The sequence below is a fragment of the Mesorhizobium sp. P2_E6 genome, from assembly GCF_056403835.1.
Window position 1 is genome coordinate 54759 of sequence record NZ_JBFUEQ010000015.1, and the last position, 56729, is coordinate 111487.

At 61.0% G+C, this 56729-nt stretch carries 50 protein-coding genes, 1 tRNA gene and 2 pseudogenes (2 of these 53 cut by a window edge); 29 read left to right on the forward strand and 24 right to left on the reverse strand.

From position 1 onward, the window contains the following. Window positions 1–223, reverse strand: partial view of a D-tagatose-bisphosphate aldolase, class II, non-catalytic subunit gene (locus AC1D08_RS29310; protein WP_457151809.1) — the 5' portion only. Its footprint begins 1061 nt before the window's first position; 223 of the gene's 1284 nt are visible here — the first part of the coding sequence; it begins with the start codon at window positions 221–223; its stop codon lies off the left edge, out of view. Beyond that, window positions 220–1206, reverse strand: coding sequence for a tagatose kinase (locus tag AC1D08_RS29315; RefSeq protein WP_457151808.1), 987 nt, complete (start codon window positions 1204–1206; stop codon window positions 220–222). Before AC1D08_RS29315 ends, AC1D08_RS29310 begins: the two co-directional genes overlap by 4 nt. Window positions 1207–1517: 311 nt before the next feature. Between AC1D08_RS29315 and AC1D08_RS29320 the strand changes: the two genes are divergently transcribed. From AC1D08_RS29320 to rnd, 7 genes are all read left to right on the forward strand, one after another. Next, a complete protein-coding gene (locus tag AC1D08_RS29320) occupies window positions 1518–2837 on the forward strand; it encodes an ABC transporter substrate-binding protein (RefSeq protein ID WP_457151807.1) in 1320 nt (439 codons plus the stop codon). Between the two features lie 37 nt (window positions 2838–2874). Next, complete coding sequence (locus AC1D08_RS29325; protein WP_457151806.1) at window positions 2875–3042, forward strand: hypothetical protein; 168 nt, start codon at window positions 2875–2877, stop codon at window positions 3040–3042. A 36-nt stretch (window positions 3043–3078) separates the two neighbouring features. Next, a complete protein-coding gene (locus AC1D08_RS29330) occupies window positions 3079–3849 on the forward strand; it encodes an L-iditol 2-dehydrogenase (RefSeq protein WP_477424702.1) in 771 nt (256 codons plus the stop codon). Between the two features lie 53 nt (window positions 3850–3902). Further along, complete coding sequence (locus AC1D08_RS29335; protein WP_457151805.1) at window positions 3903–4916, forward strand: zinc-dependent alcohol dehydrogenase family protein; 1014 nt, start codon at window positions 3903–3905, stop codon at window positions 4914–4916. Between the two features lie 152 nt (window positions 4917–5068). Continuing rightward, window positions 5069–6076 (forward strand): LacI family DNA-binding transcriptional regulator, encoded by a 1008-nt coding sequence (locus tag AC1D08_RS29340; RefSeq protein WP_477424809.1) that lies wholly within the window; start codon window positions 5069–5071, stop codon window positions 6074–6076. Window positions 6077–6232: 156 nt separating this feature from the next. Then, complete coding sequence (locus AC1D08_RS29345) at window positions 6233–7477, forward strand: MFS transporter (protein ID WP_095085789.1); 1245 nt, start codon at window positions 6233–6235, stop codon at window positions 7475–7477. 75 nt (window positions 7478–7552) lie between these two features. Continuing rightward, entirely contained in the window at window positions 7553–8704 is a 1152-nt protein-coding gene (gene rnd / locus AC1D08_RS29350; RefSeq protein ID WP_095085791.1) for a ribonuclease D, read from the forward strand. 58 nt (window positions 8705–8762) lie between these two features. Here the strand turns inward: rnd and AC1D08_RS29355 are convergent, their stop codons facing one another. From AC1D08_RS29355 to AC1D08_RS29375, 5 genes and pseudogenes are all read right to left on the reverse strand, one after another. After that, window positions 8763–9182, reverse strand: coding sequence for an MAPEG family protein (locus AC1D08_RS29355; RefSeq protein ID WP_457151804.1), 420 nt, complete (start codon window positions 9180–9182; stop codon window positions 8763–8765). Between the two features lie 24 nt (window positions 9183–9206). Beyond that, complete coding sequence (locus AC1D08_RS29360) at window positions 9207–9830, reverse strand: hypothetical protein (RefSeq protein ID WP_095085797.1); 624 nt, start codon at window positions 9828–9830, stop codon at window positions 9207–9209. Beyond that, window positions 9781–10387, reverse strand: a pseudogene (locus AC1D08_RS29365) (IMP dehydrogenase); the annotation flags it as partial. The gene AC1D08_RS29360 and the pseudogene AC1D08_RS29365, both read right to left, overlap by 50 nt. Window positions 10388–10909: 522 nt before the next feature. Then, window positions 10910–11266 (reverse strand): DUF1330 domain-containing protein, encoded by a 357-nt coding sequence (locus tag AC1D08_RS29370; protein WP_477419099.1) that lies wholly within the window; start codon window positions 11264–11266, stop codon window positions 10910–10912. A 355-nt stretch (window positions 11267–11621) separates the two neighbouring features. Beyond that, entirely contained in the window at window positions 11622–12056 is a 435-nt protein-coding gene (locus AC1D08_RS29375; RefSeq protein WP_457155436.1) for a hypothetical protein, read from the reverse strand. A gap of 131 nt (window positions 12057–12187) precedes the next feature. Between AC1D08_RS29375 and AC1D08_RS29380 the strand changes: the two genes are divergently transcribed. The 4 genes from AC1D08_RS29380 to AC1D08_RS29395 all read left to right on the forward strand — a co-directional run bounded on the left by AC1D08_RS29380 (window position 12188) and on the right by AC1D08_RS29395 (window position 17195). Next, window positions 12188–13054 (forward strand): MBL fold metallo-hydrolase, encoded by an 867-nt coding sequence (locus tag AC1D08_RS29380; RefSeq protein ID WP_477308874.1) that lies wholly within the window; start codon window positions 12188–12190, stop codon window positions 13052–13054. Between the two features lie 685 nt (window positions 13055–13739). Further along, a complete protein-coding gene (locus AC1D08_RS29385; protein ID WP_477424704.1) occupies window positions 13740–15677 on the forward strand; it encodes an FUSC family protein in 1938 nt (645 codons plus the stop codon). Then, window positions 15674–15877, forward strand: coding sequence for a DUF1656 domain-containing protein (locus AC1D08_RS29390; protein WP_457155382.1), 204 nt, complete (start codon window positions 15674–15676; stop codon window positions 15875–15877). Before AC1D08_RS29385 ends, AC1D08_RS29390 begins: the two co-directional genes overlap by 4 nt. Before the next feature lie 10 nt (window positions 15878–15887). After that, window positions 15888–17195 (forward strand): HlyD family secretion protein, encoded by a 1308-nt coding sequence (locus tag AC1D08_RS29395; RefSeq protein ID WP_477424706.1) that lies wholly within the window; start codon window positions 15888–15890, stop codon window positions 17193–17195. A gap of 103 nt (window positions 17196–17298) precedes the next feature. On the opposite strand, the gene guaB is transcribed toward AC1D08_RS29395, so the two are convergent. Next, window positions 17299–18801 (reverse strand): IMP dehydrogenase, encoded by a 1503-nt coding sequence (gene guaB / locus AC1D08_RS29400; RefSeq protein ID WP_477419090.1) that lies wholly within the window; start codon window positions 18799–18801, stop codon window positions 17299–17301. Between the two features lie 302 nt (window positions 18802–19103). On the opposite strand from guaB, the gene AC1D08_RS29405 reads away from it, so the two are divergent. After that, window positions 19104–20525 (forward strand): DHA2 family efflux MFS transporter permease subunit, encoded by a 1422-nt coding sequence (locus AC1D08_RS29405; RefSeq protein ID WP_457154594.1) that lies wholly within the window; start codon window positions 19104–19106, stop codon window positions 20523–20525. Window positions 20526–20536: 11 nt separating this feature from the next. Here AC1D08_RS29405 and AC1D08_RS29410 read toward each other — a convergent pair whose 3' ends face one another. Next, window positions 20537–21316: an RlmE family RNA methyltransferase gene (locus AC1D08_RS29410; RefSeq protein WP_457154593.1), complete on the reverse strand. Its 780-nt coding sequence runs from the start codon at window positions 21314–21316 to the stop codon at window positions 20537–20539. 119 nt (window positions 21317–21435) lie between these two features. Then, a complete protein-coding gene (locus AC1D08_RS29415) occupies window positions 21436–22785 on the reverse strand; it encodes a Ppx/GppA phosphatase family protein (protein WP_457154653.1) in 1350 nt (449 codons plus the stop codon). A 380-nt stretch (window positions 22786–23165) separates the two neighbouring features. On the opposite strand from AC1D08_RS29415, the gene AC1D08_RS29420 reads away from it, so the two are divergent. Both AC1D08_RS29420 and AC1D08_RS29425 read left to right on the forward strand, forming a co-directional pair. Next, a complete protein-coding gene (locus tag AC1D08_RS29420) occupies window positions 23166–24098 on the forward strand; it encodes a lysylphosphatidylglycerol synthase domain-containing protein (protein WP_457154652.1) in 933 nt (310 codons plus the stop codon). A 175-nt stretch (window positions 24099–24273) separates the two neighbouring features. Further along, a tRNA-Gln gene (locus tag AC1D08_RS29425) sits at window positions 24274–24347 on the forward strand. On the opposite strand, the gene AC1D08_RS29430 is transcribed toward AC1D08_RS29425, so the two are convergent. Both AC1D08_RS29430 and AC1D08_RS29435 read right to left on the reverse strand, forming a co-directional pair. Next, window positions 24315–25904, reverse strand: a complete 1590-nt coding sequence (locus AC1D08_RS29430; protein WP_477308792.1) for a recombinase family protein — start codon at window positions 25902–25904, stop codon at window positions 24315–24317. The genes AC1D08_RS29425 and AC1D08_RS29430 overlap by 33 nt on opposite strands. A gap of 385 nt (window positions 25905–26289) precedes the next feature. Further along, the gene (locus tag AC1D08_RS29435) at window positions 26290–26994 is read right to left on the reverse strand and encodes a hypothetical protein (RefSeq protein ID WP_477308790.1); all 705 of its coding nucleotides are present in this window, start codon (window positions 26992–26994) and stop codon (window positions 26290–26292) included. 120 nt (window positions 26995–27114) lie between these two features. Here AC1D08_RS29435 and AC1D08_RS29440 point away from each other — a divergent pair, with 120 nt between their 5' ends. Together AC1D08_RS29440 and AC1D08_RS29445 are read left to right on the forward strand one after the other, a co-directional pair. After that, a complete protein-coding gene (locus tag AC1D08_RS29440; protein WP_477416548.1) occupies window positions 27115–27366 on the forward strand; it encodes a helix-turn-helix domain-containing protein in 252 nt (83 codons plus the stop codon). Between the two features lie 437 nt (window positions 27367–27803). Then, window positions 27804–29555, forward strand: coding sequence for an adenylate/guanylate cyclase domain-containing protein (locus AC1D08_RS29445; protein ID WP_477424708.1), 1752 nt, complete (start codon window positions 27804–27806; stop codon window positions 29553–29555). Between the two features lie 160 nt (window positions 29556–29715). On the opposite strand, the pseudogene AC1D08_RS29450 reads toward AC1D08_RS29445, so the two are convergent. Continuing rightward, window positions 29716–29856 (reverse strand): annotated as a pseudogene (locus tag AC1D08_RS29450) (integrase); the annotation flags it as partial. Between the two features lie 137 nt (window positions 29857–29993). On the opposite strand from AC1D08_RS29450, the gene AC1D08_RS29455 reads away from it, so the two are divergent. Next, entirely contained in the window at window positions 29994–30446 is a 453-nt protein-coding gene (locus AC1D08_RS29455; RefSeq protein WP_477228632.1) for a hypothetical protein, read from the forward strand. Window positions 30447–30584: 138 nt separating this feature from the next. Here the strand turns inward: AC1D08_RS29455 and AC1D08_RS29460 are convergent, their stop codons facing one another. Further along, a complete protein-coding gene (locus AC1D08_RS29460; protein WP_477304628.1) occupies window positions 30585–32702 on the reverse strand; it encodes a sensor histidine kinase in 2118 nt (705 codons plus the stop codon). A 592-nt stretch (window positions 32703–33294) separates the two neighbouring features. On the opposite strand from AC1D08_RS29460, the gene AC1D08_RS29465 reads away from it, so the two are divergent. The 5 genes from AC1D08_RS29465 (at window position 33295) to AC1D08_RS29485 (ending at window position 40034) form a co-directional block, all read left to right on the forward strand. Beyond that, window positions 33295–34341 (forward strand): AraC family transcriptional regulator, encoded by a 1047-nt coding sequence (locus AC1D08_RS29465; protein WP_477304626.1) that lies wholly within the window; start codon window positions 33295–33297, stop codon window positions 34339–34341. A gap of 208 nt (window positions 34342–34549) precedes the next feature. Next, on the forward strand, window positions 34550–36328 hold the full coding sequence (locus tag AC1D08_RS29470) for a type I secretion system permease/ATPase (RefSeq protein ID WP_477304624.1): 1779 nt from the start codon (window positions 34550–34552) through the stop codon (window positions 36326–36328). A gap of 14 nt (window positions 36329–36342) precedes the next feature. Further along, window positions 36343–37653, forward strand: a complete 1311-nt coding sequence (locus tag AC1D08_RS29475) for an HlyD family type I secretion periplasmic adaptor subunit (RefSeq protein WP_477304622.1) — start codon at window positions 36343–36345, stop codon at window positions 37651–37653. Between the two features lie 274 nt (window positions 37654–37927). Beyond that, complete coding sequence (locus tag AC1D08_RS29480) at window positions 37928–39208, forward strand: calcium-binding protein (RefSeq protein ID WP_477304620.1); 1281 nt, start codon at window positions 37928–37930, stop codon at window positions 39206–39208. A 580-nt stretch (window positions 39209–39788) separates the two neighbouring features. Next, window positions 39789–40034, forward strand: coding sequence for a hypothetical protein (locus tag AC1D08_RS29485; RefSeq protein ID WP_477304618.1), 246 nt, complete (start codon window positions 39789–39791; stop codon window positions 40032–40034). A gap of 705 nt (window positions 40035–40739) precedes the next feature. Here the strand turns inward: AC1D08_RS29485 and AC1D08_RS29490 are convergent. From AC1D08_RS29490 to AC1D08_RS29500, 3 genes are all read right to left on the reverse strand, one after another. After that, a complete protein-coding gene (locus AC1D08_RS29490; RefSeq protein ID WP_477304616.1) occupies window positions 40740–43061 on the reverse strand; it encodes an Orn/Lys/Arg family decarboxylase in 2322 nt (773 codons plus the stop codon). 882 nt (window positions 43062–43943) lie between these two features. Beyond that, complete coding sequence (locus tag AC1D08_RS29495) at window positions 43944–44639, reverse strand: VIT1/CCC1 transporter family protein (protein ID WP_477304614.1); 696 nt, start codon at window positions 44637–44639, stop codon at window positions 43944–43946. Continuing rightward, on the reverse strand, window positions 44636–45082 hold the full coding sequence (locus AC1D08_RS29500) for a cytochrome b (protein WP_477304612.1): 447 nt from the start codon (window positions 45080–45082) through the stop codon (window positions 44636–44638). The genes AC1D08_RS29495 and AC1D08_RS29500 overlap by 4 nt, the downstream gene beginning before the upstream one ends. A 285-nt stretch (window positions 45083–45367) precedes the next feature. Between AC1D08_RS29500 and AC1D08_RS29505 the strand changes: the two genes are divergently transcribed. The 3 genes from AC1D08_RS29505 to AC1D08_RS29515 are packed head-to-tail and all read left to right on the forward strand — an operon-like array spanning window position 45368 to window position 48397. Continuing rightward, on the forward strand, window positions 45368–46141 hold the full coding sequence (locus tag AC1D08_RS29505) for an FMN-binding protein (protein ID WP_477304610.1): 774 nt from the start codon (window positions 45368–45370) through the stop codon (window positions 46139–46141). A 25-nt stretch (window positions 46142–46166) separates the two neighbouring features. Beyond that, a complete protein-coding gene (locus AC1D08_RS29510) occupies window positions 46167–46889 on the forward strand; it encodes an FAD:protein FMN transferase (protein WP_477304608.1) in 723 nt (240 codons plus the stop codon). Continuing rightward, the gene (locus AC1D08_RS29515) at window positions 46886–48397 is read left to right on the forward strand and encodes an RnfABCDGE type electron transport complex subunit D (protein ID WP_477304606.1); all 1512 of its coding nucleotides are present in this window, start codon (window positions 46886–46888) and stop codon (window positions 48395–48397) included. The genes AC1D08_RS29510 and AC1D08_RS29515 overlap by 4 nt, the downstream gene beginning before the upstream one ends. Window positions 48398–48404: 7 nt before the next feature. Here the strand turns inward: AC1D08_RS29515 and AC1D08_RS29520 are convergent, their stop codons facing one another. The 3 genes from AC1D08_RS29520 to AC1D08_RS29530 are packed head-to-tail and all read right to left on the reverse strand — an operon-like array spanning window position 48405 to window position 50727. Beyond that, a complete protein-coding gene (locus AC1D08_RS29520; RefSeq protein WP_477304604.1) occupies window positions 48405–49748 on the reverse strand; it encodes a sensor histidine kinase in 1344 nt (447 codons plus the stop codon). Further along, on the reverse strand, window positions 49748–50413 hold the full coding sequence (locus AC1D08_RS29525) for a response regulator transcription factor (protein ID WP_477226102.1): 666 nt from the start codon (window positions 50411–50413) through the stop codon (window positions 49748–49750). Before AC1D08_RS29525 ends, AC1D08_RS29520 begins: the two co-directional genes overlap by 1 nt. Then, window positions 50413–50727: a PepSY domain-containing protein gene (locus AC1D08_RS29530; RefSeq protein WP_477304602.1), complete on the reverse strand. Its 315-nt coding sequence runs from the start codon at window positions 50725–50727 to the stop codon at window positions 50413–50415. Before AC1D08_RS29530 ends, AC1D08_RS29525 begins: the two co-directional genes overlap by 1 nt. Before the next feature lie 533 nt (window positions 50728–51260). Between AC1D08_RS29530 and AC1D08_RS29535 the strand changes: the two genes are divergently transcribed. After that, window positions 51261–51728 carry a DUF2231 domain-containing protein gene (locus AC1D08_RS29535; RefSeq protein WP_477304598.1) on the forward strand — a complete coding sequence of 156 codons (468 nt, stop codon included), beginning with the start codon at window positions 51261–51263 and terminating at the stop codon, window positions 51726–51728. 113 nt (window positions 51729–51841) lie between these two features. On the opposite strand, the gene mgtA is transcribed toward AC1D08_RS29535, so the two are convergent. Both mgtA and AC1D08_RS29545 read right to left on the reverse strand, forming a co-directional pair. After that, window positions 51842–54484, reverse strand: coding sequence for a magnesium-translocating P-type ATPase (gene mgtA / locus AC1D08_RS29540; RefSeq protein ID WP_477304596.1), 2643 nt, complete (start codon window positions 54482–54484; stop codon window positions 51842–51844). Between the two features lie 2 nt (window positions 54485–54486). Next, window positions 54487–54807 (reverse strand): hypothetical protein, encoded by a 321-nt coding sequence (locus AC1D08_RS29545; RefSeq protein ID WP_477304594.1) that lies wholly within the window; start codon window positions 54805–54807, stop codon window positions 54487–54489. Window positions 54808–54820: 13 nt separating this feature from the next. Here AC1D08_RS29545 and AC1D08_RS29550 point away from each other — a divergent pair, with 13 nt between their 5' ends. Together AC1D08_RS29550 and AC1D08_RS29555 are read left to right on the forward strand one after the other, a co-directional pair. Beyond that, window positions 54821–55066: a lipoyl domain-containing protein gene (locus tag AC1D08_RS29550; protein WP_477304592.1), complete on the forward strand. Its 246-nt coding sequence runs from the start codon at window positions 54821–54823 to the stop codon at window positions 55064–55066. Between the two features lie 65 nt (window positions 55067–55131). Next, window positions 55132–55518 carry a translational machinery protein gene (locus AC1D08_RS29555; protein ID WP_477304590.1) on the forward strand — a complete coding sequence of 129 codons (387 nt, stop codon included), beginning with the start codon at window positions 55132–55134 and terminating at the stop codon, window positions 55516–55518. Window positions 55519–55623: 105 nt separating this feature from the next. Here the strand turns inward: AC1D08_RS29555 and AC1D08_RS29560 are convergent, their stop codons facing one another. Continuing rightward, entirely contained in the window at window positions 55624–55974 is a 351-nt protein-coding gene (locus AC1D08_RS29560; protein ID WP_477304588.1) for a c-type cytochrome, read from the reverse strand. A 26-nt stretch (window positions 55975–56000) separates the two neighbouring features. Beyond that, a complete protein-coding gene (locus tag AC1D08_RS29565; RefSeq protein WP_477304586.1) occupies window positions 56001–56384 on the reverse strand; it encodes a phasin family protein in 384 nt (127 codons plus the stop codon). A 219-nt stretch (window positions 56385–56603) separates the two neighbouring features. Between AC1D08_RS29565 and AC1D08_RS29570 the strand changes: the two genes are divergently transcribed. Beyond that, window positions 56604–56729: the 5' end (the start) of a universal stress protein gene (locus AC1D08_RS29570; RefSeq protein ID WP_477304584.1), read on the forward strand. Its footprint extends 699 nt past the window's final position; 126 of the gene's 825 nt are visible here — the first part of the coding sequence; it begins with the start codon at window positions 56604–56606; its stop codon lies beyond the right edge, outside the window.

A 56729-nucleotide genomic window follows, 5' to 3' on the forward strand; every position in this document is an offset into this window, starting at 1 on the left:
GCACGAAGGCGATGAACAGGTCCGGGGTCATCCCGGTGTAGCCGCCGAACTGGTTGACCTGGTTGCAGGTCGCCTCGATCAGCAGCGTGGTTTCCTTGTCCTGGACGGCGCGCCTTATGGCCGTCTGGATCACCAGCGGATGGGCCGAGCAGATCGAGGTGATGCCGTAAGGCGATCCGTTTCTGCGGGCGCCGGCGAGGCCTGCAAGCGGGTTGGCCATCATGTCGCCCTCTGTGTCCCGGCGATAAAACCGTCAAGCACATCAAAGCCGGCGATGCCTTCCATGGGTCCGCGCCGCGTGACGTTGCGGGCGCCGGCGGCATTGGCATAAAATAGCGCCTTGCCGGGCTCCATCCCCATGCGCCGGCAAGTCAGGTAGGTCGCGCCGAAACAGTCGCCGGCTCCGGTCGGGTCCACTTCTTCCACCAGGAAGCCGGCGCAGTCGATCCTGCTGCCATCGGCAGCGAACCGGGACGAGCCGGCAGCCCCTCGCTTCAGCACGATCTCGCCGACGCCCCTGGCGATCAACGCCTTCACCGCCTGGCATTCATCATCGACCCCTGCCGCGGTAAGCAACTCTTCACCGGAGGGAAGCAGCAGATCGGCATCGTCGACCAGGGCGGAAAATTGCGCACCGTCGGCGCCGTCGATCAGCTCCTTGCGCACATTCGGATCGAAGGAGGTCGAGCCGCCGCGGGCGCGCACCGCCTTCGTGGCATAGGCAACGATGTCCCTCAGCCCGGCTACGGACAGAGTGGATCCCATGACATGCAGGTGGCCGGCCCTGTCCGCCAGTTGGCGCGCCTCGGTGGTGAGGCGGATTTGCCCGGCGGCGGATTCGGCGATGTTGTAGACGAAGTCGCGGCCGCCATCGGGCCTGTAGCGAACGAAAGCGCTTCCCGTCGGGTAGCGATCGCTGACGGCCACGGCGGACACGTCGACGCCGTCGCGCCTGAGCCTTTCCAGATTGATCGTGCCGAAATCGTCGCGGCCGACGCAGCCGACGAGCCCGGCGCCGCCGCCCAGCCTTGCGACCTGATCGATGAAGATGGCAGGAGCACCGCTCGGGTAAGGGCCGACCAGCGTCATCGGTTCGAGGAAACCCAGACCCCGCTCCGTCGCCATGATCTCGACCAGGATTTCGCCGGCGGCAATCGTCGGCCCCACGGATTCGGACGCGATCTCCCTTCGGCGGGAAAAGCTCATTCCTGTAATTCCTTCTCTCCCCAGCCGGAGCGGACGCGGATCGTGTCGGCGTGCGGGTTGTACGATCGCTCCTGACCTGTAGCCGAGGTAATTCGCATCGCGAGCGAAGTCAACATAAACTGCACGTACGTTCATTTTATTTGCTACGCACGCGCCTTTCCCGATGTGCCAAATGGCAAGAAGCTGTGCGCCGCGCTGGGTCTGGCCGCCAAATATCAACTCCTATGCAGCTTGACTTGGGTGTTTTCAAGCGCAATAAAATATATACGCATGTTCACTTACACATGCGCATTCGTAAAGGAGGAGACGAAATGCCAATTGGTAAGCGTATTGGAATTCTCGCCGCGTCGGTCGCCGCTTCCGCACTAATGGCGACTGCCGTCCTGGCCGCGGAGATCACGGTTGCGACGGTCAACAATGGCGACATGATCATCATGCAGAAGCTGTCGCCGGAATGGGAGAAGGCGACGGGAAACAAGGTCAACTGGGTGGTGCTGGAGGAAAACGTCCTGCGCGAGCGGGTCACCACCGACATCGCCACCAAGGGCGGCCAGTTCGACGTGCTGACCATCGGCGGCTATGAAACGCCGATCTGGGGCAAGAGCGGCTGGCTGACATCGCTCAACGATCTTGGCGACGACTATGACTATGACGATCTCATCGCGCCGGTGCGCAGCGGCCTGACGGTCGACGGCAAGCTCTATGCCGTGCCCTTCTACGCCGAAAGCTCGTTCACGCTCTACCGCAAGGACCTGTTCGACGCCGCCGGGCTGAAGATGCCGGAGCAGCCCACCTATGACCAGATCACCGAATTCGCCGACAAACTCACCGACAAGTCGAAGGAGCAATACGGCCTGTGCCTGCGCGGCAAGCCGGGCTGGGGCGAGAACATGGCCTTTGTCGGCACGCTGGTGAACACGTTCGGCGGCCGCTGGTTCGACATGGACTGGAAGCCGCAGATCAATTCGGATGCATGGAAGAAGGCGATCGGCTGGTATGTCGACACGATGAAGAAGGATGGACCTCCCGGAATAAGCTCCAACGGCTTCAACGAGAACCAGACCTTGTTCGCCTCCGGCCATTGCGCCATGTGGATCGACGCCACGTCAGCCGCGGGTCGTGTCTATGATCCGAAGCAGAGCAAGGTTGCCGACAAGGTCGCCTTCGCCAAGGCACCGGTGGCGGTCACGCCCAACGGTTCGGCCTGGGGCTGGGCATGGAGTCTCGCCATCCCGGCGAGTTCCACCAAGGCGGATGCCGCGAAGTCGTTCGTGAAATGGGCGACCTCGAAAGCCTACGTCCAGCGCGTCGGCGAGACCGAGGGCTGGGTCGCCGCACCTCCAGGAACGCGCAAATCCACCTATGCCAGCCCGGACTACCAGAAAGCAGCCCCGTTCGCCGCAACGGTGCTTTCGGCGATCGAATCCGCCGATCCGACCAAGCAGACCAAGGATCCCGTCCCCTATACCGGCATCCAGTTCGTCGCCATCCCCGAATTCCAGGGCATCGGCACCGAGGTCGGCCAGGCGATTGCCGCCGCGGTCACCGGTCAGCAGTCGGTCGACGATGTGCTCAACGGCGCCCAGACCGCCGTGGAGAAGACGATGACGGAGGCAGGCTACATCAAATAGGCGGGTTCAAGCCCAGACAGGTGAGCCAGGAGGCGGAATGAGCACAGCCTCCTGGCGATCCGGGCCTGAAAAGCCTCCCATTGTAGCAGGCCTGGAGGATGCACGGATCCGCCACAGCGGGTCCGTGCGTTTCTCAGGCGGCGTCAAGGATCCGATGGGGCACGTCTCCCGTGACGTTGCGCCGGTCGCCATCCGGGCGCTCTGACAGCGTTTTCAAAAACTCGCGGAATTGGATTTGAAGATGAAACTGAACAACAAGATTGCCCTCATAACAGGCGGTGCGCGCGGCATTGGCCTGGGTTTCGCGCAAGCCTATGCCCGCGAAGGCGCCAAGGTGGTGATTGCCGATATCGACATCAAGCGTGCCACGCGGGCAGCCGCCGCGATCGGTGCGGCGGCCAGAGCCATCCAGCTTGACGTCACCGACCTCGGTGCGATCGACAGGGTCGTGGCGGAGGTCGACCGCGATTTCGGCGGCATCGATATCCTCGTCAACAATGCAGCCATCTTCGACATGGCGCCGATAACCGACATCACCGAAGCGAGCTATGACAGGGTGTTCGCCATTAATCTCAAGGCGCCGCTGTTCATGATGAAGGCGGTGGCCAATGTGATGATCGCGCGCGGTCGCGGCGGCAAGATCATCAACATGGCGAGCCAGGCCGGTCGGCGCGGCGAGGCGCTGGTGACGCTTTACTGCGCCTCCAAGGCAGCCATCATTTCGGCCACGCAGTCGGCGGCGCTGGCGCTGGTCAAACACGGCATCAATGTCAACGCGATCGCGCCCGGTGTCGTCGACGGCGAGCATTGGGATGTCGTCGATGCGCATTTTGCCCGCTGGGAAGGCCTCAAGCCGGGCGAGAAGAAGGCGGCAGTGGCCAGATCGGTCCCGATCGGCCGCTTCGCGCAGCCCGAGGATATTGCCGGGCTCGCCGTGTTCCTGGCATCGCCCGACAGCGACTACATCCTTGCGCAGACATACAATGTCGACGGCGGCAACTGGATGAGCTGACGCGCCCGAGCCGCGCCATCCGGGACAAGGTCGTCCAGGCAGGGGAGACTGAAATGAAGGCCATCCGATTTACCGCCGCAGGCGTTGCGGGCATGGCGGAGCTGGAGATGCCCGCGATCAAACCGGGGCATGCCCTGGTACGGGTCCGCGCGGCCGGCCTTTGCCATACCGATATCGAGGTGCTGCATGACCGCTACGGCGAAGGCGCGTTTCCGCTGGTCCCCGGCCACGAATACGCGGGCACCGTCGAGGCGGTCGCCAGCGATGTCACCACCGTCAAGCCGGGCGACCGGGTCGCTGTCGATCCCAACATCTCGTGCGGGCATTGCCCGGCCTGCAGGAAGGGGCTGACGAATCTGTGCGCCAGTCTGAAGGCCTATGGCGTGACCGAGAACGGCGGCTTCGCCGAGTTCAGCATGGTTGCCATCGACCATCTGCATGGGATCGGCGATCTCGGTTTCGCCACGGCAGCGCTCGCCGAGCCGCTCGCCTGTGTCCTCAATGGTCTCGGTGCCGCCGGGCTCGGAACCGGCACTAGCACGCCCGGCACCGCGCTGGTCTTCGGCGCTGGGCCGATCGGCCTTCTGCTTGCCCTCTCGCTCCGGGCCAAGGGTGTCAGCAGCGTGGCGGTCGCCGATATCAGCGAACAGCGCCTCGCCTTCGCCGAGGCGCTCGGTCTGGAGCCGCTGGTGTCCGGATCGCAGGCGCTGTCGGCGCGGGCGCGGGGCTTCGATTTCGTTGCCGACGCCACCGGCGTCGCCAAGGTGGTCGAAGGCATGATCGGTTTCACCGCCGATGGCGGGACGGCGCTCATTTTCGGTGTCTGCGCACCCAATGCCAGGATCTCGGTCGCCCCGTTCGAGATTTTCCGCCGGCAGATCAGATTGGCGGGGTCGCACTCATTGAACCGCAACATCCCGCAGGCGCTCGACATTCTCAGCCAGGACGACGGCACGATGGCACGGCTTGTCGGCCATCGGCTGCCGCTTTCCGAACTGCTGCCGTTCTTCGCCAAAGCCGGAGGCGACCCAACGACAATGAAAGTACAGTTTTCCTCGGAGCCGTGATTTCCAGAAGTTCAGCCGCGCCCATGAACACACGCGGTCTCCCGCTCTCGGAAAGAACATCCCACCTCCTTTCCGCGAAAAGGTGACTCAAGTAGACAGTGGCGACGGCAGTTCGAGCAGGGAGCCCGTGAATGGCAAAGACAATCAGGACGATGGAGGACTTCTCGGCCTTCGTCGGCTTGTCCCGCACGACGGTTTCCAAATATTTCAACGACCCCAGCTCGGTACGGAAAAATACTCGAAACGTGATCGAGGCCGCGCAAAGGAAGTCCGGCTTTCGGCCGAGCATGTTCGCCGTCAATCTCAATCGCCGCCGCAGCAACATTCTGGGCGTCATCATTCCGAATTCGACGGACCCGTTCTACATGGCGCTGACGCGCCGTATCGAAACGATCGCCAACGAAGCCGGTTTCCTGGCTTTTGTGCTGTCTTCCGACGGACGCGCCGAAATGGAAGACCAGGCGATCCAGACATTCAAGTCGATGAACATTGCCGGCGCAATCATAGCGCCGCTCGGCGTGCAGTCCCATCACCGTATCCTGGCCGAACTCGGATCGAGCATCCCACTGATCTATGTCGACTCGCCGCTCGACGAGACCTCGTCGTTCGTCGGCACCGACAACAGGCAGAGCTTCAGGCTCATCGTCGATTATCTCTGCAGGTCAGGCGAGCCGCCTTGTTATTTCGCCATGCCGCTGGTCAACAACAACGCCTCGGCCAGACAGGACGCCTATGTCGAGGCCATGCAGCAGTTCAAGATGACGCCTGAAATCGTGCCCGTCGTCGACGCGCGGTCATGGGATTTCGAGAAATTCGGCTTTGATGAAGCGCTTCGTATCCTGAAGGGGCAAGGTTTTCCGACCAGGACCGTGCTTTGCGCCAACGACCGTGTTGCCTTCGGCGTGATCGCGGCCGCGTATCAACTGGGCCTGAAAGTAGGCCACGGGGCCGACTGCGACATGCGGGTCGCGGGGCATGACGACCATCCCTTGTCGCGCTACGCCTGCCCGCCGATCACGACTGTTGCGCAGAACTACAACGAGATCGGCCGCCTGGCCATCGAACTTCTGCTGGAGAGGCTGGATGAGAAATCCTCGGCCAAACCAGACGGCGGACGCATCCTGCTCAACGCGGAATTGATGCTGCGAAGTTCGGCTTGAGCCGGCACAGGCGGGCTGAACGCCACAACAGAGCCGGCGATCTCCCATCTTTCGCAGCGCGGTTATCCGCGCGGCCGAGTTCCGTTTGGAATTGTCGCTGGCATTGACGGAAGCGATGGTTCAAGAAGGATCAACGACAAGCGGTTGTTTTCCTTCATGTCCTCCATCCGCCCGCTGATCCCGCTCCTGCTCGCCGCCGGCATCCTGCTTGGCGGCAATGGGCTGCAGAGCACGCTGATCGCGCTGCGCGGCGCGCAGGAAGGGTTTTCCGCCTCCGACATCGGTCTGATGGGCACCTTCTATTTCGCCGGCTTCCTGCTCGGCTGCCTGGCCATCACCCGCATCATGAAGGCGGTGGGCCATATCAGGGCCTTTTCGGCGCTGGCGGCAATCGCCTCTGTCGGCACCCTGTTGCTGGTGCTGGTTCTCGATCCGGTGATGTGGTGCGCGGTGCGCTTTGCCGGCGGCTTCTGCTTTGCCGGACTGTTCACCATCGTCGAAAGCTGGCTGAATTCCGGCGTCAGCAATCGCGACCGCGCGCGCGTGCTGGCGATCTACAGGATGGTCGACACCGGTTCGGTGACCGGCGCCCAGTTCCTCATCCCGATCTTCGGTGCCGGCGGCTTCACCATTTTTGCCATCATGTCGATCATGATCACGCTCTCGCTGGTGCCGGTCTCGCTGGGCGACCGCTCCAACCCGACGCCGCCCGAGGAGGTCAAGCTCGACCTGGCGCGCGTCTGGCGGATTTCGCCGCTGGGCTGCTTCGGCTGCATGGCCGTCGGTGTCACCAACAGCGCCTTTCGCACATTGTCGCCGGTCTATGCCGAGCAGATCGGCATGTCGGTTGCCGATGTCGTGACCTTCGTCAGCGTCGGCATCTTCGGCGGTGCCATCATCCAGTATCCGCTCGGCTACCTCTCCGACCGCTGGGACCGGCGCCGGGTGCTGTTGATGACGACCTGCTGCGCGATGCTTTCAGCACTGGCGCTGGTGTTCATCGCCGGCAGCAATCCGCTGCTCAACTTCGTCATCATCTTCATCTTCGGCTGTTTCGCCATGCCGCTCTATTCGCTGTCGGCGGCGCATTCCAACGACCGCGCCGACACCGGCGAGTTCGTGCTGATCAACGCAGCCTTGATGTTGTTCTATTCCTTTGGTGCCATTGGCGGGCCGTTCGCCGCCTCGACGGCGATGCAGTATTTCGGACCGAGCGCGCTGTTCGTGTTCAGCGCCGTCGTCTATGCGATCTTCATCGCCGTCATCCTCTACCGGATGCAGGCCCGCTCCGGCGTCCCGGCGGGCAAGCGCAGCCGGTTCACCGCGCTGTTGCGCACATCGACGATTTTCGCGCGGCTGGCCAGAAGAAACGGCGATTCCGATGGGCCGGGAACCCCATGACGATGGCGCCACAGCTTGACGAAAGCGCTTCCGGCTGAAATCTAGGAAGACCTTACTCCTGTCAAAAGCGATTTGATGCACGTCATCACCACCCAGAAAGAACTCGAGACCGTTCTCGCCGCTTTCGAAAAGTCGGATTTCGTCACCGTCGATACCGAATTCATTCGAGAAACGACCTTTTGGCCGATCCTGTGCCTGATCCAGATGGCCGCACCCGGCGTGACGGCGTTGATCGATCCGCTGTCGCCCGACATCAACCTGGCGCCATTCTTCAAGCTGATGGCCAACGAGGCGGTGGTCAAAGTCTTCCACGCCGCAAGGCAGGATATCGAAATCATCGTCCATCTCGGCGATCTCGTTCCGCATCCGGTGTTCGACACGCAAGTGGCGGCGATGGTCTGCGGCTTCGGCGACAGCGTTTCCTACGATCAGCTCGTGCAGCGGATCACCGGCGCGCGGCTCGACAAGTCATCGCGCTTCACCGACTGGCGCCATCGGCCGCTTTCCGACAAGCAGCTCGACTATGCGCTGGCCGACGTCACCCATCTGATCGAGGTCTACCAGCACCTCAGCGCCGAGCTGGTGCGGGAAAACCGCGCTCACTGGCTGAACGAGGAGATGGATGTCCTCACCTCGCGCGAGACCTACGATCCGCATCCCGAGGATGCCTGGAAGCGGCTGAAGATGCGGCTGCGCAAACCGCAGGAACTGGCGATCGTGCAGGCCGTGGCCGCATGGCGCGAACGCGAGGCGCGCGAACGCGACGTACCGCGCGGCCGCGTGCTCAAGGACGACGCGATCTACGAGGTCGCGCAGCAGGCGCCGCGCGACGCGGCGGCCCTTGGCAAGCTGCGCACGACGCCGAAGGGCTGGGAGCGCTCCTCGACGGCGACGGCCCTGCTTGGCGCTGTCAACGCCGCGCTTGCCTTGCCCAAGGAGCAGATGCCGAAGCTGCCGAAGAACTTCCAGCCGCCCGAAGGCTCGAGCGCGGCGTCGGAACTGTTGAAAGTGCTGCTCAGGATCGTCGCCGAAAAGGAAGGTGTCGCCTCGAAAGTGCTGGCCTCCAGCGATGACATCGACCGCATCGCGGCCGAGGGCGAGGAGGCCGACGTGCCCGCCCTGCAAGGCTGGCGGCGCGCGGTGTTCGGCGAGGCCGCGCTGAAGCTGGTGCGCGGCGAGATCGGCTTCAAGTTCGACAAGCGCAAGATCGCGGTTTTCGACCTCTAGGCGCTTTACCCCCGCTTCGCTTTGCGGCGACCCTCCCTCACAGGGGGTAAGCAGATGCTTACACGGCTCCGAGCAGATGCAGTGCAAACCAGATCCAGGCGAGCGCCAGCACGGTAGCACCGAGGAAGAAAGAGCGGCTGCGCAGCCGCAGATTGTTGCTGGTCAGGTGGACCCAGGCGTGGAAATAGCGCGACGCGACAAAAATCCACATCAGCGCCAGGGTCAGGAAGTTGACGCCGTTGGTCACGTGCAGCGTCAGGCACAGCACGTAGAACAGCACCGGCAATTCGAACTGGTTGATGAGATTGCTGGCAACGGTGATGCTGGAGGCCGGCTCGGTCGACCGTAGCTTGTACTGACCGGCCTTGGCTTCACCAGATCTGACCGCCCCATATCTGCGGTGGCCCAGGACGATATAGACAATGTAGATCAGCAGCACCTGCGCCAGCAACGGCCAGAAGATCGTGGTCTGGTTCATGAACTGCCCTGCCCCGTTTTGGCGTCAAGCCTGGTGTTTCTGGCCCGCCAGCCAGAAAGCGGCGATGACGGTCAGCGGGACGGCGAGAAGCGCGAATTTGGTAACGATCAGCGCCGAGGCGAGAGACAGCGAATCCGGATTGGCCGACAGGAAATCGGACAGCAGGCTCGCCACCGCGATGTTCTGGGCATAATCGGCCAGCGTGTAGGGCAGTACCAGAATCAGCGCGAAGATCGACTGCAACTGCCCCGGCAACACGCGGAAATTCTTCAATCGCCGGCCGGTGGCCAGGATCAGGCTGACCAGTGTCACCGACAACAGCGCCGGGAACAGCAAATCAAAGGTCAGATAGTGCCAGACGAGAATGATCTCGCCGCCGCGCCGGCCGAGCGCCGTCAGCCAGGCCATGCCTTCGTCCGGCGTGAAGCCGAGAAAGCGCATATCAAGTGACGCGAGGCCGCCGCTCAACTGGCGGAAATAGAAGAATTCCAGCACCGTCATGGCGATGAAAACCGCCGCCGACAGGAAACAGAGCGCGGCCGCGTGGCGCGACAGCCGCAGTATCGTTGCGGCCAGGTTGCGCCAGAGCCCGTACGGATCAGGCTCCGCCGGGATAATTCGGGCTTTCGCGGGTAATCGTGACGTCATGGGCGTGGCTTTCACGAAGTCCGGCGTTGGATATGCGTACAAAAGTGGCGCGTTCGCGGAAATCGGCAAGATCGCGACCGCCGACATAACCCATAGCGGCTTTCAGCCCGCCTGCAAGCTGGTGCAGCACGCCAGACACAGGTCCTTTGTAGGGAACTTGCCCCTCGATGCCTTCCCGGACCAGTTTCAGCGTGTCGCGCACCTCGGCCTGGAAGTACCGATCGGCCGAGCCGCGCGCCATGGCGCCGACCGAGCCCATGACGCGATAGGCCTTGAAGGTAGCGGCCCTGGTGCAGATGGACCTCGCCCGGGCTTTCATCGGTGCCGGCCAGCAGCGAGCCGATCATGGCTGCACTGGCGCCGGCGGCGAGCGCCTTGGCCAGATCGCCGGAATATTTGATGCCGCCGTCGGCGATCACCGAGACGCCTGATTTGTGCGCCGTCTCGACCGCCGACATGATGGCCGAAAGCTGCGGCACCCCGACGCCGGCAACGATGCGAGTGGTGCAGATCGAGCCCGGGCTGATGCCGACCTTGACGGCATCCGCGCCGGCGTCGGCGCAGGATTGAAGGGCGAGACTCGCTCCGGAATGTGCATTGTGAACGAAAGCCCATGCGGCTGCACGAACTTCTCAGCGAGCTTTTCGCCGACGTCATGAACGATCGCCTCCAGGATCGCCTCACAAACGCTGCCAGTGTCTTCCTCGGTCTCCGCAATGCCGATACCCACCCACGTCGCGCCCTCGGTCTGAGCACAGCGCTGTTCGAGAAAGCGGACAAGCTTTGTGGCGTCGTAGGATCGCATGAAAAATTGCGGTCTCGCCTGACACGATGTCATCATCGCATAGGCTCGGCGAGTCTGGCACGCCAGACAGGGTCCGCAAAGGGTGGAGAGCGGTCCTTACGGCGAACGACCATCCACTTCGCCATCACCGTTCCCGGTGCAACCTCAAATCCCAGATGTTGATAGAACGAGACGACCTTCGTGTTCGTCTCCCATACCAGCAGTTGCACCTTCACGACGCCACGCCCACGCTTCGCCGGCCTCGACCATCTGCTTGCGCCCAACGGTCATCGGGTCACGAACGCGATTTGTCGATCATTTCGCGGATGCCTGCCGCAAAGGCTTTGACAGTAAAGCCGGGCGGTAGAGAGTCGATCAGTGCAATATCCGAAATCGCGCCTTTGAACCGAAGTGGACGCAATGCCGTGTACTCAGGCGAGTTGTACCATTTGTCGAGTGACTGCCGATCAGGGAACTCCATGACTACTATCGAGCCTGGCCACGCACCCTCCAACACATCGACCGGCCCTTGAGCTAACCATTTGCCCCCGTAGGGGGCGACTGTCGCCTCCACCTGATCAAGGTAAGACAGCGCATCCAGGTTGGGGATGTCGCCGGGAATGCGAAGATGATTGACGAGATACGTTGCCACGGTGTCGCCTCCTGAACTTTCGTTTGCTGGGACCGGGCTCGGCCAGCAAGTTCATTGCGCATACTAGGTGGCTAAGGCCATTCGTCGAGTCATACAAAGGTTTGGTCGAGACAAAGGGCGGAAAGCTCTTTGGCCCCGGCTCACGGGAGTAGGTTGGTAGCAGCGCAGAAGTCCGAAATGGGTCGAAAGCGGACTTAAGACTGATAGTCTGCAATGTGTCGATACGCGACAGTTCTGACGGCGATCCGTACGTCCGAAGATGGCAGTGCGCCTGTCGAGTTATTGACCTCGCGACGACCGAAGTCGGAAGGCAACCAGCTCTAGTCCTTGAGGCGGCGTGAGGCCGGGAGGTAAGTTAGAGGAGGGTTTCAAATAGGCTACCGGTATCGTCCTCAATCTCGGCGCTGCCGATGCCCAGCTCCTTCGCATCAGCGAACAGCTTATGCGTCAACTCGTGCCCGGAGATTACATCCATGACGACGTGCCAGGCATATTGGAGCCAAGCCACTTCAGCACGCCTACCGACGCAAATTTTGAGTTTGGGCACAGCGCCGGAAGGCAGAATGCATGGCAACCACTTCACCGGACTCGAAGCTTGCCAAGCCGCAATGATCGGAACGCACCACTCCTCAACATTCACACCAACGGATAGTCCGGATACCCATTCGTGTGAGCCGCTGATCCGGACGAACAATGGCCGCCTCGACACCTGTCCGGCAACATTCACATCAGCGATCCGCCGAACAGCCAATACGATCTGCAGCTGGTCGCTGACGCCACCATAGTGCACGCGGAAAGTGCGACTGTGCGGAGTTCCTTTCTGAAGAAGTTGGCAACTGGGAAACTGGTTGAAATCAGCACCTCAATATCGACGCGGTTGCAACCGCTTTGCGAACCCTTTGATGAACACGGAGATATCAGATGAGCTCAGTTGAGGCTTCAGGCGCCGCCCTGACCTGGGAAGTACTTACCGTAAAGCGCCCAGGACTTAGTCGTGAGTTGCCTGCCGGGCAAGAGAGGTGGGCTTGGGTGGCGAACTCGTCGACCCTTATCTCGGGCGAGCGGGATGCCGTACTCGTCGACACTTTTCTGACGACCGAGCAATCCTTGACATTGCTGAAATGGGTAATCGCGAGCGGCAAGAACCTGACCGCGATCTATATCACGCACGGACATGGCGACCATTTTTTTGGCCTCGCGCCAATCCTGGAGCATTTTCCAACCGCAAGGGCTGTCGCGATACCCGAAGTTGTCAAGGCGATGGAGGCGCAACTGTCACCGGAATCGATCGATGGGTTTTGGCGCAAGCGTATCCCCGACGGGATACCCGAGCGGCTGCTGGTGGCCGATCCACTCGGTGAAAACGAATTGGAGTTAGAGGGACACAAACTCGTCCCTGTCAATACGGGGCAGACCGACACAGCCTGCTCTACAAGCCTGCATGTGCCTTCTATCGACCTGATCGTTGCAGGCGACGTCGTCTACAACGGCATTCACCCTTATCTCGCAGAGACAACCGCGCTGAGCAGGCTTCAATGGATCAGTGCCCTTGAGAAGCTTGAAGCACTTGAGCCGAAGGCGGTTGTTGCCGGCCACAAAATACCGGAAAACGACGATGACCCCCGCAACATCGGCGAAACGCGGAAATATCTGCGAGATTTCGATCGCCTCGACAAGATCACGAATACTGCGCGCGACCTCTACGACGCGATGTTGGAGCTTTATCCCAACCGCGCCAATCCGGGCTCGCTCTGGGGCGGTGCGCAAGCCGCCAAGAAGCTTGACTGATTGCCAAATTGCGCAGCGCGAAGACAAGGCTCCTTTCCCCAAAGCCAGCGCAGGCGTTCTCGTGGTGGTCCAGACCGCGGTATCCTCTTGCTGCCAGAGAGACCGCCAGACCGATAGCCGCAAAAGCTATAGGCACTCTCCAGCCCCTGCCATCGTCCATAGGCCAAACGCTTGGCATGGCGCGACGTGTACTGTGAACTGTGTCGACTCGCACCCCTCCTGCGGTATGCCCGGGTCGTTCGTCCAGCGCCCTTTTCACCTGTGGCGCGGGCCTTTTCGAGGCAATCCTGTGGTTCCAACTCGGCCGCCGTAGTGCGCTTACCGTGCTTCGCGTTGCGGTATGCCGCAGCGCCGCAAGGAAGAAAGCATCGCAACCACCGCACCCGACTCGAAGCTTGCCAAGCCGCGGTGACCGGAATGCACCGTACCTCAAACATTCACACCAACGTATGGTCCGGATATCCATTCGTCTGGGCTGCGTATCCAGTAGAACAATGGCCGCCTCGAGACCTATACGGCAATATCCACATCAATGGTCGCACGCACAGCCAATACGGTAGCGACAGTTTTCAGAGCCTTGGCTGTTAAAGGCCTTGCTGCAAGGTGTGCCGCGTAATGCAGGCCAGCTGAGCCATCGGATTCGGAGCAACAGGCATACCAGCTTGAGCCACCTTGCAGGAGTGCGATGAGTATTGCTGTCGTGCGACATCCGACCATCGTCGCAGGATTTCCTCCTGCGTCCTGGGCGTTCGCGCTCAGGATCTGGGTGGCCATCGTCGCGGCCCTCTATACGAGCTTTTGGCTCGAGCTGCAGTCGCCATCTACGGCGGCGCTGACAGTCACCGTTCTGGCACTCCCCACTCGCGGCCAAGGTATGGAAAAGGCCGCCTTCCGGCTGATCGCGACCGTGCTCGGCGTCATGGCGTCGGTCGCCATCGTCGGGCTCTTCGCCCAAAGCGGCGGAATCATGCTCGCCGCGTTCGCCGCATGGATCGGGCTGTGTGTCTACACGGCAGGATTGCTGGACGGCAACCGCGCTTACGCTGCAGCACTCGGCACGATTACCGTTGCTCTCATTGCGATTCAGCAAATCGATAGTCCCCAGCAGGTCTTCGAGACGGGCGTGGCGCGTGGCGCGGCCATCGCCGTTGGTGTTCTCTCAGTCACTTTCGTGAACGACCTTTTGGCTGCCCCCGACCATTATCCGAAAGTGGCCGCCCAACTCGAAGCGTTGCAGCGCCGGGTCGCGGATTACGCCCAGGGCACGGTTCGCGGTCAGGCCATGCCTGCCACGATGGCAGCCGGACTCCTGCACGAGATCACGGCGCTGCGTCCTGATATAGCGAGCCTCGCCACAGAATCGAGCAACGGACAGGCGAGAAGCGCGGCTGCCCGTGCCGCGGCAGTGGATCTCGTCGCTGAACTGGCTACGGCCCGGGCACTGGAAACGTTGCCGGTCGCCGCCGAACCGCGGCCGCGGGAGCAAGCTATCTCCGAACTTGAAGCAAACTCCACCGTGCCCAGGTTCAAGTGGCCTTCAGGCAGCTTGGCAGAAGGCTCATCCGGTCTGATGGCGATATGTCTCGCCTGGCTCACTGGAGAACTGCTCCGAAGGAACAGGGACGTGCGGGGCAGCCTCGACGCATTGCGGGCAGGAAACCACGGCTCCCACGAGTGGCGCACCCCTTTATACCGCTCCCGCCGCATTGCGGCGGAGACCGGCGTCAGAGCCGCAATCTCCTTTGTGCTGCCATCGATGTTCTTCATGATGACGGGGTGGCCGGCAACCGAAGCCTGCCTTGCTCTTATTGCCGTGCTGATTGGGTTGAGCGCTACCGTACCTGACGCACGCACCTTCACGACGCTCGCGGTCGTTGCCATGCCGATCTCCTGTCTGCTTGCCGGTATTCTGGAGTTCGTGGTTCTGGACGGCGTCACCGGGTTCCCTTTGCTGGCGATTGGTCTGGCGCCTTTCACCATCGGCTGCGCACTGCTGACAACGTTGCCAAATCCGATCCTGTCGACCCTTGGGCGGTTGACCCTGATCTTCGTCATAGCTTTCTTCGCACCAAGCAACCCACAGACCTACGATCCACAGACCTTTCTATTCGTCTGCTTTTTCGCGTGTCTTGCGACAAGTTTGCTGTTTGGAGTTCAACTTCTGATCCCTCCGGTGTCGAACGATCACCGGCTTCGCCTTCTGCTGGAAGACGCTCGCCGCGAGCAACGCAGTCCGAGATTTGACCGAGCTGGGCACCTCGCACGGGAAGAGGCCACGTTTCGCGATGCCTCGCGGATCGGTGAGATCGTGACTGCGGCTGGTGCATCTCCGCGGAATAGCCCGGTTCTCGATGAAGCCATGTTGTGGTTCGACCGGGCGGCGGCGCTGCGACTGTGTGGCGCCGGATTGGATCGGCTGGCAACCGGCCCGCTGGCAAATGTGGCCGACGCAGCACGTGCGGCGCTTGTCCAACGGGACGGGCCCGCATTGTTAAGCTCGGCCAAGGCTTTGGGTGAAGCCGCCGCATCCGGGCACAATCCAGTCGCCACCGCGGCGTGCGCAGCGCTCGTCCTGGCGAGTGTTTCCTTCACGGACAGGTCTATGGAGAGCGGCGACCCATGACGCACACGTTTCGGGAGCTCGTCATAGGCGGAGTTCTGGTAGCGCCCATAGTCACCTATGCAGCGATTGCGCTCGTCCTCGTCATAGTGCTGCGCCCGCTCCTGCATCTTATTGGATTCTCGGGGTATTTCAGCAATCCGTCGATCGCCGAGCTTAGTCTGTTCGTCGCGATTTTCGGGCTGCTTACTATGCTTCTTTAGGGAGAAGGTCATGGAGATTCCCCGGCCTCAGGATCAAACGATATTGCTGGACGAATCGCCCTTCGAAGAGCAGATCACCGTCGGCGACGCGACCCATGACCCCCCAATACCAAAGCCGGTAAGCCGGGTCGGAGGCGACAGCCCAGTTGGCCGGCCTCAGATGCCCTCGGCGTCGGCGCCATCCATCGCCTCGACGCGCGGTGGTTTCGGGCGTCTTCTTCTTGCGGTTGGCAAGCGCCTTTCCACGCTCGCCATCGCGCTGTTCGCTGGCCTGATCGCGGTTCTCACATGGCAGGACTATGTGCGGGCGCCTTGGACGCGAAATGGCACCGTTCGTGTGCAGGTCGCGAACATCGCGCCTCAGGTATCGGGCCAGATCGTCGAACTTAGGGTGGCCGATAACCAGTTCGTCCGCCAAGGTGACGTGCTCTACGTCATCGACCCGTTCGACTTCCAGGTTGCTGTGGCCACCGGCAAGGCGACGGTGGCCCAGGAAGCGGCGGACCTGCAAGTCAAGAAGGTCCAATCCGATCGGCGCCAACATTTGTCGTCTCTTGCCACGACACCCGAGGAGCAACAGACCTTCGCCGGGAACGCCGCTCAGGCCAAGGCCCAGTTCGACGCGGCGCAGCAGGAACTTGCCCAGGCCGAACTAAACCTCACGAGGACCAAGGTCGTCAGTCCCGTCAGCGGCTATGTGACCAATCTGCTGCTGCGGGTGGGCAACTATGCGCCCACAGGGGTGACCAATATCTCCGTGATCGATTCCGACAGCTTTTGGATCGATGGTTATTTCGAGGAAACGAAAATGGCGCGGATCTGCTTTGGCGATCGCGCCGAGGCGAAGCTGATGGGTTACGCCGAGCCGATCCTTGGACACGTGGAAACAATCACCCGGGGCATCAGCGTATCGAACGCTGCCCCAGGCACCCAAGGGCTGCCCAACGTCGATCCTATCTACACCTGGGTACGCCTCGCGCAACGCGTGCCAGTCCGCATCGCCATCGACTACGTTCCGGCGGGTGTGCCCCTCGTTTCCGGCATGACGGCAACGGTGACAATCCGGCCGGTTACAGGAACCGATCACCGAAACTGGTTCGATCGCGTGCGATCAGATGTTGCAGCCAGGTTTTCCGAGCTTTGGTACGGCTCGGTGTCGCGACCGGGTTGTTTGGCCGACAGGGCCGGAGCACACCCTGCAACGGAATCGATTCCAGTGCCTAGGGCGAGCCCGGCCTCATCTCCAGAGCAGATCAGTCCAGGCATCGCTCCCGGTATGGACGTAGCTCCGCGCAGCAGTGGCCAGCAGGACCACTGACATACGACGGCGGATTGCGAAATATCGCAGTAAGGCTTCTAGGCGCGGGACGCGTAGATCGCATCAGCGTAACTATTTCAAATCAAACAGCTTTTTCATGACGTCAGAGTCCGCCGGGATAATTCGGGCTTTCGCGGGTAATCGTGACGTCATGGGCGTGGCTTTCACGAAGTCCGGCGTTGGATATGCGTACAAAAGTGGCGCGTTCGCGGAAATCGGCAAGATCGCGACCGCCGACATAACCCATAGCGGCTTTCAGCCCGCCTGCAAGCTGGTGCAGCACGCCAGACACAGGTCCTTTGTAGGGAACTTGCCCCTCGATGCCTTCCGGGACCAGTTTCAGCGTGTCGCGCACCTCGGCCTGGAAGTACCGATCGGCCGAGCCGCGCGCCATGGCGCCGACCGAGCCCATGCCGCGATAGGCCTTGAAGGAGCGGCCCTGATGCAGATAGACCTCGCCCGGACTTTCATCGGTGCCGGCCAGCAGCGAGCCGATCATGGCTGCACTGGCGCCGGCGGCGAGCGCCTTGGCCAGATCGCCGGAATATTTGATGCCGCCGTCAGCGATCACCGAGACGCCTGATTTGTGCGCCGTCTCGACCGCCGACATGATGGCCGAAAGCTGCGGCACACCGACGCCGGCAACGATGCGAGTGGTGCAGATCGAGCCCGGGCCGATGCCGACCTTGACGGCATCCGCGCCGGCGTCGATCAGCGCCTGCGTGCCTTCGGCGGTGGCGACGTTGCCGGCCAGAATGCGAACCGAGTTGGAGAGCTTCTTGGCGCGCGCCACCGCGTCCAGCACGCGCTGCGAATGGCCGTGCGCGGTGTCGATGACCAGAAGGTCGACGCCGGCATCGATGAGACGTTCGGCGCGCTCGAAACCGTCATCGCCGACGCTGGTGGCGGCGGCGGCGCGCAAGCGGCCCTGCGCGTCCTTGGTGGCGTGCGGGTTGAGCTGCGATTTCTCGATGTCCTTGACGGTGATCAGCCCGACGCAATTGCCTCGGCTGTCGACGACGACCAGTTTTTCGATTCGGTGCTGATGCAGGAGGCGCTTGGCCTCGTCCTGGTCGACATTCTCCTTGACCGTGATCAGGTTTTCACGCGTCATCAGTTCGTAGACCTTCTGCGCCGGATCGGACGCGAAGCGCACGTCGCGGTTGGTCAGGATGCCGACCAGCCGACCGATCTTCTGGCCGCCGGTGCCGCCATTCTCGACCACCGGAATGCCCGAAATCGAATAGGTCCGCATCAGCGAAAGCGCGTCGGCAAGGGTGGCGTCGGGGCCGATGGTGACGGGATTGATCACCATGCCGGATTCGAACTTCTTGACCTGCCGCACCTGCTCGGCCTGTTCGGCCGGCGAGAAATTGCGGTGGATGACGCCAATGCCACCGGCCTGGGCCATGGCGATGGCAAGCCGCGCTTCGGTGACGGTGTCCATCGCCGCCGACAGGATCGGCACGTTGAGGTCGATGTCGCCGGCAATGCGCGTGCGGACATCGGTCTCGCCCGGCATGACCTCTGAATGACCGGGCTGTAGCAGCACGTCGTCAAAGGTGAGCGCCAGTGCGCCGGTGGACGTTTCGATGATTTTTGCCATGGCCAGTCCTCGGAATACAGAAAAAGCGCTTGACCAGGATGGACAGCGCCGACTCGTCTTCTTCCCTTTCAGGATTGGCGCTGGCTCGTAACACGTCCCGCCGCCGATGAAAAGCCGATGATTTCACGCTCCCGTAAAGGTGACGTGACGCCGAACGGACGCCATCTGCGATTGCGGTCGCACAAAAGTGACCGCAAATTAATGCGACATCCGCCCCAAGCCGTGATAACCGCCCTTCGTGTCGGCTCGCCCCCAAGGTCGGCAAGCATTTGACGACGAAACATCCAGTTCGGACGCGTTCCTTGAACCGCACCATCCCGCTCATCCTGGCGGTCGCACTTTTCATGGAAAACATGGATTCGACCGTCATCGCGACATCGCTGCCGGCGATCGCCATCGACATCCATACCAGCCCGATCGCGCTGAAGCTGGCTCTGACGGCCTATCTGGTGTCGCTGGCGATCTTCATTCCGATCAGTGGCTGGATGGCCGATCGCTTCGGCGCCAAGAATGTCTTTCGTGCCGCGATCGCGGTCTTCATCGTCGGCTCGATCGCCTGCGCCCTTTCCGGTTCGCTACCGGCTTTCGTTGTGTCACGTTTCCTGCAAGGCATTGGCGGCGCCATGATGACACCGGTCGGGCGACTGGTGCTGGTGCGCGCGACACCGAAGAGTGAGCTGGTCGCGGCTATGTCCTGGCTGACCGTTCCGGCGCTGGTCGGGCCGCTGGTCGGACCGCCGATCGGCGGCTTCATCACCACCTATTTCACCTGGCACTGGATCTTCCTGATCAATGTCCCGATAGGCCTGATCGGCATCTGGCTGGCGACGCGCTTCCTGCCGCGGACCGAACCAACGCAGAACCCGCCACTTGATTTCATCGGCTTCGTGCTGAGCGGGCTGGCGGCATCGGGCGTGGTGTTCGGCCTATCGGTGGTCAGCCTGCCGTATCTACCGCCGATCGTCGGCATCATCACAGTGGTAGTCGGCCTGGCGTCGGGAGTACTCTATTTGCTCCATGCGCGCCGCGCCAAAAATCCGCTGCTGGCGCTGGAACTGTTCCGCAACCAGGTGTTCCGTTCCTCTGTGCTTGGCGGCTCGTTGTTCCGCATCGGCATCGGCGCCGTGCCGTTCCTGCTGCCGCTGATGTTCCAGATCGGCTTCGGACTGACGCCCTTTCAGTCGGGAATGATCACCTTCGTCTCGGCGATCGGCGCCATCGGCATGAAATTCGTCACCGCGCTGATCTTCCGCGTCGCCGGCTTCCGCCGCGTGCTGGTCGTCGGCTCGTTGGTCGCTGCGGCGTCGATTGCCATCAACGGGCTGTTCACACCCGACACGCCCTATCTGCTGATGCTGGCCATGCTTTTGGTCGGCGGCTTCATCCGCTCGATGTTCTTCACCGGCGTCAATGCGCTTGCCTATGCCGAGGTTTCGGCTGAAGACACCAGCAAGGCGACGCCGATTACCGCTGTCTTCCAGCAGCTTTCGATCGCGCTCGGCGTGGCGCTGGCCGGCGGCATCCTGGAAGTTTCGACGTCAATCCATGGCGGTCCGCTTTCGCTGGACGACTTCCACATCGCCTTCTTCATCGTCGCGGCTGTATCGGCGGCGGCGGCGCTGTCGTTCGTGCGGCTGGCGCCCGATGCCGGCAACGCCATCTCCGGCCATGGCCGGCTGAGCACGCCCAAGACGCTGGAACCGGTGAGCCCGCCTGGCAATTGAACCGAATGGCTTTAGGCTTCGGGCTCGCCCTGCCCTTCGCTATCGCTCGAAGCGTTCGAAACGTCGACTTTGCGTTCCGGCCCGCCTGGAGGCTCTCGCCCTTTGAAATCCTTGGCCAACAAATAGAGCTCGACCGATTCGTCGCGCGACGCCGGCGGCTTAACGTGATGGACCGAGCGGAAATTGCGCTTGAGCATGGAGAGCAGTTCGTTTTCGGCGCCGCCCTGGAAGGTCTTGGCGAGGAAATGCCCGCCCGGCTTCAGGACCGACAGCGCGAAATCGGCCGCCACCTCGCACAGATGCATGGTGCGGATATGGTCGGTCCTCTTGTGGCCGGTGGTGGGCGCCGCCATGTCGGACAGCACGACATCCGGGTCGCCGCCCAGCGCCGCGGCCAGCTTCTGCGGTGCCAGCGGATCGAGGAAATCCATCAACAGCACCGGCGCACCGGGCACGGCATCCATTTCCAGATAGTCGATGCCCACGACATGCGGCTTGTCGGCTGTCGATTTCGTGCGCGCCGCCGCGACCTGGCACCAGCCGCCGGGGGCAGCACCCAGATCGATCACCTTCATGCCGGGTTTCAGCAAATGATGCTTGTCGTCGATCTCGATCAGCTTGTAGGCCGCGCGCGAGCGGTAGCCATCCGCCTTGGAGCGCTGGACATAGGGATCGTTGATGTGGCGCTGCAGCCAGCGGCGCGACGATTCCTTCAGGCCGCTCTTCTTCTTGATCCGCGTCTTCAGCACGCGAATGCTCGCAGACCCTGGTTTTTCCGGTTTCTTGGTCATTGCCTAATTTCTTGCCTGAGTATGGTCTCTGCCGAAAACCGGTCGCCACTTCTCGGGATCACGCTCGCCTTCTTGCCTGAGCATGATCTCTTCCAAAAACCGGGTCCCACTTTTCGGGATCATCCTCTGCCACGTCCATCGTTGCGCCAGACGCCGTCGTCGGCCATCAGCTCACTCAATATGCCCTCGCGCAGGCCACGGTCGGCGACGCGCAGCCGCTCCGACGGCCATACCGCGCGGATCGCCTCGAGGATAGCACAGCCGGCGAGCACCAGATCGGCGCGATCAGCCCCGATGCAAGGGTTGGCGCAGCGCTGCTGGAAATCCCAGCCGACCAGCTTTTCGACCATGCGGTCGACGCTGTCGCGGTCCATCCACAGCCCGTCGACGCGCCGGCGGTCGTAGCGTTCGAGGTCAAGGTGGACGCCGGCCAGAGTCGTCACAGTGCCCGACGTGCCAAGCAGATGGAAATTCGGGCTGGCCTTGAGATGGCTCAACCGGTCGCGACCGTCGAAGCTTGCCAACCGGTTGGCGACGTCGTCGACCATGGCGGCAAAGATCTCGCGTGTCACCGTGCGGCCGCCAAAACGCTCGGCCAGCGACACGACGCCGACCGGCAGCGACGTCCACGACACGATATGGTGGGCGAGCCGCGGCGAACGGCGGCCGCTGAGGTCGATCAGCGCGATTTCGGACGAACCACCGCCAATGTCGAACAGGACGACGCCTTGGGTGTCGCGCTCGACCAGCGAACCGCAGCCGGAAACCGCCAGCCGCGCTTCGGTCTGGCGATCGATGATCTCGAGCTTCAGGCCGGCCTCGCGCTCGACGCGATCAAGGAATTCGACGCCGTTTTCAGCCGAGCGGCAGGCTTCGGTGGCGATCAGCCGGGCTTTTCTGATCTTGCGGTTGCGCAATTTGTCGCCGCAGATCTTCAGCGCCTCGACCGCGCGGTCCATCGCCGGCTGGCCGAGCCGGCCGTTGGCTGTGAGCCCCTCGCCCAACCTGACGATGCGTGAAAAGGCGTCGATGACGCGGAACTGGCCATGCCGCGTCGGCACGGCAACCAGCAGCCGGCAATTGTTGGTGCCGAGGTCGAGAGCCGCAAACACCGGAAGCTCCTGCAGCGGCGACCGGTGGGCGCCCGGTTCGTGCCGTGCTGGCGCAACGGCGGGCAAGACCGCCGAATTGGGCAGTTTTGCTGCTTCCGCCGCCGAACTGGCGTTGCCGGGCACAGGCGATCGATTTCCTATGGGGTGCGCCTCGTCGCGCGCAAAAACCTTGCGCCCGCGCCTTCGCTTGCGCCGCTTCTTGGGCTTGCCCTTCTGGCTATGGGTTGAGTCGCCAGCCTGCCCGTCGGCGGAGCGGGACTCCGTCGGGCGGCTTTGCCGCCATGAGCCTGCTGGCCCTGGGGAAGCGCTGGACGCACCCACCTCCGGCGCGCCGGCGCCGGTGTCGCGGTCTTCCACTGTCGTTCCTTCCGGCGCCGCGCGAACCGATGACGGACGCAGCAGGCGCTTTGACGTGTTTTAAGTTGCCGCCAGACTAACAGTGCCGCGCCCGATCACCAAGAGCCGCGCGCTCAATTTTGCCGGCTCGGCGCGTGAACCGCCATTGAGGCCGTGCCACGCAATGTACCCGTAAGCCTCGATTGGTAGGCGCAATGCCGGCTGGCGTCCCGTTGGGCCGCCCCTCGACGCAGACAATTCCTGCCGGCTGCCGCAACGCAAACCGTTCGCGGTTGAATAGCCGGCTTCAATGAGGCATTTCTGAAATGAGCGTAGGAATCCGGCGCAACCGGCCTCTCGACAGCAAAGGAAGCGGACCCGCAACGCATGGCAATCAGGCAATGAACTGGAGACGCTATTTCTGGCCGGTCGTCGGCATTGCGGCGGTGATTTTCTCGCTGCTCCTGCTCTGGCACGAACTGCGCGGCATCTCGCTGGACGATGTCTGGGACGGGATATCGGCGATTCCAGCTCGCCGCTGGATTCTCGCGGCGCTGTGTTCGGTCGTCGCCTATGCCTCGCTCGCCGGCTACGACCACATAGCGCTCTTGCATATCGGCAAGAAAGTGTCGTGGCTGTTCGTCACGCTCTGCTCCTTCACCACCTATGCGCTGTCGCACAACATCGGCGGGTCGGTGTTCTCCGGCGCCGTCATCCGCTACCGCGCCTATGGCACCAGGGGGCTCACCGGCCAGGATGTCGGCGTGCTGGTGGCGATTTGCTGGATCACCTTCGTGCTGTCGACGATCCTAGCCTCCGGCCTCGTATTGGTCTTCGAGCCTGAGATTCTCGACCGGTTTTCAGGCATCGCCCATCACGGCCTGTCGGAAGCGGCGGGGATCGTGATGCTGCTGCTCGTCGCCGCCTACATATTCGGCAGCTGGCTGCATCTGCGCCCACTGAAGATCGCCAGCTTCCAGTTGCACTACCCGGCGCTGCCGATCGTCGCGCGGCAATTGCTGATCGGCCCGGTCGAACTGCTGGCGGCGGCTGCGATCATCTTCTTTGCCCTGCCATCGATCCACAACCCCGGCTATTTTGTCGTCCTCGGGGTTTTCCTGGTCTCGTTCTCGATCGCGCAGATCTCGCATGCGCCGGGTGGGCTCGGCGTGTTCGAAGTGGTGTTCCTGGCGGGGCTGTCCGACATGGATCCGGTCGGCGTGCTGGCGGCACTGCTGGTGTTCAGGCTGTTCTACCTGGTCATCCCGCTGATTCTGGGCCTTGGCATCGTGCTGTTCTTCGAACGGTCGCAGTTCAGCCGAAGCGAGAGCTGAGGCGCGGGTGGACTTGGCGTCGCCCGACGCAATGCGTGGAACCAACTTACAAAACGGACCGACAAAACGTTGCGATTGAACTGCCGAGCAGGCTTGACTATTTTCCGCTGGCGGCTACAAGGCAGCGCTCAAGCGGCTTGGCCGCTCGGCCCGCACGGTTCATGACCGCGCTTGCTGGGGAATAGGTTAACGGTAGACCCACGGACTCTGACTCCGTTAGTCCTGGTTCGAATCCAGGTTCCCCAGCCAAACTGGATCTCCCTTGGACACGACGATCCCTTGGGACTGATCCGTCGATAGCGCCGCAGTCGTTTCGGCAAGCAAATCAAACGGTTGTCGAAAGGCAGCGCGAACCTCGCCGTCTTCCCACGTGCAGTTCGACAGTAGCAGATTCAGAAGCCGTTTCTTCTCACCAGGAGCTTGGCGGGCGAACAGTTGCCGGGCATTTCGCGCTAGCTCCAACAGGCGCACGCCATCCTCCATGTATGATTCCTCGGCTGCGCCGTGCCGCTCGATCTCGCGTACCAGGCGTGTCTGTTCTATACGCCATTGCGCTGACATCCGATCGTAAAAGGCACTGTCGATGCGTCCATCGAGCTTGTCCAGGTACATTGCCTGGAGCCGATCCTCGAGGCGCTTGTATTCCTTCTGGCATCGCAGGATCGCCTGTTCCTGCTCCTTCCGCTCATCGGCGTGGCTGGCTTTGAGCGCGTCGCGGACCCAATCCAGCACCTCCTCATCGAAATGAAGTTTGTCCAGCAAGCCGCCAAAGGTCTCTTCGAGGACCTCCTCGCGGACGTACTTGCGGCGGCACTCGGCATAGCCACCACGGCCTTTGTCGCTGTGACCGGTGCAGTGGTAATAGACGTATTTGCCTTTCTTGATCTCGGCCACTACCGCGCAGCCGCATCTGGCACAGGTCATCAGGCCGCCGAAGGCAAATTCATAGCCGTAGGAATGGATAGGCGTCGCATGTCGGCCCATCAGCACACCTTGGACCCGCTCCCATAGCTCGATCGACACCAGCGGCTCGTGCTTGCCGTGCTGCAGCTTGCCGTTCCATTGAAACAATCCGGTGTAGAGACGATTGCGCAGAATCGAGTGCACCGTGCTCACCGGAACCGGATGCCCACTCTTCGGATACACAAGGCCTTCCGCGTGGGCTGCCTTCGTGATTGCCTTGAGAGAATATCCGCCAGTTGAGTAGCGCTCGAACAGCCTCGTTATCATCGGCGCCAACTCAGCGTCCGGTTCAATGACCTTCCTGCCGTCGCTCCCTGTGACGTTGAGATAGCCAAGCGGAGCCTTGGTCGGCCAGATTCCCTGCTCCGCCTTCTCCATCTGCCCTTTGCGCGCTTCCTCCGAGAGATTGTCGATATAGTTCTTAGCCATCAGCACTTTGATGCCGTGCATGAACTTTTCGGACGAGCGCGAGTCCTGTGAGAGGATCACGCCTTCCTTGGCGAGGTGGATCTCGACGTCAAGTTCGTCGAGCGTCACCCAATCTTTCAAATTGCGATAGAGACGGTCGGTCTTCTCAACCAGAACAACCCGCACGCCAGGGTGCTTCCGAAGGTATTTGACCATCTCGTTGAAGTTGGTCCGCCCGCTGCTTTTGGCAGTCTCAATGTCTATGAATTCCTGGGCAATACCAAACTGCTTCTGAGCCGCATACTCCCTCAGAAGTTTGCATTGGGCAGGGATGGAAAAGCCTTCCTTCTCCTGTTCCTTAGAGGAGACCCGAGCATAGAGCAGCGCCTTCACCAAGCCGCTGCGAGTTGCAATCTGCGCAGTTTTCTTGACCATCTCTTAGCCTCGTCTCCTGAGGGCGGAGCGAGGTGAAGCCTCGCTCATTCCATATTTTGCCATTCGGAAAGGAGGCGGAAGAACCCGGTGACGTTTTCCACGATCTGGCGCGCATCCTCCCTGGTGAGCTTTCGGCCAGTGCGCTGCTCGAACAACTGAGCCGTTCTATCCAAGAAGGCACCATCCACGGCGCAATTCTGTGGAGACAGGGTCGTCTCAACCGACCGACAGGCGTTCCTTGGTCTCTTCATCGTCTGTGCCCGGTTTCAGTCGCTTTGCAGCACCAGGCAAGGATCGCCGATTTCTCTCCAATCTCGAATGGCCGATGTGTACGCTTCAGCCGCCTTTTCCGCGCCGCCGCCTTGGACGGCTAGGGGCTAAACCCCTACCCTTCCCTTCCGGGTTCCGTCGGTCTGAGCGCGGACGAAAAACAGTCTTGATCTGCCGACGCGAGCGCGCCTTCTTGGCCCAGCCGCATGACATCGTCGAAGGCCGAGCGAATCTGCGGCCAGGGAAACTCTACGCCTCCCTCCCGCACCTCGCTCTCAAGAAGCACCGCATTCAATTTGGCCGCTACGCCGGTAAGGGAGGTGGCAGGTGCCGCAGCCAAGGCTTCGAGCAATTCTTCGGCTCGATCGGCTGCCGTGATTTCCGCCTCTGTCACGGCCGAATAGCCAATTCGCTTTTCGGCGGCATTCCAGCGTGCCTGATGAGCCTCCAAACTGGCTTCTGCATCGGCGCGAGCGTCATCGGCCTCCGCATCAGCATTGAGCACCTCGCGGAGTGCCCTGATAGAATGAACCGTCAGATTCTCGCCACCGGGCAACTGGACGGTCACACAAGGGTAGCCGATGGTCTCCACAAGCGTGCGTTCCAAGTGCGCACTTTGATTGCAGAGGCGCTCGCTCAGTTCGTGAGCAGTGCGCCATTCTCGCCAAATCGCCAGCGCGGGATCGGAAGGTACCGCTGCTGCCGGCGCCTTGTCGGCAAAAGCACCTCTTTCCCATCCTAAGATTGCAATCGCCGTTGCACCAAGTACCCTCCTGCGGGTGACGAAAGACAAAGGCGTGGTATTGTCGGAATCAGCCATGATCCGAGCTCCTAAACAGCTTGGTAGTGGTCAGGCCGCACCGAGTGTATCGAGCACCGGTGCGGCCGCTAGTCACCATCGTTTATGTCACTTTTTGTGACTTTTAACAAGATGAATGTCATGAAAACGGACATACTGCCTCAGCAGATCCGAGCAGCTCGGGCCTTGATTGACTGGACGAGAGAGGACCTGGCGAACGCCTCCGGAGTGACAGTTCGGACGCTCGCCAGAATTGAAAGCTCTCAAACGCTCCCTAGGCCGGCAACACTTCAGGCGATATCTTCTGCGTTGGAAGCGGCGGGGATCGAATTCATTTCGCAGAATGGAGGGGGACCAGGCGTCCGCCTTGCGCTTCGACTGGACGACAGCTGACACCACCAACAGCCGTTCTGCTATGGAGTCTTTCCGAAGAGCGATCGTTGGCGGGATCGGAAAAGCCTAACTTCAGTCCGCTAAGGGGCCGCTTCCTGTGTCCGGTTTCGGTGATCGCCCAGCGGTAAGCTGCCTTTCTGCGCCCGACCCCATTGCGGACATCGACGCGCCGCCGTTTCAAAAGCGGCTCAGCGCCCCCTTCCCGCCATAGAGGCTGGTCGCACCATTTCCCGCGAGCAGTCGTTCCACTAAAAAGGCCGTGGGCGGCAAGCCGACTGCCAGGTCTTAGGCAGCAGCGTCGAAAATCTTACCTTTGGTGGTCAGGGCGGTGGGCAACCCGCCCTCTTGGCCCATTCGACAAATCCGGCCAGATGGACATGTCCGCGGCGCCGCAATACAATTACGGATAGTTCCTGCCTTGGGAGCCATCGCGCAGTATGGCTGAACAACGCGCTCAACGTCGCCTTGCCGCCATCCTGGCCGCCGATGTGGTCGGCTATAGCCGCATGATGCAGCAGGACGAAGCCCGCACGCTAGCGATACTGAAGGATCGACGGAAAACCGTTCTCGAACCGACGGTCGCCAATCACGGTGGCCGGATCATCAAGCTGGTAGGTGATGGTGCTCTCATTGAGTTTGCCAGCGCTGTGGACGCAGTCGAGTGCGCCGCACGGCTGCAAGAACGCATGGCTGCCGGAAATGCTGACCAGTCGGACGGTCTCCAGATCGTGCTGCGCATTGGAGTCAACCTGGGCGACGTCGTAGTCGACGGCGATGATCTCTACGGGGACGGCGTGAATATTGCGGCGCGGTTGGAAGCCCTTGCCGATCCCGGCGGCGTTTGGATTTCAGAAGACGCTTACCGGCAAGTTCGAGGTAAGCTCGCGCTTTCGTTTGACGATCTTGGTGCTCGGGTTCTCAAGAACATCGCCGAACCGGTCCGCATCTATCGGGTCACAAACACGCCGGCAGTAACGGTTACGGCGACGACGACTTCGACACCTGAGAAGCCTTCGATCGCCGTGCTGCCGTTTGCCAACCTGTCGGGCGATCCTGAGCAGGACTACTTCGCCGATGGAATCGTCGCGGACCTCATCACCCAACTGTCGCGACTGCGCGATCTGCTGGTCATTGCTCGGAACTCGACCCTCATGTTCAAGGGCCGAACTGTGCGGGTTCAGGATGTGGCGCGCGATCTGGGGGTACGCTTTATCCTTGAGGGGAGTGTGAGGCGCGCAGGGAACAGAATTCGCGTAACGGCTCAGCTGATCGATGGCGCGTCGGGTGGGCATGTTTGGGCCGAGCGCTATGACCGGGAGCTCACCGACTTTTTCGAACTTCAAGACGAAATCACCAAAGCCGTCACCGTTGCACTCCAGGTTAACTTGACCGAAGGCGACACAGCGCGGATCGCGGCCGAAGGGACCCGCAACTTGGAGGCGTGGGAAGCCTTCCTGCAGGGCCAGACCGCAATACTGAAGTTCACAAAGCTCGACAATATCCAAGCACGATTCTTCTACGAACGAGCCGTACATCACGATGCAAACTATGCGCTCGCCTTCGTTATGCTGGCGCACACCCATTGGTTGGATGCGCGGCTTGGCTTCACCCCCGATCCGGCGATCTCTCTTGGGCTAGCAAAGGCGGCTCTTCAGCGTGCGGAGGACCTTGTAGGCGAAACCGGCGCAGTTCTGCACTACAAGGGAAATGCTGCGCTGATGGAGCGGCGCCACGATGAAGCCCTTGAATTCCACCGCCGCGCGGGCGAACTGGCGCCGAGCGACGCCTACTGCGCGGCCGCATTCGGCATGACACAGGTCTATAGCGGCGATTTTCAGGGAGCCATAGCAACCCTGAAAACCTCGCGGCGACTCAGCCCATACGCCATCAACTGGGCTATCTACTACCTCGCCTGGGCCGATCTCTGGCAGGGCGATCTGGAGCAAGCGCGGTCCGATGCTGCGCTCTACCTGGCGCGCGAGTCACACGAGCCTTTTGCCTACATCTTATCGGCAATCACCGCTGCCGCCACTGGCCGGCTCGACGCCGCCCGCGGTCACATCACCGTCCTGCTTGGCAAGCATCCGGAGATGACTCGCTCTGGTGTTGCCGCCGCACAGTTCTATCGCGATCCCGAGCGCCTGCAGCGAATTATGGCTTGGCTCAAGGATGCGGGTCTGCCCGAATGACATTTTCTTGGTCACTTTCTACAGGTCTGTATGTGACACGAAGCGGTCACTAGCACCTCGCCACCGGACTGACCGCTTTCCACCCCATGGTGGTCGGGGCCGTTGAGATTGATAACCCGTCGAAGCGGTCATCCGCGTCGCGCCGGATGACCGCTCAACGTCAGATTTCGGTCCGCTCTGCCAAGAGCAGCGCGTCCTCCACGTCGACCCCCAGATATCGGACCGTGTTCTCAATCTTGGAATGTCCGAGCAGTATCTGGATGGCGCGGATGTTTCCCGTCGCCTTGTAGCTCATCGACGCCATGCACTATTGAGATAGGACGATGCCGCGTCGGAAACTTCTGTCCGCACGTGCAATGGCCGTAGGGCCAATATCGGCTATACGAAATTCGGAGGATGATGGCTGCTGCCCCTACGTCAGGTGGAGGGAAATCAGCCATGAAGATCGCTGTCTTGCCGAAGCGACGCCGCTTATCGAGCCAAGTTCTTGCCTTGGCTGTGCTGGTGCTGATGACTCTCCCGCTGGCGGATCACGTGACTGCACCTTTGGCGGACGAGGACGTCTCCCCGCCCGTTGAAGACATCGCCGCCTTGCTTCTGATCGTCGGTTGTTCGGATGGTCTTTCCCAATGCCATGAACTGCCCGCCCCGGTTTCCATCTTCGAAACGAAGGAGGATTGCGATCAGCAACTTCCAGACTCGCTCGGAGCCTTTACTGGGCAATTCGAACAGGTCTACGCACAATGCCTTTCGGTTGACCCGGTCATGGAAGATGAGGATGCCAAGCTCGTCTGGGAGGTTCACCCCGACGGAACCCTAACTGCCTCGGTCGAGGTAGCACCACCGCAGAGGATTGAACCAACCAGCACGGTTGCCCTTATTCGCCCTTAGAAACGGCTATTGACCCGGCACGGCGTTAATGCGCGGGCAAACCTCTAACGCACCAGAACCACCATAAATTCATGGCCGTCGGCAGATGTCCGCTTTGATGCATTGCGAACTCGAATTGGACGCGCGAGGCATCACCAACTATCGGACAAGAGGAAGTCTGATCCGGAACGACGCACCGCCGTGATCCTGATTTTTCGCACATATCAGTCCATTGTGCGCCTCGATAATAGTGCGCGTGATGGACAGCCCCATGCCCATGCCTTCCGCCTTGGTGGTGAAAAATGGTTCGAAGACCTCTTCCAATTTGTCTTCGGGAATGCCCGGTCCGCGATCAGACACGCACAACTCGGCAAACTGTTCAACGCGCGAAGTCCGGATGCTGATGGTGTGATTTTCGCTCGGCGTCTCGTTCATCGCGTCGATCCCGTTCACGACAAGATTCACAACGACTTGTTGAAGTTGAATGCGGTCGCCGAGGATCGGAAGCGCATACGGTGTGATCACGCTGAGGAGTTCGACTTTTCGGCCGATTGCTAGCGCCGAAAGAAATTCGACGGTTTCCCGTGCGAGGTCGTTGAGGTCGAGGCTTTTCAGTTCGAAGGGTGCCTTTTTCAGGAGGCTGCGCATCCTCTGGATGACGTCGGTAGCGCGCCGGTTATTCTGCAAGATATCGCTCACGATGTCGCCGAGTTCAGGGATGTCGGGGCTCGGCGATTTCAGGATGAATTCCGCGGATTCGGCGCTCATCAGAATAGCGCCGAGCGGCTGGTTTATTTCGTGGGCAATGGAGGCGGTCAGCTCGCCGGCGGTCGAGACGCGGCCGACATGAGCAAGCTCTGCCATGCGCTGCCGGGACTGGACTTCGGCCACTTGACGCCGACGATGCTCACGCAGCAGGACTGCAATAAGCCCGGCCTGTATCAGAACAACCGCAGTCACAAGGGCAATTTGCCAGGGATACCGTTCCAATTCGGTTAGCTCTTGGAAGTAGATTTGGCTCTCTGGAGGGAGACGGGCCTCGCTGATACCCCAGCGTCGCATCTGCTGCCAGTCGAACATTAGCTTACTGCTGGAGACTTCGGAAAAGTTTTGCTGAGGCACCGCGCCTGTCAGCAGCCGCAGAACCATCTTGGCTGTCTCAGCGCCATGCGCGGTGAAACTATACAGGCTTCCCCCTACGATACCGCGACCGAGGTATTGATCGACAAAGGCATAGACGGGCACGCTTGCCGCGTTGGAAACACGTTCAACGACCTCATGTGGAACGACGGGATGGCCGCTGCCGTCTCGAAACATCGAGACGAAGAGGACGATGTCTCCGTGCGGCAAATGCGAAAGCCTCGCGAGAAGCTGTTCCAGGGGGAGTTCGGACAGGTAAGTAAACGAAACCCGGTTTTCATACGGACGGAACTCCTTCTGCGCCGCCGCGAGAAGGCTCTTGTCGAAGTCCGTCGTGCCGGAAACGACAACAACGCCTTCGGTCGCGGGCTGGAGACGAAGTGCAACCTCAAGTGTCGGCGCAAACTGCCTCTTTACAAGAACGCCGAACACGTTGCGTGGGAGCGCACGCGTGCCAAGTTGTCCTCGATCAAGCCCGCAGAACACAATTGGTGTGTTCGGAAATATCTGATCACCGTAGTTCAAAAGGAAATTAAGCGCAGGGGCCATGACGGCAACTGCTACGTCGATCTTCTTCTCGGCATATTTTGCACGGAGGAAGTCCCGCAGCAGCGTGTTGTAAGAATCTGAGCCAAATCGGGACAAATCCATCGACTCGCGATAGACCTCGATTGGCTCGGTGGAGTTGGACTGCAGTGTATGGACTAGTTCCGCGCTCAACACCGATAGACCAGGCAGTTCGACCCGTTCGTCAAAAAGCAGAACGATATTCCGCGTGGCAGCCGACACCGGCAAACAGCCAGCTATCGATATGGCTAAGCTCGCGCAGGCAATTAGAAGGTTGGCGCGCAGTCTCATGGCGAGCGGCAACACGAACCTGCTGCAGGATCGGATCTGAGCGGCAGTCTCGCCAATTGAGGTCAAAAGAATGACGGCGGCGGCGATCCACATATTGACCAGCCGCCTCATCCTCGATGTGTCCCATGCTTCTATGCAGCCTCGATGGGTCGCGATCAGTCTGTCTAGGATTTCGCGAGCATCCAAGGTAACTGCCATGCACTCGATGACCAGCCAGTCGAGGCTGAGACTGCCGCTATTGGCGAGCATTGGCAAGACCGAGCCCGGCGATGTGGGCATCCATTGTCCGAAAGGCGGAGATGCGACCCCAACAGGAGCGTGCAGAAAGGTCGAAAATTAGCAAAATAGACCTCCGGTGCTGGGCAACTGCGACCTCCAGCGTGGTTGCCGCTAGTGTCTGCTTTCAGTGGTTGGCAGGACTGGGTTCTACGGCCGAGATGAGGGGCACAGCTGCCGTTCACGTCGCGGCAGAAGCAGATCCGGTTTGGGGGCCAGAAGCGGAAGTTCGCTTCAGCGTCGACCGGCGCCGATCAGCCCTGCATGATGGATTGCAGGATGGCCTGCATGTGCTCTTCCAGGTCGAGTTCGCCCGTGCCTCAACGGGCAATAGGTAGTCGGCCTTGGCCCGGCGGTCGCCTCGGCTGGTCGCAGAATAAGAACAGATGGCCAGCAATGCTTGCTCTTCATACCGGTCTGCGATCTTGCGGTCGTGCCAACTGCTGCCCGCTCGATAAACAACCCGATGGAGTACGGCATAGGCGGTGTCATGGGCTGAGATATGGGCACACCCGTCTTGCGGCACGGTACAAAGTTTTGCGCTGAGCCGCCAAAGGCTCATAAAGCGTTAATCGCGTCGTGATACCGGACGACCGTGGCCGACCAGAATGAGCCTGTTTTCCGACAACTCGCAGCGGCGCCGACTACGGCCGGCCTGGCCACGCGCCTCGCCGTAGCCGAACTCCGACGCCGCGGCATCGATCCGGCCCCTTTGCTCGCCCGCGCCGGACTGTCAGCGGTCGCCCCCGATCACGACGGTCGGATCGATGTCAGGTCGCAGATCGAATTCCTCGAGCAGGCTTCGCGCACCCTCGGCGACGACTTCCTCGGCCTGAACCTGGCCGAGCAATTCGATCTGCGCGAACTCGGCATGCTCTACTACGTCGCCGCCTCGTCGCATTGCCTCGGCGATGCTCTACGCCGCCTCGAACGGTACGCCCAGGCGGCGAATCATGCGTTGATCTTGCGGATGCACAAGGGCTCGACCTTCCGGCTCGCGCTTTCCTATGCAGGCGTGCCGCGGCACCTCGACCGGCACCAGATGGAGTCCTTCGCACTGACGCTCGTCCGGCTCTGCCGGCAACTCGTCGGCCACAGGATTTCTCCGCTCGTCGCGAACTTCGTCCACCAGCGCTCGGGCGATCTGCGCCGTGCGCGGAACCTCCTGGGCTGCGACGTCAACTTTGGCGTCGACTCGGACGAGTTGATACTCGACCCTGCGCTGCTGGACCGGACGCTGGTGGCCGCCGATCCATTCCTTAACCGGCTGATGGTCGAGAATTGCGAGCAGGCGATGGCCGCCCGCCCCACCAACGTGGGCCCGTTCCGCACGATAGTTGAGAACACCATCGCGCCGCTCCTGCCCCACGCCGAGGCGAGCGCGAAGAAGGTGGCCGGCAGCCTCGGGCTAAGCGAGAGGACGTTCGCACGCCGCCTCGCGGCAGAAGGGCTTAGCTTCGGGGCCATTCTGGATGATCTCCGGCGTGATCTCGCCATTCGCCACCTGGAGGAGCCGGGCCTGCAAATCTCCCAGATCGCATGGCTGCTGGGCTTCCATCAGCCAAGCGCCTTCAGTCATGCCGCGCGGCGCTGGACCGGCAAGACTCCGTCCCAGTACCGGCGTGGCTTGTCATCGTCCTAGCAGATCCTGAGCGGCGGCTGCCGCCGTTGCAGCCAATGTAGTTGATCGGCACCGCCAACGACTTGCGCCCAGCCGCCACTGTCCTTGCGTCAGTGCACAAGGCATCCACCTAAGCGAAGAACGCCAGACCCACCGGATTGAGTCCAGTCACACATGGCTCGACGCCGTCGCTTCGGGTTGGTGCAGGAAGAAGGATCGAGGATATACTATGGCATTGCAGACGTTCGCCGCAGCGACTCGGGGCAATGAACTGAAGTCTGCGTTCTGGCAGTGTGCCGGGGCGCTGACGGCGGTGGCCGTTTTCTCGGGCATAGTGAATATCCTCGGCCTGACCGGCTCGCTCTACATGCTGCAGGTCTACGATCGCGTGATGCCGTCGCACAGTGTACCTACGCTTGTCGGCATCACCATCATCGCGGTCTTTCTGTACGCGGTCTACGGCCTGCTCGATTTCGTCCGCTTGCGCCTGCTCGTTCGGATTGGCAACGCACTCGACCAGAAGCTGCATGGCAAGGCATTCGCAGCCTCGCTGCAGCTGCCGCTGAGGGCAGGACAAGAGGGATCGCGCATCCAGCCGATCCGTGACCTCGACCAGATCAGGAGCTTCGTCTCCGGAAGCGGTCCGACCGCCTTCTTCGACCTGCCGTGGATTCCATTCTACCTCGTCATCATCTACATGCTGCATCCATCACTCGGGCTCCTAGCGACGCTTGGAGCAGTGGTCATCGTACTACTGACCCTCGTCGCCGAAGGGCTCGCGCGCGCGCCGTCAAGGCGTGCATCCGAATCGATAGTTGCCCGCACTTCCTGCTCCGACGCGGGCCGCCGCAATGCCGAAGTCATCCGCGCTATGGGCCTCTCCAACCGCTTCGGCAGACTCTGGAGTGAGCAGAACCTGCGCTTCCTGCAGGATCAGCGGCGGGTTTTCGACGTCATCGGTGCGACCGGCGCGCTTTCACGCACGTTCCGCATGATGCTCCAATCGCTCATGCTCGGCCTCGGCGCCTACCTCGTTATGGCAGGCGAGGCGTCTTCGGGCGTCATTATCGCTTCCTCTATCATGCTGGGCCGATCGCTTGCGCCAGTCGATGTCGCGCTCGCAAACTGGAAGGGCTTTATCTCTGCGCGAAGAAGCTACGACCAGCTATCCAGAACGTTGAACGCCTTTTTCGAGCAGCGTCAGCCGATGGCGCTCCCGCGACCGCAGCACACGCTGTCCGTCGAAGGCCTGACAGTTACTGCGCCAGGCCAGCAGAATGCTCTTATCCAGAACGTCAGCTTCACGCTGCAAGCGGGGACGGGGTTGGGCGTTGTCGGGCCGAGCGCATCCGGCAAGTCGACCCTGGTGCGCTCCATTGTCGGTGCGTGGCCGTCGCTGCGCGGGACGGTCCGGCTAGACAATGCAGCGCTCGAACAGTGGGATCCCGAGGCCCTTGGGCGGGATATCGGCTATCTGCCACAGGCTATCGAATTGTTCGACGGAACGGTCGCAGAAAACATCTGCCGCTTCGACAAGGATGCCGATCCCAAGGACATCCTGGCAGCGGCGCGGACGGCTGGAATCGACCGAATGATTCTCAGGCTGGCGGATGGGTTCCAGACGCGCATCGGCGAAGGCGGCAGCGCGCTCTCGGCCGGGCAGCGGCAACTCGTCGGGTTGGCGCGGGCACTCTACGGAGAACCTTTTCTGGTAGTGCTCGACGAGCCTAACTCCAATCTCGATGCCGACGGCGATGTCGCGCTCGCTACCGCCATTCAGAGCGTGCGCCAGCGTGGCGGCATTGTCATCGTCGTCGCCCACCGCCCATCGGCGCTGGCCAATCTCGACCAGGTGCTGGTGATGGCAGGCGGGACCTCGCAAGCCTTCGGCCCGAAGGAAGAAGTGCTTGCCGGCATCACCCGTCCGGTGGCCCATACGCAACAACCAGCGGCTCATTCAGCTTTGCGGCAGACCTCGACTGTCGTCCCCTTACACGATCGAAAGTGACCTCGGTGATTTCAATGTCCGTTTCAGAAAAGAATACGCATTCCGGCGAAGGCATCAGGGCCAACATCCTGTTCGGCCTGGCGGTATCGATCCTGCTCGTCGGCGGTGTCGGCGCGTGGGCGGCGAAGACATCACTCGCAGGGGCCGTCATCTCGTCGGGCACCGTTGTCGTCGAAAGCAGCGCCAAAAAAGTCCAGCACCAGACTGGTGGCGTCGTTGGTGCGATCCTGGTTCGCGAAGGCGACCGCGTCTCGGCGGGCGATGTTATTGTGCGGCTCGACGATACAACTGCCCGTGCCAACCTACAGATCATCGCACAACAATATGACCGCACGCTCGCCCGCCAGGCGCGTCTGCAAGCGGAGCGGCTGGGCTTGCCCGAGATCAAGCTGCCCAACAGCCTTGCCAGACGCGCCGGAGAGGCGGATGTCGACGCCTTGGTTGCCGGCGAGAAGGCGTTGTTCCAAAGCCGGACCAAGGCTTCGACAGGGCTGAAGGCCCAGCTCGAGGTTCGTTCGGAACAGTTGGCGAAGCAAATTGAAGGCCTGACCGCCCAGCGGGAGGCGACGGACAAATCGGCAGCGCTCGTCGAAAGGGACTACAACAGCCTTCAGACGCTCTATGAGCAAAAGCTCGTCTCGCTCGAGCGGGTAAGCACACTCCAGCTCGAGCTGTCGCGGCTCAAGGGCGAATCTGGCCGCCTTATGGCCGCCATCGCCGAGACAGAAGGCAAGATCAGCGAGACAAAGCTGCAGGCCCTCCAGGTCGACGAGGAGATGCGCAAGGACGTCAACGAGGAGCTGCGCGAGCTCGACGGCAAAGAGGTCGAGCTTGTCGAGCGCAAGGTGGTCGCGCAGGACCAGCTTGCCCGCACCGAAATCCGTGCACCCCAGTCAGGGTATGTGCAGGAGCTTGCCGTCCACACTATCGGCGGGGTCATCGCTCCGGGCGAGACAATCATGCTGATCGTGCCCGAGCAGGACCGGCTCGTGGTCGACGCCATGATCGCCCCCTCCAGCGTCGACGACGTTCGCCCCGGCCAGTCTGTGTCGATCCGCTTCTCTGCCTTCGACGCTGCCACGACGCCCGAATGCGAGGGCACCGTGCAGAGGGTGTCGGCTGACCTGATCAAGGACCCGCAGCGGCAAACTTCCTATTTCGTCGCACGCACGACCGTCGACGACCTGCAGGCCTGCTTGCAGGATGCCAGACGGCTGCAGCCGGGGATGCCAGCGGAAGTCCACATCCAGACCGGCGAGCGCGACGTCTGGTCCTATGCAATGAAGCCGCTATCGGACCAGCTGCACAGGGCGTTCAAGGAATAGTGGAGTCCGGCTGGCTGGGCCGGAATGTGTGGTACGCGCGTGGCATAAGCGCTCGTGACAGCCAAACACAAGTCTTTGGCGTGCGGCGACAGGCGCCACCCGAGCTCAATCCTTATCTGTACGTTGCAATAATAACCATCCATCGCTCTATACAGGAGAACACATCATCATGGCGCTCATCAACGCCGACATCCCTTTGGACATGTGGTCCGACTTTGACTTTAGTTCGATTAACGGTTTCACCAATTATGTGTACAGCTCAACAGATTTCAAGTTGAATTACAGTAATGGTTTGGCAGATCATTTTACAGGATACGGGTTCACCTACAATTATTATTACGACAACTACTATAATATATATGTACAGCCGAACGGCGGTGGCATCGTTACCAGCTACCACGTCGATGACGCCTACGGCTATGAGCCAATCACGATATCCGGCATCAGTATTCCGTTTAGCGCAATCCTTGATGCTGCCGCCACCTACTCGAGGGCGGACGACGCAGCAGTCGTCGTGACTGCGCTGGCCGGAGCCGACACTATCTTGGGTAGCATCTACGCGGACAGGCTCGACGGGTTTGGCGGGAACGACACAATTTACGGCTACGACGGGAACGACGCTGTCTACGGCAGCGCCGGCAACGACTATCTCAGCGGGATGGCAGGCAACGACTACCTCAACGGCGGCACGGGCGCCGACACGATGGTCGGTGGCGCAGGCAACGATGTCTATATCGTCGATAATGCCTCCGACATCGTCAACGAGGGCCTCGCCGGCTCGACCGGTATTGACACAGTGCAGTCGTCGATCAGCTTCAGCCTCTCCGACACTGCGCACGTATTGGGCTCGGTCGAAAACCTGACGCTGCTCGGATCTGCCAACATCAACGGCACCGGCAACTCGATTGCCAACATCATCACCGGCAACACTGGCAACAACATCATCAACGGGCTCGGCGGTGCCGACACGATGAGCGGCGCCCGGGGCAACGACACTTACTATGTCGACAATGCCGGCGATCACGTGATCGAGGCCAATGGCCAGGGCACTGATAACGTGCAGGCCTACGTTTCCTTCAACCTCTCCGGTCAGGAACTGGAGAACCTGGCGCTGCGCAGCGCGGCTTCTATCAACGGCACCGGCAATTCCATCGCCAATGTCATCACCGGCAATTCCGGCAACAACGTCATCAACGGCCTGCTCGGCAACGACACGCTGTCCGGCAGCACCGGCAACGACAGCTTCCTCTTCACCACGGCGCTCAACGCCTTGAGCAATGTCGACCGCATCACAGACTTCTCGGTGGTCGACGACACTATCCGGGTCGATAACGCCATCTTTGCAGCGCTTGGCGGCAACGGCACGCTGACGGCCGACCAGTTCGTCAAGAACACAACTGGCCTTGCGGGTGACGGCAACGACCACATCATCTACGAGACCGACACCGGCTGGCTCTATTATGACAGCAACGGCAGTGCCGCTGGCGGCTCGACCCATTTCGCCACGCTGGCTGCAAACCTTGCGCTCACCAACGCGGATTTCCTGGTGATCTAGTCCCTCCATTTGGGGGCCTGTAGCTCCTCACCGCGCTGACTTCCCACCGCTGCGGGGCCCATCAAGCGCGTCCCCGCCTGCGGGAGGGAGGACACCGGCCGAGGCCGCCTTAGCGAGTTCGCAGGGTGCAGGTACGAACGGCAACACCGCAAATTCGCGTTGGTTTCTTCCCCAGGGGCTCGGCAGCCAGGCTGCTAGCAAGACGGCCAGCCTCGCTTTGAACCCTATGAAGGCGATGCGAATCGCGCGCCTGCCAGGGGCCCCATAAGCCACCCCCAACCCCCTCCACCGACGAACCCGGCGGGGCGGGTGCCATTAGAACGCGCCGCGTAGGCAGACAGGCCAGCGCGCGTCAGCAACCGCGCGGGATCGATGTTGTGTCGCTCAAGCTCAGCAGAGGCCAAGCGCGCGGCCAGACCTGCCGCAGTCGGTATGGCTGCCAGTGTTCGAACGACCGCTGCACTCTGTTCGACCACTGGCGCACACCTCTCGGACCCGCTCGACCCTCACATTATGAAGCTTGGCAGCTAAGCGCAAATACTTGTCGCAGCGTTGCAAGATCAATTCGGACGAATCATCGATGCGAACGGTACGCAGGAAAAAGATCCAACCGCAGGCGCTGAACGGCTGGCGGAAACTGGGACGTGTTTTCGCGATCCTGTTCCTGCGACTGACGACAGGACACCTGCGTCGAGGAGGCGGCGGCGCAAAGGGATCCAACTTTGCGCCGCTGTCCTCCGAGCCGATTAATCAAAGCATGAAGAAATTGGCGGGGACACGACGTCAGGCGGCGCCCAGGCAAGTCGAATGGACTATTCGCACATGACGATCTGCGCAGTGGCACCAAGCAGCAAGATTTTGGCGTCGCGACCCAACGGGCTGTGCCACAGGGTTCCCATCTAGCTGGTCATTCAGGCTAACTGCTCCCGATCTTCATAGAGCTGTGACAAACCAAATGTCAGATAGATTTCGATTGGACGTCGCCCTCTACATCGCAGCTGCGGCGCGTGTGGGACGCAAGGTAACTTATGGAGAGCTGAGCGCCAAGTTTGGCGACCTGGCAAACGGCTGGGGACCAGTCCTCGCCGTAATGGCTGGCCGGCTGCACAAACGGGGCGGCCCGCTATTGCCTGTGTTGGTGGTTTCCGTGGACACAGGGCTGTCGAGCGAAACAATTTATCGCCAGTTTGGGCTGATGGGCGACGCGGCGACGCGGCGACGCGCGCAGAACAGCGGAAGTGCTATGATTTCAACTGGCCCGGATTCTTCTTCGGATGGGTCTCGAAGGAAGGTGGTATGCCCGCCAGGTATCGCGCTAGCGAACGCCGAAGCAACGAACTCTGCGAACCGATCATTGACGCCGAGGCGCGCTAACGCTTCTGGCCTTGAGGCAGTGAGACACGGACAACAATCCCCGACAATCTAGCTCAGGTCATAGCTCGTGCGGACCGGCCACTTTCTGACACCAGCAACTGATCGCCGGCGAAGCTCGGCTGCAATGGCGCGAGTCATCTATTTGCCCGGACTACGATCAAAGCGGGTTCTGTGCCTCATTCAAGCACCAGATGTGGTAACCGCCTTGCTTGTGTACGGCGCCCTCGACCTCCTTTTCGAAGCCGGGGAAGCGCTCGCCCCATTCCTGAAGGGCACGGATGAACGAGAGCCAAGGGCCGTCAACCGGGCCCATGCGCTCACCGGGCATCACGATGGGTATGCCGGGCGGGTACGGCATGATCCCGACCGCGGTGACGCGGCCCGCAGTCTTGTCCAACTTGAGCAGCTCGGCATTTCCACTCTGCAGCTGCTGGAATGCGGCACGCGGCGTCGTCACGATCTCGGGCAGGTTTCCAAAGGCGGCGGCCTGAAGCGCATCTACGCGCATCGCCCGCATCGCCTCGAACATCTCGTCAGCAAGATCGCGGAGGCCCATGTCGCGGTAGCGATCCGGCGCGACTGCGACGATTGCCGGCAGTACCTGTGAAAGCGGCGCGTTCGCGTCGTAGTCGGTCTTGAAGTCCAGCAGCGTGCTGATCAGTGTGCCCCACTTGCCCTTCGTTATGCCCATGGTGAAGAGGCACAGCACCATGAAGTCAGTCGTGCGTGAGGGTATCGTGGCATTGCGGCCGAGATAGGCAGACACCACGGGGGCCGGAATGCCCCGCTCCAGCAGTTTGCCGTCGTCACCCATGCCCGGCGTAACGATGCCTGCCTTGATGGGATCAAGCATACACCAGTTCTCCTCAAGGTCGGCGAATCCGTGCCACGCTGCGCCAGGTTCAAGGACCCAGGCCTCCGGGTCGTTGGCCAGCTGGTCGCGGTCGGCATCGGCGAAGTCGACCATTGCACCGGTCTTCGCGTCGCGAGCTTGCGGGGCGTTCCAGGGATGGAAGAACCACTCGTCCCTGCCCGCAAAGTGGCGATGCACCTTTGCCAGCGCCATGCGGAAATCCACTGCCTCTCTGATGACCTCCTGGGTAAGCGTCCGGCCACTTTCACCGTCCATCATTGCAGCGCCGACTTCGTTCGACGCGAACAGCGAATAAAGCGGTGACGTCGTCGCCTGGATTACAAAGGATTCGTTGAAGCGGCTGTGTTCAACGGGATTACGCCCGTTGCGTATGTGGATGAAGGACGCCTGAGACAGCGCCGCCAGCAGTTTGTGCGTCGAGTGCGTAGCGAAAAGTGTGGGACCATCCTTGGCACGGGTCTTAGGGTCGCCCCGCATCGCATGGCGACCGGCGTACATGGCATTGAAGCGGGCATAGCCATACCACGCTTCATCAAAGTGCAACCTGTCAATGGTTTTGCCCAGCTCGGCCTCGGCTGCCTCGGCATTGAGACACATGCCGTCGTAGGTACAGTTCGTGACGACCGCGTAGACAGGCTTGTCGCCCTTTGCCTGCGCGCGCAACGGGTGGGAGGCGACAGCAGCGGCGATTGCCTCAGGCTTGAAGCTGTTGCGCCGTAGCGGCCCAATGATCCCGTACCGGTTGCGCGTCGGGGTCATGTAGATCGGTATGCCGCCGGAAAGCACCAGCCCCTGCTCGATCGATTTGTGGCAGTTTCGGTCGCAAAGCGCGAACTGATTCTCGCCCACGCAGGCCATGAAGATGGTCCGATTGGATCCCGACGTGCCATTGAGCACAGAGTAGGATAGATCTGCACCGAAGACGCGGGCGATGAAGGCCTCACTCTGCTTCACCGGTCCGCTGTGATCGAGAAGTGAGCCGAGATTGCCCCTTTCTATCCCGCTATCGGTTCTGAATAGGTTCTCACCAAAGAAATCGAAGAATACCCTCCCTATCGGCGACTTGGCAAAGGCAATTCCGCCCTGATGGCCGGGCGCCGACCAGGAGTGCTCGTCAGACTGGCTGTAACGCAAAAGTGCATCAGTAAACGGCGGCAGAAGTTGTGCCAGATACCGCCGGATTGCTGCGAGCGCCCGGCCGGCAACGAATGTCGCCGTGTCCTCCAGCATCCAAACGAACTCATCGGCGAGCTGCATCGCCTCGACTGTCATCGAACCCCTGGTATCACGGTCGGCCATGAGAAACACTGGTGCTCGAGAGTTGCGCGCCCGGATGGCGCGCAGCACCTCGATCGCTGCAGCGTGACTGCCCTCGTCGTTCATTCCCAGCGTCCAATCCACGAAGTAACAGTGCAGGCCGGCATCCGAGTTCACGATCGCCAGGCCGTCCTCGTATGAGGTTGCTTCAGCGACCCCTACGTTCTGGTGGCGAAACTCCTCCACCAGTTCTGCTACGGCACGCCCGCGTGAGCTGCCTGGTTTCGCCAGCTCGTCATCGACAATCAGAGCGCGCATTTTGAGCTGAATGTTCGTGCGTCCCAGCATGTCTTATGCCCTCAAAGCTTGATCAACCCTTGTGCGTCGGCGGGAACCAAGCTGACTCCCGATGAGTCTCTTGCGCTTGGCGTCATTGCAAGGCGGTGGAGGTTGACCGCGGCGGCCAAAGTGCGCTGACATCGATGAGCCACCGAGGTCACGCTAGTTCCTCCTCACTAAGATTGAGCGCTGGAGCGAGGTAACGATCAAGAATCAGGCAGGTAAGTTACCGTAGCATTGGACGGCCTCGTCCCGCGTACGTGTTGCTAGCATGTTGATGATCGTGGAATCGGACACGGCCGTCCGCCTGAGCCGCAGCACCAATGAACGAACGGCGGGGTTCAGGATCATCGTAAGATTCAAAGACGCCATTGCGGCGCAAAGCGGACCCACCTTTATGCACGCCGTTCTACGCGAGAGCACTCCCACCCTCTTAAGCGACTTTACATCATCCCGAAACTGGGCGCAGATCGAACCAGCGAGGCAGAACCGGAGAACGCCAGCTGTGCGGAGTAAGGTACGGACTGCAACGACATTGCGTGACGGCGAAATTCGCCGCCGAAATTACGCTATTGCCGCCGTTTGTACCCTCACTCCCATTCGATTGTTTCTGACCCAGCTAGATTATTGATCTACCTGGATTTTTTCTTTGCTTGCCGCTCGAAACGCCGCAAAAAATATTTTGAGGTTTCACCAACTATCGGGACCAATCGGGCGATTTTTGCACTTTACGGCGTTCGACAGCGTGCCCAAGCTGTCTCGAAAAGTACCGTCACCGCTCTACGGACGATCTAGCGAACCCCACTAGTCCCATTCAACGTGGGTCGCCAAGTTGTTTCTTGCGCCTTTTGCCTGTGGCAATTCGGAAGAACGATTCGTCAGGCGAATGAATCAGATGGCAGTACCGACGACGGCGCCAATGCCGGCCGTCAGCGCCATCGCCAGCGCGCCCCAGAATGTGACTCGAACCGTTGCCCTCAACGCATTGGCGCCGCCAGTTTTCGCACCGATGGCGCCCAGCACGGCCAGGAAGAGGAGCGAGGCAACGGATACGGTTGCGGCAAGCCAGGCGGCCGGCGAAACAAGCACCATCGCCAATGGCATGGCCGCGCCAACCGAAAATGCAGCCGCTGAGGTCAGCGCGGCCTGAATCGGTCTTGCCGTCGTCATCTCCGAAATACCGAGTTCGTCGCGTGCGTGGGCGCCGAGCGCGTCCTTAGCCATCAATTGGTCGGCGACCTGCAAGGCCTGCTTTGGCTCCACGCCCCGCCTGACATAGATGTTCGCAAGTTCCTGTCGCTCGAAGTCTCGCTGTGTCGCCAGTTCCCCTCTCTCACGCGCAAGGTCGGCTCGCTCGGTATCGGACTGTGAACTGACCGAGACATATTCGCCGGCCGCCATCGACATCGCGCCGGCGACCAGTCCCGCTACGCCGGTCACCAGAACGTTGGAGGCAGCGGCATTGGCTGCCGCCACACCAACGATCAGGCTGGCCGTCGAGACGATGCCGTCATTGGCGCCGAGAACGGCAGCGCGCAACCAGCCGACGCGCGATACGAGATGGTTCTCTGCATGCAGACGGCTCATGACGTGCGCTGCGGCCGCAGCATCCTGACAAGCACATCCGACTTCACATAGAAGTGCTGCCACAATGCGGCCGCCGCATGGAGCCCGACGACGACGATGATCACCGGCTTGGCAAGCTCGTGTATCTCACCCATCGCACGAAAGCTGAAGTACCATGCCAGTGCCCCAGTAATCGGCATCCCGAAAATAAACAGGTAAAGCAGGAAATGGGCGGCAGCGGCGATCCGCTTCAACGCCGCGCCTTCTTCGAATGGTGCAGCCGGCACGCCGCGCAATAGACGGACCGCAACCCGCCAGATCGCCAGCGCCAGAACGGTCAAACCGACATAGACATGAATATTCGCGTTGAAGATGTCGGCAGCTGCCGGCTCGGTGCCGCGCGAGAGCGCCCGGTAAGCCGGCTTGATGTCCTCGCCAATTACAAGCTGCAGGACGATCAGCACCGCGATTGCCCAATGCAGCAGTATCTGGGTTTTGGTGTATCCGGCCGGCTCGTTGGCAACAGTCATAGGCAGCTTACCTCGCTTAAGTGGACCTTCCTACCTCGCTGCTTATGCGAGAATCTTGATCTAGGACAAGTCAATTTGCCCTCTCCCCTTGAGCTTTCAAGCGCGCCCCTCCCAGCTTGAACTCGGCTGACAGCCAGTTGTCAGCTTAGTCGTGGGATATTGCACCCGAAGCGAACCAGACGGATCGCCTTGCCAGATTCAACGTGGAACACAATTCCGATGAAACAGATCGCCTTGTCACTTTTCGTGATCGCCGCCTCGGGCGCTTATGCATGGGAGCAGGCCGGCAAGGATCCGGCAAACGATATGCTTGGCGACGCGCTGCCGCCCAACGCAGTCGAAGCACCTGCCGAGCAACCAAAAGAGCCGGCATCCGCAGCGACTTTGCCGATGCTTCGGCCCCTGCCGGTGCCGATCGACCTGCGGTTCCGAACAAGGTTCCCGATTGCCCGGGAAACGACGGCGGGCATAGCAGTTTCCACCGAACGGCAAAATGATCCAGCCAAGCAGATAACGGTTCCGATGGCACCACATCAGTCGCCAACGCCACCTAAGCAGGCAGCGGCTCCGGCTGTCACCGATCCCTCGTCATTAGCATCGTCATTCGCCATAACTCCGGCCGTCTACATACCTGTCCCACAGCCGAGGCCGGCATATCCGGACGCGCCCGCACGTGTTGTCCCAGCGGGTATGCAACTGGCCGCACAGGGTTATGCCGACGGCGTCTACACCGGCCCGCCCGCCGATGCTTATTACGGCATCATTCAGATTCAGGCCCTCGTACAGGGTGGGCAGCTTACGGCGCTGAAAGTGCTGAAATATCCCTCCGATCGCCGCACCTCCATCAGCATTAACAGGCAGGCGCTGCCCATGCTGCGCGACGAAGCGATCAGCGCCCAAAGCGCCAATGTCGACATTATTTCGGGCGCGACACTGACCAGCAGGGCCTTTATCCAGTCGCTGCGCGGCGCGCTGAAGAAAGCGTCTTCCTAGTCCCATGCGAGAAACGCGAATTTTGATGGGCATGCCCGTTACGGTCGACATCGGCGGCGCGTCGAACGGTGAGCTGATCGACACCGTCTTCGGCTATTTCGAGCACATCGACCAGCGCTTCAGCACATACCGGTCCGACAGCGAGATCACGGCCATAAACCGCGGCGACGTTCCAGTCGTCGACTGGAGTGGCGAGATGATGGAAGTGCTGGCCATTGCCGAACGGACGAGAAGCGAAACCGCCGGATACTTTGATATTCGCAAGCCCGACGGTTCGCTCGATCCTTCCGGCATTGTCAAGGGCTGGGCAATCCGCAATGCGGCCGGGATTGTTCAACGGGCCGGCATCAGCGATTTCTTCATCGAGGCGGGAGGCGATGTCCAGTCCTGCGGCAAGAATGTTTCGGGCCATGACTGGAGTGTCGGCATCCGCAATCCCTTCAAAGAGGACGAGGTCGTAAAGGTCGTCTATCCCCGCGGTCGCGGTGTCGCGACCTCGGGCACCTATGTCCGCGGTCAACACATCTACAACCCGCATGGAATTGGCAGCCCGATCCAGGACATCGTCAGCCTGACCGTCATCGGCGCCGATGTGCTCGAAGCCGATCGTTTCGCCACCGCTGCCTTCGCCATGGGCCGGGACGGCATTATCTTCATCGAGCAGACGCCAGGCCTGGAGGGGTATGTCGTCGACGCCAATGGCCGCGCCACGCCGACAACCGGGTTCGGGGCCTTTTGCCTGCCATGATCAAAACAGTCGACCGATTTCTCGATCACGTGACCATGTACAGGCTGGTCCTCTACTATCTGATGGCGCTGGTCGGCGCGGCGTTCGTGCTCGGCTTCTTGAATCTCATACCGCATGATCCGATTGCACTCGCCTTCACGACGGCTTTGGCGCTGGCCGCCTGTTGGCTCACCAACAAGGTCTTTGCGCATACCTTCGCGGTACCGGCTAACAACGAGTCCGTCTACATCACCGCTCTCATTGTAGCGCTCATCCTTGATCCGGTAGCCGTCACGGACACAAAGGGGATCGCGGCGGTGGCACTCGCGTCCGTCTGGGCGATATCATCCAAGTTCATTCTCGCTATCGGCCGGAAGCACCTTTTCAATCCGGCTGCGTTGGGCGTGGCGCTGTCCGCGCTGCTGCTCGACCAACCAGCCACCTGGTGGGTTGGCGGCAATCTGGCGTTGCTTTCGCTCGTGCTCTTCGGCGGCATGCTCATTGTCCGGAAACTACGCCGGCTTGATCTAGTCTCGACCTTCGTTATCGTGGCGCTGGCGACCATTCTGGCAGCCACGGACCCATCGCAGTACTGGACCGCGCTTACTGAGACCCTGGGTTCGTCGCCTCTGCTGTTCTTTGCCTTTGTGATGCTGACCGAACCGCTGACCGCACCGACGATGCCTTGGTCGCGGATCGTCTTTGCCGCCATCGTCGGCTTACTGTTTGCTCCCAATATCCATATGGGCTCGTTCTATTTCACACCGGAACTGGCGCTACTCGCCGGCAACCTCTTTGCCTATGCGGCGGGCCCCAAGGGACGCTTCGTGCTGACCCTGGAACGCATCGAGCAATCGGCTGTCGACAGCTTTGATTTCATCTTCCGGTCGCCCCGCAAGCTCGCCTTTGAGGCCGGCCAGTATCTCGAATGGACGCTTGGCCTCGATCGTGCCGACAATCGCGGCAACCGCCGCTATTTCACGGTTGCATCAGCGCCCACGGAGGAAACGGTCCGCCTCGGCGTCAAGTTCTATCCGCAATCAAGCGCCTTCAAGCGCGAATTGATGACCATGAAGCCAGGCAGCAAGATCCACGCCGCGCAACTGGCCGGCAACTTCACGCTGCCCGCCAAGCGTGAAACCAAGATCGCCTTCCTGGCCGGAGGCATTGGCATCACGCCGTTCCGCTCGATGCTGCAGTATCTCCTTGACCGGAAGGAGGCACGGCCGATCGTGATTCTGTACGGAACCGAGAGCCAAGAGGACATCGCCTATCGCGACGTGCTTGGCGCCGCCAGGCAGGAGCTTGGCATCAAGACGGTGCATGCTGTAGCTCGAAGCGCAGAGCGGGGCCAATATGCCGGACATATAGATGAGCACCTGGTGCGCCTGGCTATCCCCGACTACCTCGAGCGGACTTTCTATATTTCCGGCCCGCAGGCGATGGTCAAGGCGCTGCGCCAGAAACTGCTGGCCATGGGCGTTCGCCGCTCGAAGATAAAAGTCGACTATTTCCCAGGCTTTGCCTGAAGCACGCTCAACTGTGTCGCGGCAAGGAAATGGTCACGACCAGACCCGGATCGGCGTTAGCCATGGCAAGGCGTCCGCCATAGGCTTCGACGATGTCGGAAACGATGGCAAGGCCAAGGCCGTTGCTGCCGCTCTTGCTGTCGAGCTGGACGCCACGCGACAAGGCGGTCTCCCGATCGGCATCGGGTATACCTGGGCCATCATCGGTGACAGTGACGATCACCTCGCCAGCGGTGGCGGATGCACCGACACGGACTGACGACTTTGCATAGCGTGCGGCATTCTCGACCAGATTGCCGAGGATTTCAGACAGGTCGCCTTCATCGATCGGCGCCGTCAGAACTTCTGCGACGTCCATCTTGAATGAAAGCTGCTTGCCGCTTGGCGTCCGTTTGACGACCGCAATGACGCCAGCCGCGACGTCCGACACCCGGCAGGATGCCTTGCCGGAGACGCCTGGCGCAAGGCGGGCACGCGCCAGCTCCCGCTCGACATGGCGCCGGATCGCTCCGGCGCTCTTCTCGATCTCGTCGGCCAGACCCGTCTCGCCTTTCATTCGCAACGTACGGATATCGGCCGACAGCACTTGCAGCGGCGTCTTCAGGCCGTGCGCCAGATCGGTGGCGCGCGAGCGGGCTCGCGCAAGAGCCTTCTCCTGGGCATCGAGAAGACGGTTGATTTCGTCGGCGAGCGGCTGCACTTCGTTTGGTGCCACCACATCGAGCCGTGCCGCTCGCTGTGCGATCACGTTTCTGACGGCGACCCGCAAGGTCTCCAGCGGCGCAAGGCCGATGGTGATCTGGATGAAAAACGCGGCCATGAGAACTGCCGCAAGCATCAGGAGGGCTGGAGCAAGATCGCGAACATATTCGCTTACAGACACCTCCACGGTTCGATGATCTTCCGCCACGATTGCGCGAAAGGAACGGCCTCCGGCATCGATGATCGTACGCTCGACCGCAATACTGAGTTCGCCACCAGGGCCCTTGAACTCCTCGACCGCTCGCAGCTCACCACTTGCGCTCCGGGCAGGCAGGACCAGCTTGGCGTCCCACAATGATCGCGAACGCTCAAGGCTGCCGGTGGCGATGTCCTCCACTTGCCAGTAGTAACCGGACAGCGGATTGGCGAAACGCGGGTCAGTGAGCGCTGGGGTCACGATCAGGCGGCCATCGCTTGCGAAGATCGTTGCGCCGATCAACTCGTTGAGGTCAACCGTCAGCTCGCCCACCACGCGTCGTTCAACGTGAAGTTCGAACAGATAGCGGAGGCCGGCGCCGGCGATGGCGAGTGCGACAAGAATCGAGATGGTTGCCGCCAACCACAGCCGGAAGCGGATCGAGTTGCCCATCAGGCGGGATCATCGGGCATCAGATACCCGAACCCGCGTCGTGTTTCGATGACATCGCTGCCGAGCTTCCGCCGCAGCCTCGCTACAATGACTTCGATCGTGTTCGGATCGCGGTCGTTCCCTGAATCGTAAAGATGCTCAGCCAGTTCGGTCGGCGCCACCACCCGCCCTGCATGATGCATCAGAAACGCCAGGAGCCGGTATTCCAGCGGCGATAGGGAAACGGGAATGCCGCGAAGCGATATCCGCATTTGGCGCGTGTCCAGAAGCAGCGGGCCGGATCTCAACACTGGTGCCGCCTGCCCTGCTGAGCGACGCAGGATTGCCCGCAACCGGGCGAGCAGTTCTTCCATTTCAAAAGGCTTGGGAAGGTAGTCGTCAGCACCGGAATTGATGCCCTCGACACGCTCCGTCCACATCCCCCTTGCGGTCAGGATAAGAACCGGAAACCGGCGGGCGTTGGCTCGCCAACGTTTCAATATCGTGAGACCATCGAGCTTGGGCAAACCGAGGTCCAGGATCGCTGCATCATAGTTCTCGACATCGCCGGCGAACCAGGCAGCCTCTCCATCGCGAACGGTATCAACCGCCATTCCGGATGCCCTAAGGACTGTAGCGATATCGGCCGCGATACGCGGCTCGTCCTCGGCCAGGAGGATCTTCATCAGTCGCCCTCCCCATCAGGCATGATGACACCGGCACCGGCGTCGACGTCGACGGTCCTTCGCCGGCCATCTGCATCGACGACCTGGAACCGGTAGACCCATCTGTTTGCCTTGCGGATGAGATCGACCGCAACAACATCGCCGGGAGCTTTGGCGCGGACAACGTCCAGTATGTTGGCAAGACCCTTGATTTCGCCGTGCTCGTACAGATCCCGCGCCCGGTCATGGTCGCCGTCATCGTCCTCGTCGGCTCGGGCAGCGAGAGGCATGGCCAGGACAAGTCCCGCGAGACCCAGCACCGCGACACGCTTCAATTGGCTTTTCATCGGCAAGGCATGTCGCACGTTGAAGCTTTCAATTTGCTGTCAGTCATCCTCAGCCCCCCGCAAGCAAAGGGCTCATATCAAGGCATTGTCGCGTCCAATCACGGCCGCGCCGAGTAAGGATACCAGACCATGCGCAATTCCATATTTGTCCTTGCAGCACTTGCGGGCCTCACGATCTTTGCCTTGCCCGCGGCCGCTGAATCGGACGAAGGATCATGTGGGGCGCCATCCTCCGTCGCACCTGTCGGTCCGATCAATCTGGACACTATCCCCATACAGGATGCCACCGGCCCCAAGGCCATCAAGGGCGTTGGCGATGACGACGAATGCGGCGACAGTCCCACCTCCAGTAGAGCCGCTTTCGGCAGCACTGAGGACGACGGCCATGGAGAAGACGACTAAGAACACGGAGCTATTTCTGCTCAGGGATCATTGAGCTTGGCCCCGCTAGCCAACCGCTCGTCGTCAAGGCCGACATCCATCTATCGCTTCGCCATTTCTTAGTCCGAGAGTTCTTTCTGATGATCGATATCCAACATATCCACCCAATCCTCGTGCATTTTCCAATTGTGCTCATTTACATGCTTGCGACTATCGACCTTCTGGCGCTCGCGAGCAGCAATGCTGTGACAAGGCGCTCTGGCGTGGGCACGATTTCCACTTTTGTCGCTCTGGCAGCGGGCGTCTTCGCTATTGGAACCTGGTTCTACGGCGGACTGGCGCTTGACTATGCTGAAGCCGCGGGCTTCAGCAGCGACATTGCAGAAATCCACGAAAGCCTCGGCGGCATCACGGCCTTCGCCTTTCTGAGCTGGGGCGGCGTCCGGCTCGCTTTGTGGGTCCGCAATCGCGAGATGGGGCCTGCGGCTATCGCCGTTCCTGTGATCGAGGTTGCAGGCGCAGCGCTTGTAACCGCTACAGCTTACTACGGCGGCCTGCTTGTCTACGATCTCGGGGTGAATGTGGCCAAGACTGCCTTCGCTGGCTAACCTGGCAGATCGGCTCACGGACCATGGACGGGCTTGTCGCAAGGCCTCATGGTCGGCTGTGGGCGGGTTGGCCGCATTTCTTGCCATGCTTTGATCCTCAATCATGCATTATCTCATCGGATGTGGGCTGAATGGGATATGATCCCACCGCTGATGGCATGCCCTGCCCTCGATCGACGCGGGTGCCTGCTCTCATAATCGAAGAACCAGCGCTTGGTTATCTCCGAAGCCAACAGATAGAGAGCGGTGATGGCAACGAGCCCGACAAGCACTGGCAGCGGAAGCGGCACGAAGCCGAAGCGTCCGGCGAAGGGCACGTAGGGTGTAGCGATCGCAACAACCGCAACAGCCAGCGTAAGCCATGCAAGCAGGAGGCTGGGACGGCTCTTCCAAAACGTCTTATGCGTGCGCACGATCAGCACGATGGCGAGTTCCGTCAGCAGCGACTCGACGAACCACGCAGTCTGGAAGGTAGCCGCTGTCGCATGTGCAAACAGCAGCAGAAAGGCGAAGGTGGCGAAATCGAATAGCGAGCTGACCAGGCCAAAGCCGATCATGAATCGCCTGACGAAGCCGATGTCCCAGCGACGGGGTCCGCGCACCTGGTCTGGATCGACATTGTCGCTGGCGATGGCCAGCGAGGGAATGTCCGACAGGAAATTGTTGAGCAGGATCTGCGCAGCCAGCAGCGGCAGGAATGGCAGGAACAGCGACGCGACAGCCATGCTGATCATGTTGCCGAAATTGGCGCTGGTCGTGATCGAGATGTACTTCATCGTATTGGCAAATGTCTTGCGGCCATCGTCGACGCCGCGCACGAGCACGCCCAGATCTTGCTTGAGAAGGATGATATCGGCCGCTTCGCGGGCGACATCGACTGCCTTGTCGACGGAGATGCCTATGTCTGCCTCATGAAGGGCGGGCGCATCGTTGACGCCATCACCCAGATAACCGACGACATGGCCGCGGCTCCGGAATGCCTGGACGATGCGCTCCTTCTGGTTGGGATCGATCTCGACGAAGAGATCAGTGTGCTGCACACCTGCGAAAAGCCCGGCCTTCGTAAGCTTTGAAAGGTCCTCACCGGTCATGATCCTTTCGGCGCGCAAGCCTACGGCACCGGCGAGATGTGCGGCAACGTACCGGTTGTCGCCCGAAACAACCTTTACCGCGATACCGCGATGGGAAAGTTCGGCAAGCGTTTCCTTGACACCTTTCTTTGGCGGGTCGAGGAAAAGCAGGAAACCCGCGAAGGCGAGATCGATTTCGTCGTTCCTGCTGAACGTTTTCCGGTTTTCAAATCGACGGATTGCCAGGCCCAGAACGCGGTAGCCGTCCGCGCTCCAGCGCCGGAATTTTTCGTCAATCGCCGCGCGCTGCTTCTCATCGAGGGGTTGCAGCCCTTTGGCCATGCTGACGAAGGCACACGTTTCGAGGACATTTAGTACGGCGCCTTTGGTGATCAGAAGATCTGAGGCATCCTTGGTTCGCACAACAACGGATAGGCGCTTGCGAATGAAATCATAAGGGATCTCGTCGACTTTGGTGAAAGCGGCCAATGATGCGCCTTCCCCCGGCGCACCGACGATCGCTTCGTCCAGCGGGTTCTTCAGTCCGGTCTGCATGGTCGCGTTGAGACGTGCCCAAAGCAGGATGTCGGTTGACGGATTGCCGTCGACATCAAGCCATCCGTCGAGGTGGATGACGCCTTCCGTCAGCGTGCCGGTCTTGTCAGTGCAGAGCAGGTCCATGCTGCCCAGATTTTCGATGGCGTCGAGACGGCGCACAATGACGCCGTTTGCAGCCATCGCGCGGGCCCCTCTAGCAAGGGTAACACTGATGATAGCGGGAAGGAGTTCCGGGGTAAGACCAACCGCCAGTGCCAGCGAAAACAGCAGCGATTCAATCAGCGGTCGATGCAGCATCAGGTTGGCGAAGAACACCAGGATGACAATCGCCAGCATGATCTCGGTCATCAGATAGCCGAACAGCCTAATACCTCGGGCAAACCCTGTTTCGGGGATTTGTCGTTCCAGGGCCGTGGCGATGGATGCGAATTCGGTGCGGGCACCGGTCGCTGCCGCAAGCACGGTTGCGGTGCCGCTGCGAACCGATGTGCCCGTAAAGACCGCATTGCCGCGCTGTGCGACGGAAGCCTCGGGAGCCGACCGCCCCGGTGCTTTCACGACGGGGAAGGTCTCGCCGGTCAGTACGGCCTCACTGACATTGAAATCGCGGGCATCCAGAATGATACCGTCCGCGGGAATGAGGTTTCCGGCGGAAAGCCGGATCACGTCCCCCGGCACGATATCTTCGGCTGCAACCGAGCACTCGATACCATCACGCAGCACAACAGCCTTGCGCGAAATGCGCTGTCTCAGCGCCTCCGTGGCACGCGACGCGCCGTACTCCTGGGTGAAGCTGAGGATGCAGCTTGCCAGCACGATCGCACCGATGATTGCAGCCTCCTGCCCCTCGCCGACGAAAGCCGACACGGTGGCCGCGAAGATAAGGATCAGGACCAGTGGGCTACGGAACTGACGGATAAACACGGTCAACGCCGAGGTGCCGGACCGTGATCCGGGTGTGTTTCGGCCAAATTTTACAAGCCTCGATGCGGCCTCGGAAGTGGCAAGCCCGGAGGTAAGCGTGTCGAGGCGTCGCAGGAGGTCATCGGTCTCGATCGACCAATAGGCACCTGCGTCTGCCGCGACGGGTTGCTGGTCAACTTCGCCGGGTACGATACGAGAGATCATCACTACGACCTAAAGCGGTCGGTGCTGCTCTCTTCGATCAGCACGCGGTTGACCCCGCCGAACGCCCATTCCCGCAGACGGCTTTGACCATAGCGCGCCGGAGACGCATCTATGGCTAGGGTCACGACAATTGACTTGTAGGACATAGCGGACGCCTTTCGCTGGGCGATCGAATGCATGATGAAGTGCACCCGCTGGCGCTCAACGCCTTGATGCCGGTCAAACGCGCGCCGATTGCAGGCCGCCTCCGAGAGGCTCGCGTCGCGTAGCTCTTGATCCGGATCAAGGGCCGCCGTGGCGAGGGGAATATCATTCGGCCGCACAAGGAGAATTGCGATGCAGTGTATCAAGGTCGACGAAGCGCTATGGGCGTCCAGCATGTTGCCCGAGGGCATTCTGGAGCGTTGGTTCATTGCCAGCGGCGACACGATCAAGGCCGCTGAGCGAATAGCCGAAGTTCGCGTTGAAGACGCACTGCACGAGATTGTCGCGCCGGCCGGTGGCCGCGCGACGATTGTCGCAACAGCGAATGCCGTCATCGAACCCGGCTCGATCCTCGCAACGCTGGAGCCGCAGTCGTGAGGCATTCCACGCCTTACGGCGGCGTTTGCGCTCAGCCTCAACAATAACCTTAAGGATGTATAGATATGCAGGCCCAACATGCCGTCGCCTGGCTGGACCATCGCGAAGCCAAGGTGTTTTTCTTCAATCGTCAGACAGCCGCAAGCGTGAGGCTTGTCACTACGCTTGCGCATCTTCAGACCCATAACAAGGCAGGCTCGGTAGATGGCAAGCGGGCGTCGGAAAACCGAGCCTTCTACGACGATGTCGTCAGCGCCCTGCAACCGGCGAAGGAATGGCTGATCGTGGGGCCGGGAGAGGCAAAGGATGAGTTGGCCAAGCATATCCGCGACCACCATCCCCACTTGAAGGATCGCATTGTCGGCGTTGAGCCGGCGGATCATCCAACGGAGGCCCAGATCGTGGCGCATGCTCGATCGTTCTTCCGTGCAGCTGACCGGATGTTGCCCTAGCTTCAGTCCTGGGCTACTGGGACCGCGATCGGCCGCGAGGTCGACTGCATGTCTCCGAGCTGCTGGCGTGAGATCCAATCGTGCCTGCCATCTCCGTGGCCTCGATCATGGTTGTTGCAAGCTGCTGATGTAGGCGATGATTGCCTCGATCTGGTCGGGGCTGGCAACCCACTCAGGCATGTCCGGGTGGCCGGTCGAAATGCCTTCGGCGAGTGCTTCCTCGAGATCCGAGATCGGATAGCGCTTTGACAGGGTGCGAAAGGCAGGAGCGTCCGGGTGGCTGCTCACGTCGGTTTTTCCAATGGCGTGGCAGCGGGCGCAATTGAACTCCACCAGGGCCTTGCCGTGTTCCGCCAGGCTGTCCGCGAGCGCCGGCACCACGGAACCAAGCAATACCGCCGCAAGCACGCAAACCCGTAGACGCCAGTGACCACCGCTGCTCATACAGGCGTTCATGGTTGGAGGCCTCCGCATTCCCCGATCTACGCGACTGTCTTTGCTGCAACGTCCTCGACAGCGGTTTTGGCTTCGTTGCGCACGCGGCTGGCCGTTTCCGAAGCGAGCTTGGAGGTCAGCGACGCGACCTTGCCGGCTTCGGTGGCGTATTCCGATGCCGCATTCTGCAGAAAGGTGGAAAAGATGTCGAAGGCGTCGCTGAATTCGGAACCGTCGATGAGATCCTCGGCCAGCTTAACATCCTGCTCGTAACGATGTTTCAGAAACGCCAGCGTTTCGATCTGATAGCGCATCACCGCCTTGAAGGCGTGCGCCTGAAGAGACGCGGCAGCGAGGATGAGCTTCTGGCCATTTTCCGCCATCGGCAAGGGTTGCGTGCCGAATTGCCACGGCTCCGGTTGGATCTGCATGATCGGTGAACTCCCTTGTGAGGCGGCGCAAACAAAGTGTCCGCCAGACAACGCTACCGCCATTCGTCGTCGGGTCATTGATTAAGATCAAGGCGCATGACCTTTACCGGAGTGCACGGGCAATCGAGCGCCATCAGGTCTCGCCGTATTTGACACGCATCAAGGCCCTTGCCCTTTCTTCGTGGCTAGCTCGCCTCGAAAGCAAAAAGGGCCGAAACGATGGCTTTCAAGACGATCATGGTTCAACTGGACGTGGACGCCATCGGCGCACCGCTCATCTCCGTCGCGTGGGACTTTGCGCAACGGCATGATGCCGATCTGATCGGCTTCTGTGCGGCGGAGCCA

Excerpts from the sequence above, each read along its gene's own strand:
- AC1D08_RS29315 (WP_457151808.1), bottom strand. The coding sequence starts at position 1,206 with ATGAGCTTTTCCCGCCGAAGGGAGATCGCGTCCGAATCCGTGGGGCCG.
- AC1D08_RS29320 (WP_457151807.1), top strand. The coding sequence starts at position 1,518 with ATGCCAATTGGTAAGCGTATTGGAATTCTCGCCGCGTCGGTCGCCGCT.
- AC1D08_RS29325 (WP_457151806.1), top strand. The coding sequence starts at position 2,875 with ATGAGCACAGCCTCCTGGCGATCCGGGCCTGAAAAGCCTCCCATTGTA.
- AC1D08_RS29330 (WP_477424702.1), top strand. The coding sequence starts at position 3,079 with ATGAAACTGAACAACAAGATTGCCCTCATAACAGGCGGTGCGCGCGGC.
- AC1D08_RS29335 (WP_457151805.1), top strand. The coding sequence starts at position 3,903 with ATGAAGGCCATCCGATTTACCGCCGCAGGCGTTGCGGGCATGGCGGAG.
- AC1D08_RS29340 (WP_477424809.1), top strand. The coding sequence starts at position 5,069 with ATGGAGGACTTCTCGGCCTTCGTCGGCTTGTCCCGCACGACGGTTTCC.
- AC1D08_RS29345 (WP_095085789.1), top strand. The coding sequence starts at position 6,233 with ATGTCCTCCATCCGCCCGCTGATCCCGCTCCTGCTCGCCGCCGGCATC.
- rnd (WP_095085791.1), top strand. The coding sequence starts at position 7,553 with ATGCACGTCATCACCACCCAGAAAGAACTCGAGACCGTTCTCGCCGCT.
- AC1D08_RS29355 (WP_457151804.1), bottom strand. The coding sequence starts at position 9,182 with ATGAACCAGACCACGATCTTCTGGCCGTTGCTGGCGCAGGTGCTGCTG.
- AC1D08_RS29360 (WP_095085797.1), bottom strand. The coding sequence starts at position 9,830 with ATGACGTCACGATTACCCGCGAAAGCCCGAATTATCCCGGCGGAGCCT.
- AC1D08_RS29380 (WP_477308874.1), top strand. The coding sequence starts at position 12,188 with ATGAGCTCAGTTGAGGCTTCAGGCGCCGCCCTGACCTGGGAAGTACTT.
- AC1D08_RS29385 (WP_477424704.1), top strand. The coding sequence starts at position 13,740 with ATGAGTATTGCTGTCGTGCGACATCCGACCATCGTCGCAGGATTTCCT.
- AC1D08_RS29390 (WP_457155382.1), top strand. The coding sequence starts at position 15,674 with ATGACGCACACGTTTCGGGAGCTCGTCATAGGCGGAGTTCTGGTAGCG.
- AC1D08_RS29395 (WP_477424706.1), top strand. The coding sequence starts at position 15,888 with ATGGAGATTCCCCGGCCTCAGGATCAAACGATATTGCTGGACGAATCG.
- guaB (WP_477419090.1), bottom strand. The coding sequence starts at position 18,801 with ATGGCAAAAATCATCGAAACGTCCACCGGCGCACTGGCGCTCACCTTT.
- AC1D08_RS29410 (WP_457154593.1), bottom strand. The coding sequence starts at position 21,316 with ATGACCAAGAAACCGGAAAAACCAGGGTCTGCGAGCATTCGCGTGCTG.
- AC1D08_RS29420 (WP_457154652.1), top strand. The coding sequence starts at position 23,166 with ATGAACTGGAGACGCTATTTCTGGCCGGTCGTCGGCATTGCGGCGGTG.
- AC1D08_RS29430 (WP_477308792.1), bottom strand. The coding sequence starts at position 25,904 with ATGGTCAAGAAAACTGCGCAGATTGCAACTCGCAGCGGCTTGGTGAAG.
- AC1D08_RS29435 (WP_477308790.1), bottom strand. The coding sequence starts at position 26,994 with ATGGCTGATTCCGACAATACCACGCCTTTGTCTTTCGTCACCCGCAGG.
- AC1D08_RS29440 (WP_477416548.1), top strand. The coding sequence starts at position 27,115 with ATGAAAACGGACATACTGCCTCAGCAGATCCGAGCAGCTCGGGCCTTG.
- AC1D08_RS29445 (WP_477424708.1), top strand. The coding sequence starts at position 27,804 with ATGGCTGAACAACGCGCTCAACGTCGCCTTGCCGCCATCCTGGCCGCC.
- AC1D08_RS29455 (WP_477228632.1), top strand. The coding sequence starts at position 29,994 with ATGAAGATCGCTGTCTTGCCGAAGCGACGCCGCTTATCGAGCCAAGTT.
- AC1D08_RS29460 (WP_477304628.1), bottom strand. The coding sequence starts at position 32,702 with ATGCCCACATCGCCGGGCTCGGTCTTGCCAATGCTCGCCAATAGCGGC.
- AC1D08_RS29470 (WP_477304624.1), top strand. The coding sequence starts at position 34,550 with ATGGCATTGCAGACGTTCGCCGCAGCGACTCGGGGCAATGAACTGAAG.
- AC1D08_RS29475 (WP_477304622.1), top strand. The coding sequence starts at position 36,343 with ATGTCCGTTTCAGAAAAGAATACGCATTCCGGCGAAGGCATCAGGGCC.
- AC1D08_RS29485 (WP_477304618.1), top strand. The coding sequence starts at position 39,789 with ATGCGAACGGTACGCAGGAAAAAGATCCAACCGCAGGCGCTGAACGGC.
- AC1D08_RS29490 (WP_477304616.1), bottom strand. The coding sequence starts at position 43,061 with ATGCTGGGACGCACGAACATTCAGCTCAAAATGCGCGCTCTGATTGTC.
- AC1D08_RS29495 (WP_477304614.1), bottom strand. The coding sequence starts at position 44,639 with ATGAGCCGTCTGCATGCAGAGAACCATCTCGTATCGCGCGTCGGCTGG.
- AC1D08_RS29505 (WP_477304610.1), top strand. The coding sequence starts at position 45,368 with ATGAAACAGATCGCCTTGTCACTTTTCGTGATCGCCGCCTCGGGCGCT.
- AC1D08_RS29510 (WP_477304608.1), top strand. The coding sequence starts at position 46,167 with ATGGGCATGCCCGTTACGGTCGACATCGGCGGCGCGTCGAACGGTGAG.
- AC1D08_RS29515 (WP_477304606.1), top strand. The coding sequence starts at position 46,886 with ATGATCAAAACAGTCGACCGATTTCTCGATCACGTGACCATGTACAGG.
- AC1D08_RS29520 (WP_477304604.1), bottom strand. The coding sequence starts at position 49,748 with ATGGGCAACTCGATCCGCTTCCGGCTGTGGTTGGCGGCAACCATCTCG.
- AC1D08_RS29525 (WP_477226102.1), bottom strand. The coding sequence starts at position 50,413 with ATGAAGATCCTCCTGGCCGAGGACGAGCCGCGTATCGCGGCCGATATC.
- AC1D08_RS29535 (WP_477304598.1), top strand. The coding sequence starts at position 51,261 with ATGATCGATATCCAACATATCCACCCAATCCTCGTGCATTTTCCAATT.
- mgtA (WP_477304596.1), bottom strand. The coding sequence starts at position 54,484 with ATGATCTCTCGTATCGTACCCGGCGAAGTTGACCAGCAACCCGTCGCG.
- AC1D08_RS29550 (WP_477304592.1), top strand. The coding sequence starts at position 54,821 with ATGCAGTGTATCAAGGTCGACGAAGCGCTATGGGCGTCCAGCATGTTG.
- AC1D08_RS29555 (WP_477304590.1), top strand. The coding sequence starts at position 55,132 with ATGCAGGCCCAACATGCCGTCGCCTGGCTGGACCATCGCGAAGCCAAG.
- AC1D08_RS29560 (WP_477304588.1), bottom strand. The coding sequence starts at position 55,974 with ATGAACGCCTGTATGAGCAGCGGTGGTCACTGGCGTCTACGGGTTTGC.
- AC1D08_RS29565 (WP_477304586.1), bottom strand. The coding sequence starts at position 56,384 with ATGCAGATCCAACCGGAGCCGTGGCAATTCGGCACGCAACCCTTGCCG.